At 37.3% G+C, this 57,671-nt stretch carries 52 protein-coding genes and 1 tRNA gene (1 of these 53 only partly in view); 27 read left to right on the top strand and 26 right to left on the bottom strand.

Annotated features, from left to right (window positions below; translation table 11 throughout):
- Window positions 1-216 precede the first annotated feature (216 nt).
- Window positions 217-771, top strand: a complete 555-nt coding sequence (locus tag AAHF87_RS04535) for a c-type cytochrome (RefSeq protein ID WP_342147318.1) — start codon at window positions 217-219, stop codon at window positions 769-771.
- An 87-nt stretch (window positions 772-858) separates the two neighbouring features.
- Here AAHF87_RS04535 and AAHF87_RS04530 read toward each other — a convergent pair whose 3' ends face one another.
- The 12 genes from AAHF87_RS04530 to AAHF87_RS04475 form a co-directional block, all read right to left on the bottom strand.
- On the bottom strand, window positions 859-2,388 hold the full coding sequence (locus AAHF87_RS04530; RefSeq protein ID WP_342147317.1) for a PhoPQ-activated protein PqaA family protein: 1,530 nt from the start codon (window positions 2,386-2,388) through the stop codon (window positions 859-861).
- 106 nt (window positions 2,389-2,494) lie between these two features.
- Window positions 2,495-4,303, bottom strand: coding sequence for a tetratricopeptide repeat protein (locus AAHF87_RS04525; protein ID WP_342147315.1), 1,809 nt, complete (start codon window positions 4,301-4,303; stop codon window positions 2,495-2,497).
- On the bottom strand, window positions 4,296-4,787 hold the full coding sequence (locus AAHF87_RS04520) for a SixA phosphatase family protein (protein WP_342147314.1): 492 nt from the start codon (window positions 4,785-4,787) through the stop codon (window positions 4,296-4,298). Before AAHF87_RS04520 ends, AAHF87_RS04525 begins: the two co-directional genes overlap by 8 nt.
- 47 nt (window positions 4,788-4,834) lie before the next feature.
- On the bottom strand, window positions 4,835-5,155 hold the full coding sequence (gene hspQ / locus AAHF87_RS04515) for a heat shock protein HspQ (RefSeq protein WP_342147312.1): 321 nt from the start codon (window positions 5,153-5,155) through the stop codon (window positions 4,835-4,837).
- 9 nt (window positions 5,156-5,164) lie between these two features.
- Window positions 5,165-5,950 (bottom strand): exodeoxyribonuclease III, encoded by a 786-nt coding sequence (gene xth / locus AAHF87_RS04510; protein ID WP_342147311.1) that lies wholly within the window; start codon window positions 5,948-5,950, stop codon window positions 5,165-5,167.
- Window positions 5,947-7,071 (bottom strand): cation diffusion facilitator family transporter, encoded by a 1,125-nt coding sequence (locus AAHF87_RS04505; protein ID WP_342147310.1) that lies wholly within the window; start codon window positions 7,069-7,071, stop codon window positions 5,947-5,949. Before AAHF87_RS04505 ends, xth begins: the two co-directional genes overlap by 4 nt.
- Window positions 7,072-7,299: a sulfurtransferase TusA family protein gene (locus AAHF87_RS04500; protein ID WP_342147309.1), complete on the bottom strand. Its 228-nt coding sequence runs from the start codon at window positions 7,297-7,299 to the stop codon at window positions 7,072-7,074.
- A 38-nt stretch (window positions 7,300-7,337) separates the two neighbouring features.
- Window positions 7,338-8,378, bottom strand: coding sequence for a tRNA (5-methylaminomethyl-2-thiouridylate)-methyltransferase (locus AAHF87_RS04495; RefSeq protein WP_342147307.1), 1,041 nt, complete (start codon window positions 8,376-8,378; stop codon window positions 7,338-7,340).
- A 12-nt stretch (window positions 8,379-8,390) separates the two neighbouring features.
- Window positions 8,391-8,672 carry a hypothetical protein gene (locus AAHF87_RS04490; RefSeq protein ID WP_342147305.1) on the bottom strand — a complete coding sequence of 94 codons (282 nt, stop codon included), beginning with the start codon at window positions 8,670-8,672 and terminating at the stop codon, window positions 8,391-8,393.
- Between the two features lie 282 nt (window positions 8,673-8,954).
- Entirely contained in the window at window positions 8,955-10,112 is a 1,158-nt protein-coding gene (locus AAHF87_RS04485) for a PLP-dependent aspartate aminotransferase family protein (RefSeq protein WP_342147303.1), read from the bottom strand.
- Between the two features lie 8 nt (window positions 10,113-10,120).
- Complete coding sequence (locus AAHF87_RS04480) at window positions 10,121-11,320, bottom strand: aspartate aminotransferase family protein (protein ID WP_342147301.1); 1,200 nt, start codon at window positions 11,318-11,320, stop codon at window positions 10,121-10,123.
- Window positions 11,321-11,335: 15 nt separating this feature from the next.
- Complete coding sequence (locus AAHF87_RS04475; RefSeq protein ID WP_342147299.1) at window positions 11,336-11,923, bottom strand: superoxide dismutase; 588 nt, start codon at window positions 11,921-11,923, stop codon at window positions 11,336-11,338.
- Window positions 11,924-12,047: 124 nt separating this feature from the next.
- Here AAHF87_RS04475 and grxD point away from each other — a divergent pair, with 124 nt between their 5' ends.
- From grxD to panC, 8 genes are all read left to right on the top strand, one after another.
- On the top strand, window positions 12,048-12,356 hold the full coding sequence (gene grxD / locus AAHF87_RS04470; protein ID WP_342147874.1) for a Grx4 family monothiol glutaredoxin: 309 nt from the start codon (window positions 12,048-12,050) through the stop codon (window positions 12,354-12,356).
- A gap of 607 nt (window positions 12,357-12,963) precedes the next feature.
- On the top strand, window positions 12,964-14,388 hold the full coding sequence (locus tag AAHF87_RS04465) for an LbtU family siderophore porin (RefSeq protein ID WP_342147297.1): 1,425 nt from the start codon (window positions 12,964-12,966) through the stop codon (window positions 14,386-14,388).
- 257 nt (window positions 14,389-14,645) lie between these two features.
- Window positions 14,646-16,079, top strand: coding sequence for an LbtU family siderophore porin (locus AAHF87_RS04460; RefSeq protein ID WP_342147296.1), 1,434 nt, complete (start codon window positions 14,646-14,648; stop codon window positions 16,077-16,079).
- A gap of 232 nt (window positions 16,080-16,311) precedes the next feature.
- Window positions 16,312-17,040, top strand: a complete 729-nt coding sequence (locus tag AAHF87_RS04455) for a TerC family protein (protein ID WP_342147295.1) — start codon at window positions 16,312-16,314, stop codon at window positions 17,038-17,040.
- Between the two features lie 144 nt (window positions 17,041-17,184).
- A complete protein-coding gene (locus tag AAHF87_RS04450; protein ID WP_342147294.1) occupies window positions 17,185-18,696 on the top strand; it encodes an LbtU family siderophore porin in 1,512 nt (503 codons plus the stop codon).
- A gap of 199 nt (window positions 18,697-18,895) precedes the next feature.
- The gene (gene coaBC, locus AAHF87_RS04445; RefSeq protein ID WP_342147293.1) at window positions 18,896-20,116 is read left to right on the top strand and encodes a bifunctional phosphopantothenoylcysteine decarboxylase/phosphopantothenate--cysteine ligase CoaBC; all 1,221 of its coding nucleotides are present in this window, start codon (window positions 18,896-18,898) and stop codon (window positions 20,114-20,116) included.
- Between the two features lie 310 nt (window positions 20,117-20,426).
- Window positions 20,427-21,212 carry a 3-methyl-2-oxobutanoate hydroxymethyltransferase gene (panB, locus tag AAHF87_RS04440; RefSeq protein ID WP_342147292.1) on the top strand — a complete coding sequence of 262 codons (786 nt, stop codon included), beginning with the start codon at window positions 20,427-20,429 and terminating at the stop codon, window positions 21,210-21,212.
- Entirely contained in the window at window positions 21,196-21,969 is a 774-nt protein-coding gene (gene panC, locus AAHF87_RS04435) for a pantoate--beta-alanine ligase (RefSeq protein WP_342147291.1), read from the top strand. Before panB ends, panC begins: the two co-directional genes overlap by 17 nt.
- Here panC and AAHF87_RS04430 read toward each other — a convergent pair.
- From AAHF87_RS04430 to AAHF87_RS04395, 8 genes are all read right to left on the bottom strand, one after another.
- Window positions 21,947-24,064 (bottom strand): bifunctional (p)ppGpp synthetase/guanosine-3',5'-bis(diphosphate) 3'-pyrophosphohydrolase, encoded by a 2,118-nt coding sequence (locus AAHF87_RS04430; protein ID WP_342147290.1) that lies wholly within the window; start codon window positions 24,062-24,064, stop codon window positions 21,947-21,949. The genes panC and AAHF87_RS04430 overlap by 23 nt on opposite strands.
- Window positions 24,065-24,083: 19 nt before the next feature.
- Entirely contained in the window at window positions 24,084-24,329 is a 246-nt protein-coding gene (gene rpoZ, locus AAHF87_RS04425) for a DNA-directed RNA polymerase subunit omega (protein ID WP_342147288.1), read from the bottom strand.
- Window positions 24,330-24,597: 268 nt separating this feature from the next.
- Window positions 24,598-25,611: a type I glyceraldehyde-3-phosphate dehydrogenase gene (gene gap, locus AAHF87_RS04420; RefSeq protein WP_342147286.1), complete on the bottom strand. Its 1,014-nt coding sequence runs from the start codon at window positions 25,609-25,611 to the stop codon at window positions 24,598-24,600.
- The gene (gene tkt, locus AAHF87_RS04415) at window positions 25,608-27,626 is read right to left on the bottom strand and encodes a transketolase (protein ID WP_342147285.1); all 2,019 of its coding nucleotides are present in this window, start codon (window positions 27,624-27,626) and stop codon (window positions 25,608-25,610) included. The genes gap and tkt overlap by 4 nt, the downstream gene beginning before the upstream one ends.
- A 100-nt stretch (window positions 27,627-27,726) precedes the next feature.
- Window positions 27,727-28,914 (bottom strand): amino acid permease, encoded by a 1,188-nt coding sequence (locus AAHF87_RS04410; RefSeq protein ID WP_342147283.1) that lies wholly within the window; start codon window positions 28,912-28,914, stop codon window positions 27,727-27,729.
- 8 nt (window positions 28,915-28,922) lie between these two features.
- A complete protein-coding gene (locus tag AAHF87_RS04405) occupies window positions 28,923-30,122 on the bottom strand; it encodes an amino acid permease (protein ID WP_342147282.1) in 1,200 nt (399 codons plus the stop codon).
- 8 nt (window positions 30,123-30,130) lie between these two features.
- Complete coding sequence (gene lpxL, locus AAHF87_RS04400) at window positions 30,131-31,039, bottom strand: LpxL/LpxP family Kdo(2)-lipid IV(A) lauroyl/palmitoleoyl acyltransferase (protein WP_342147281.1); 909 nt, start codon at window positions 31,037-31,039, stop codon at window positions 30,131-30,133.
- Window positions 31,029-31,349 carry a (2Fe-2S) ferredoxin domain-containing protein gene (locus AAHF87_RS04395; RefSeq protein WP_342147279.1) on the bottom strand — a complete coding sequence of 107 codons (321 nt, stop codon included), beginning with the start codon at window positions 31,347-31,349 and terminating at the stop codon, window positions 31,029-31,031. The genes lpxL and AAHF87_RS04395 overlap by 11 nt, the downstream gene beginning before the upstream one ends.
- 186 nt (window positions 31,350-31,535) lie before the next feature.
- Here AAHF87_RS04395 and AAHF87_RS04390 point away from each other — a divergent pair, with 186 nt between their 5' ends.
- The 5 genes from AAHF87_RS04390 to tilS all read left to right on the top strand — a co-directional run bounded on the left by AAHF87_RS04390 (window position 31,536) and on the right by tilS (window position 35,819).
- Window positions 31,536-32,000 (top strand): Hsp20/alpha crystallin family protein, encoded by a 465-nt coding sequence (locus tag AAHF87_RS04390; protein ID WP_342147277.1) that lies wholly within the window; start codon window positions 31,536-31,538, stop codon window positions 31,998-32,000.
- Between the two features lie 478 nt (window positions 32,001-32,478).
- Window positions 32,479-32,775, top strand: a complete 297-nt coding sequence (locus AAHF87_RS04385; RefSeq protein ID WP_342147276.1) for a PA3496 family putative envelope integrity protein — start codon at window positions 32,479-32,481, stop codon at window positions 32,773-32,775.
- Between the two features lie 2 nt (window positions 32,776-32,777).
- Window positions 32,778-33,725: an acetyl-CoA carboxylase carboxyltransferase subunit alpha gene (locus AAHF87_RS04380; protein WP_342147274.1), complete on the top strand. Its 948-nt coding sequence runs from the start codon at window positions 32,778-32,780 to the stop codon at window positions 33,723-33,725.
- Between the two features lie 35 nt (window positions 33,726-33,760).
- Entirely contained in the window at window positions 33,761-34,363 is a 603-nt protein-coding gene (gene pnuC, locus AAHF87_RS04375) for a nicotinamide riboside transporter PnuC (RefSeq protein ID WP_342147272.1), read from the top strand.
- 88 nt (window positions 34,364-34,451) lie between these two features.
- Entirely contained in the window at window positions 34,452-35,819 is a 1,368-nt protein-coding gene (gene tilS, locus AAHF87_RS04370) for a tRNA lysidine(34) synthetase TilS (protein WP_342147271.1), read from the top strand.
- 11 nt (window positions 35,820-35,830) lie between these two features.
- On the opposite strand, the gene AAHF87_RS04365 is transcribed toward tilS, so the two are convergent.
- A complete protein-coding gene (locus tag AAHF87_RS04365; RefSeq protein WP_342147269.1) occupies window positions 35,831-37,183 on the bottom strand; it encodes a Do family serine endopeptidase in 1,353 nt (450 codons plus the stop codon).
- 94 nt (window positions 37,184-37,277) lie between these two features.
- Between AAHF87_RS04365 and coq7 the strand changes: the two genes are divergently transcribed.
- The 3 genes from coq7 (at window position 37,278) to AAHF87_RS04350 (ending at window position 40,046) form a co-directional block, all read left to right on the top strand.
- The gene (gene coq7 / locus AAHF87_RS04360) at window positions 37,278-37,919 is read left to right on the top strand and encodes a 2-polyprenyl-3-methyl-6-methoxy-1,4-benzoquinone monooxygenase (RefSeq protein WP_342147267.1); all 642 of its coding nucleotides are present in this window, start codon (window positions 37,278-37,280) and stop codon (window positions 37,917-37,919) included.
- Window positions 37,920-37,939: 20 nt separating this feature from the next.
- Window positions 37,940-39,049, top strand: a complete 1,110-nt coding sequence (locus tag AAHF87_RS04355; RefSeq protein ID WP_342147266.1) for a mechanosensitive ion channel family protein — start codon at window positions 37,940-37,942, stop codon at window positions 39,047-39,049.
- A gap of 136 nt (window positions 39,050-39,185) precedes the next feature.
- Window positions 39,186-40,046, top strand: coding sequence for a Rossmann-like and DUF2520 domain-containing protein (locus AAHF87_RS04350; RefSeq protein ID WP_342147265.1), 861 nt, complete (start codon window positions 39,186-39,188; stop codon window positions 40,044-40,046).
- Window positions 40,047-40,053: 7 nt separating this feature from the next.
- Here the strand turns inward: AAHF87_RS04350 and rpsT are convergent, their stop codons facing one another.
- Window positions 40,054-40,332, bottom strand: a complete 279-nt coding sequence (gene rpsT / locus AAHF87_RS04345) for a 30S ribosomal protein S20 (protein ID WP_342147264.1) — start codon at window positions 40,330-40,332, stop codon at window positions 40,054-40,056.
- A gap of 121 nt (window positions 40,333-40,453) precedes the next feature.
- Window positions 40,454-42,619 carry a penicillin-binding protein 2 gene (mrdA, locus tag AAHF87_RS04340; RefSeq protein WP_342147262.1) on the bottom strand — a complete coding sequence of 722 codons (2,166 nt, stop codon included), beginning with the start codon at window positions 42,617-42,619 and terminating at the stop codon, window positions 40,454-40,456.
- Between the two features lie 378 nt (window positions 42,620-42,997).
- On the opposite strand from mrdA, the gene hemL reads away from it, so the two are divergent.
- Both hemL and AAHF87_RS04330 read left to right on the top strand, forming a co-directional pair.
- A complete protein-coding gene (hemL, locus tag AAHF87_RS04335; RefSeq protein ID WP_342147261.1) occupies window positions 42,998-44,314 on the top strand; it encodes a glutamate-1-semialdehyde 2,1-aminomutase in 1,317 nt (438 codons plus the stop codon).
- A gap of 143 nt (window positions 44,315-44,457) precedes the next feature.
- A complete protein-coding gene (locus AAHF87_RS04330; RefSeq protein WP_342147259.1) occupies window positions 44,458-47,628 on the top strand; it encodes a hypothetical protein in 3,171 nt (1,056 codons plus the stop codon).
- Here AAHF87_RS04330 and AAHF87_RS04325 read toward each other — a convergent pair whose 3' ends face one another.
- Window positions 47,629-48,951, bottom strand: coding sequence for a pitrilysin family protein (locus AAHF87_RS04325; protein WP_342147257.1), 1,323 nt, complete (start codon window positions 48,949-48,951; stop codon window positions 47,629-47,631). It abuts the gene before it with no gap.
- Window positions 48,941-50,320 carry a pitrilysin family protein gene (locus AAHF87_RS04320; protein WP_342147255.1) on the bottom strand — a complete coding sequence of 460 codons (1,380 nt, stop codon included), beginning with the start codon at window positions 50,318-50,320 and terminating at the stop codon, window positions 48,941-48,943. Before AAHF87_RS04320 ends, AAHF87_RS04325 begins: the two co-directional genes overlap by 11 nt.
- A gap of 208 nt (window positions 50,321-50,528) precedes the next feature.
- On the opposite strand from AAHF87_RS04320, the gene AAHF87_RS04315 reads away from it, so the two are divergent.
- From AAHF87_RS04315 to AAHF87_RS04290, 6 genes are all read left to right on the top strand, one after another.
- Window positions 50,529-50,786, top strand: a complete 258-nt coding sequence (locus AAHF87_RS04315) for an exodeoxyribonuclease VII small subunit (protein ID WP_342147253.1) — start codon at window positions 50,529-50,531, stop codon at window positions 50,784-50,786.
- Window positions 50,786-51,658, top strand: coding sequence for a polyprenyl synthetase family protein (locus AAHF87_RS04310; RefSeq protein WP_342147252.1), 873 nt, complete (start codon window positions 50,786-50,788; stop codon window positions 51,656-51,658). The genes AAHF87_RS04315 and AAHF87_RS04310 overlap by 1 nt, the downstream gene beginning before the upstream one ends.
- A gap of 173 nt (window positions 51,659-51,831) precedes the next feature.
- Window positions 51,832-52,380 (top strand): peroxiredoxin, encoded by a 549-nt coding sequence (locus AAHF87_RS04305; protein WP_342147873.1) that lies wholly within the window; start codon window positions 51,832-51,834, stop codon window positions 52,378-52,380.
- A gap of 147 nt (window positions 52,381-52,527) precedes the next feature.
- A complete protein-coding gene (locus AAHF87_RS04300) occupies window positions 52,528-53,409 on the top strand; it encodes a bifunctional methionine sulfoxide reductase B/A protein (protein ID WP_342147251.1) in 882 nt (293 codons plus the stop codon).
- A gap of 150 nt (window positions 53,410-53,559) precedes the next feature.
- Complete coding sequence (locus tag AAHF87_RS04295; RefSeq protein WP_342147250.1) at window positions 53,560-53,745, top strand: hypothetical protein; 186 nt, start codon at window positions 53,560-53,562, stop codon at window positions 53,743-53,745.
- Window positions 53,746-53,828: 83 nt separating this feature from the next.
- The gene (locus AAHF87_RS04290) at window positions 53,829-54,602 is read left to right on the top strand and encodes an outer membrane protein (protein ID WP_342147249.1); all 774 of its coding nucleotides are present in this window, start codon (window positions 53,829-53,831) and stop codon (window positions 54,600-54,602) included.
- A gap of 9 nt (window positions 54,603-54,611) precedes the next feature.
- Here the strand turns inward: AAHF87_RS04290 and AAHF87_RS04285 are convergent.
- Window positions 54,612-54,687, bottom strand: a tRNA-Thr gene (locus AAHF87_RS04285).
- 217 nt (window positions 54,688-54,904) lie between these two features.
- On the opposite strand from AAHF87_RS04285, the gene AAHF87_RS04280 reads away from it, so the two are divergent.
- Window positions 54,905-55,354, top strand: coding sequence for a pilin (locus AAHF87_RS04280; RefSeq protein WP_342147248.1), 450 nt, complete (start codon window positions 54,905-54,907; stop codon window positions 55,352-55,354).
- A gap of 221 nt (window positions 55,355-55,575) precedes the next feature.
- Window positions 55,576-57,671: the 5' portion of an isoleucine--tRNA ligase gene (gene ileS / locus AAHF87_RS04275; RefSeq protein WP_342147247.1), read on the top strand. It continues 748 nt past the right edge of the window; the window shows 2,096 of its 2,844 coding nt (coding positions 1-2,096); it begins with the start codon at window positions 55,576-55,578; its stop codon lies beyond the right edge, outside the window.

The following is a 57,671-nucleotide window of genomic DNA, read 5'->3' as shown; positions in this document are numbered from 1 at the left end:
TCTTCCGCTTAAATTAAAAAAAGAAAAATTCCCTGGCCTTTATATTATTTTTATGGTTTATCAAAGCCTGGCAAAACTATAAACTAAATAATAGCACTTAGCAATATCAACTGTTTTCCCCAAAGTACCCAAAAAAGTTTTCATATGTTTGATTACAAAAATGCATTTTTCTTTATATTCTTTTTTTTACTGGTGGTTTCGCCGAGTGATGCCAAAATGGTAAAAAAAACATTCAATGATATCATCGCTGGATGTGAGCTTTGTCATGGTAAGCATGGAAATTCCACAGCCAATGAAAATTGGCCAAAATTAGCGGGTCAGAACGCTAACTATTTGATGAAGCAAATGCAGGATTTTCAACCAAATGTGAAGCATGGACGTGATAATCCAATAATGAATTCATTATTGGGCGCATTGTCGGAAAAGGAAAGAAGCAAAATTGTAGACTACTATGCAAGTTTATCAGGAACTATCGACACCGCGCGGGCTAATTTACTTCCTTTGGGGCAAAGAATTTATCGTGGAGGAGATTCGAATAAAAAAATCCCAGCTTGTTTAGCTTGTCATGGCCCTGCGGGTTTAGGAAATCCACCGGCCGGATTTCCTCGTTTAAGTGGACAACATGCTCGATATATTGCTACACAATTAAGAGCATTTCGTGACGGCAAGCGCAAGAATGATAAACATCAAATGATGCCAATAATTAGCAAAAAAATGAGTGATACAGAAATTATTGCGGTATCTAATTATATTTCAGGTTTATATTCTTAGGTTCTGCTCTAAAGTACCCTTGTAGCCATCTGCAGTTTTTGCCTTGCCGATGATTACAGTCATCACTTTAGAGATAGAACCTAACATTTATTTAGCAGTATTTTCATTTTCAGGATTAATCAACAGACACATTCCGTGCGATGGCATAATTTGATTTTTTTTAGGGAAAGTATTAGGAGATATAAAAATGGGTGTACTTGCTCTTAAGCCATCAGGAAAATCTAACTCAATGTACGTAGCTCTCCAACCTTGTTTAGGAGTTGTAATGTTTATTTTGGAAGCTTTCTGACTTGCCACTATGTCAATAGGCCGATAATGAACTGCGCAGGAATATCGAAAATCTCGTGTAAGTAAATTTTCTGCGGACCACAATATAATTTTTGAAGGTTTTTCTGAATAATGAATATTTAATTCATCTGCAGTTCTATTCCAGGTAATTACCGGCAAAGCTTGATGAGAAATAATTCTTTTATAAAAAGCAGCCAGTGTGGAAGCTAATTGTGAGATTGAAGGTGAATACCCTATATAATGTCCAGAATTTGGTAAATAAAATAACAATTTCTTTTCTGATAATGCAGCGTAGTAATATTGGGAGCTGTCTGGAGGAAAGAAATCATCTCCACTGGCATTAACAATATATTTGGACATTTCTGCTAGCTTTTTTTGATAAGGCGCGATACTAAAATAAGTAAATGGATCTTCTAATTGCAATAATTTTAAATAATTCGAATAAAAAATATTATTAGGATTCGCATATTCAGGGATATGTTGAACATTATAATCGTTTAATGCTATTGGCCAATGTTGTGCATAAACTTTATAAATATGTGGAATTTGTTTTTTTAGATTTAAGACATCAACCACAATTGGAATCATGGCAATGACTCTGTGATCAAGTAATGCAGTTAACCATGTGGCCCAGCCTCGTTTTGAAGCGCCTATAACCACAAAATGATTTATGCGTATATGCTGCTGTTGTAATATATTTTGTGCTAAGGTCATGGCTTGCTGTGCAGCAATTGCCATAGGAATATGTAAAGGAAAATAAGATAATTTGGGATTGTGAATGAAACGATTCCATGTAAAGGCAATAATCTCATCTTCTTTTAATTGTTTGCCATTGATAGTTAAGTATTGATTTGGATTATCTTTAAGTACAATGACGATATTATGCTGAATTAATTGGCTGATAATTTTATCAGGAGAATTGTTGCTTATTATTTTAGGATTGTTATATCCACCCGTAATATAAAGAGCAGCCGTATTGACATTAGGATTTTCTTTGGGAACAAAAATATCTATTTCATGTTTCCAAATATTGGGTTTAACAACATCCAAAACACTGTGCTGAAAAATTTTAGGCCAAGTGATGGATGTAAAATTATATTTATATTGGGTATATTGAGTTGTTTTTTCTTCGCCTAGGTAATTTAACTGCGCAGAGAGTGTGGGTAATACCCTTGCAGCACAAAGTAGTACTTGATGGGGGTGTAGTAATAGGTAATTAGAATTTTCACATTTTTTTAAATCTAAAGGAAAGGAGTAAGTTTTTATTGCGGGATAAATGAATAAAAAAGAACAAATTAGCCAAGTTAATTTTTTTGCGTAGATATTCATAATTTTTAAGGTTGCAGATTTACTAAATTTACAGCAATTATATTTTGACAAGAGCCTATGAAGGACTGCGAGTTTAACGGACATTTATTCAAGTGTGAAGAATATATTATATTTTTTGGAAAATAAATAAGCCTGTTTGAATTGCTTGGCTGTCTTGTTGACGCCCTACCACATTTGCATAGTTTAAAAGTTTTAATTGATTTTTTTCGGCTAATTCGCGTACATAAATTTCAGTATGTTGGTAACGCCCATTAGTTTGCAAAATATAAGAAGAGATAGGTTCACCGGCTAGTTCAACGGAGAAAGCTAATAAGCCATTTGCATGTAAGCAAAGTATTATTTTTTCAAAAAACTCACTAAGATTACCAAAATATACTAATGCATCGATACACAAAATGAGGTCAAAATCCTCTGCTAATTCAGTAATGCCATTCAAAATATCTTTTTCTATTAAAATATCATAACAGGCTTTTTCTTTTGCTTTATTAAGCATATTATTTGAAATATCCATACCAGTGATTTTTTTTGTAATATCACTAAAACATTGACCGCTAAGACCAGTGCCACAGCCCAGATCAAGCAGATTATAGTTTTTATCCTTTATAAAGGGATTTAACAATTTGCGAAGTAATTCAGGTGTTTTATAGAGTAAAATATTCTGCAGATGTGTATCAAATTGAAAAGCATAGTTGTCAAATAAATTTTTAACATATTCTAGAGGTGCACTGTCAGGTATCGATTGTTGACTGAGCGCACTGACCATATAATTGGCAATAGCATGTTTATCGTTTAGATTTAAAATGATTTGATAATGAGTTAAAGCCGTAAGACGGTCTTTTAGTTTTAGATGAATGGCAGCAAGATTACAATGCGCATCTATATGCTTGTCATCAATAGTCAAAATTCTTTTTAGATCCTGTACGGCGTCATTTAATTGACCGGTCAACATTAAGCTGTGGGCACGGTTAAAAAGAGCTTCGGTGTCCAAAGGCTCTAAATTTAGATATAAAGAATAATGCCATATGGCTTCTTTCAATTGATTATTCTGTAGTAGAACGGCCGCAAGATTATTTCTTGCAGTTTTGTGCTTAGGATCGATAACGAGTGCACGTTTAAAATAATCTATGGCCAAGTTTATCTGTTCTTTTTTTAACATTAAGACAGCGAAATTATTTAATAGTTCTACTGAATTAGGATCGAGATCTAAAATTTTTTGATAATGATAGTGAACTTTTTCTAGATTCCGAACGTGCCAATAAATATTGGCGAGCTGCCAGTGCCCTTGAATAGAATTTGGATGTAAGCTTAATACATTTTTAAATTGCTTTACCGCAGCATTTTTTTCTTGTTGAGCTAAAAATACTAAACCTAAATTAAAATGTGCATCCAGATAGTCTGGTTTTAGGTCGATGGCTTGCACATAATGTTGACGAGCTAGATTTAATTGATTTTGTTTATAAAATAAACCCGCTAAATTATTATGAGCTTCAGCATAGTGTGGATTCAAGCGCAAAGCAGCTTGATAATGAGTGAGTGCAAATTCGAGTTGGTTAATATTTTTAAAGATGTTTGCTAAATGAAGATGAAAACGCGCTGATTTGGGTTGGATAGATAAAGCTTTTTGTGTCCAAGCAATCGCAGTGTCCCATTGTTGCAGTTCTGCAGCAAGCAGGCCTAAGGCATGGATAGCTTCTACATGCTCAGGTTGTAAGCTCAATATATATTCATATACATCTTTAGCATATTTTATATCGCCCGCATCGTGGGCATTTAATGCTTGCTGAAAAAAAATTTCAATAGGCGGATTTTCAATTTGAGGCTGGGGTCCAGTTTCATGGGTGCTTACCGCGAGATTGATCGGGTTTAATAGGCTTAATTCAGTGCCCAGTTCGCAAGATTTGTTGTTTTCATTCATACTTTGGCTCAATAAAAAAGAGCAGCTTTCCTTGCTTATTGGGTAAATCATCCCACGTTTTGATATCAAAACCTAGCGAAATTACGCCTGCGGTAGGCAAAATAACAGATTTTGTTGTTGGGCATAGCCTATGGGCTAAACTACTTAATGTGGGGTTGTGGCCAATTATGAAGACGTGGGGGCGGGGGCTTAGCAAAGAAATTGATTTTAAAATTGCTTCGGTATCGCCTGAGTAAAGTATTGGACTAAGGTTAATGAGTTTAGGGTTTATTTCCAGCTTTTCGCAAAGAAATTGGGCTGTTTGTAGGGTTCTTTTTGCTGGGCTGCAAATTAAATAGTCTGGTAAACAATTTTTTTCTTTTAATTGCTTTGAGATATTCTCGATTTGATGAAGACCTCTTTGAGTAAGAATACGATCTTTATCCCTTTCAAAAGCTTGTGGTGGATGCGTTTCGGCATGTCGAATGAGCGTCAAATTTTCCATATATGCAAGAGCTCTAGTTTTTATTAGCTAGCGATAGCATTCTTCAATCAATTATTATATCGACGACGGTGATAGATACCATTTTTAAAATTATCAAAAAAGTAATCTAATTCAGGGTGTTCAACCGGATCCAGTGTATCATCCTTAGTTAGATTCATTTCGGCTGCATAAGCATGATGGACGGAACCATGCACTAAAATATGATACCAAGGTTGATTTTTAGGAGGATTTCCTGGTGCGTTTTTGCTATACCAAGCATCATCTCCTTGAAAACCTGCATCTGCGTCAACAATGACGCCGCGATAACCAAACAAACTATGCTGTACAATTTCTCCGATTCCAAAACGTGCTTTTATAGGCTCCATCATAAATAAATCCTAGCTGATATTTTGATAAGTTGCTATGATGGGAACGTGATCCGATGGTTTATCCCACAGTCGTATTTCTTTATCCATTTCACAAGCAATACATTGGGGAACTAAGGCATCGCTAGTTAATATATGATCAATGCGTAAACCATGATTCCGCCGAAAAGCTCCGGCTCGATAATCCCACCATGTGTAATGACCAGATTCATTATTAAATAATCGAAAACTATCTTTTAAGCCTAAGGCCAATATATCTTTTAAAGCTTTGCGTTCCTCGGGGCTAACCAATACTTTACCCTGCCACATTTGTGGATCATGGACATCTTTATCTTCTGGGGCGATATTAAAATCCCCTAATACGATTAAATGTGGATGGTGGCTTAATTCTTGTTGTAAATAGATTTTTAGTTGCTTTAGCCATCGTAATTTATAAATAAATTTTTCAGAATCTAGATTTGAACCATTAGGCACATAAATATTCACAATACGCAAGGATCCTATATTGACAACCAATATACGTCGTTGAGTGTCATCAAAATCGGGCAAGAAAGTCACTTCATTTTGCATGGGAATGCGACTAATGAAAGCAACGCCATTATAGGTCTTTTGGCCATTATATAAGACATGGTAACCGGCTTTTTTGAATGGCTCTTCAGGAAAATGTTGATTTTCAACTTTTGTTTCTTGCACGGCAAGTAGATGCGGCTGATATGAGCTTAGCCAAGCTAAAACATGTTCTAAACGGACGCGTAGTGAATTAACATTCCAAGTCGCAATTTTAAGTAGTTTACTCATTTATAATAAAAAATTTTTATATCGGCGATAAAGTTTTCTGTGGCTATAATTTTTTTTAACTTAGTTTCTAAATCACCTTGGTCGCTAAATATAATAGGTAATTTCAAGTCAATGGTGATTTTACCATCCAAATAATGAAATGCAGCAGTTTTAATAGCCATTTCAGGGAGTAAACCATGCCAGTGCTTTTCAAGAATCTTTTGTAAGGTAGCTCGATCAGGTAAATTATAAGAGGGGTTAATTAATTCATCATCTTCGGTATCAATATGAACGGTAACATCGGTAATATCTGGAAATGATGCAATTAAGCGCTTATCGACTTCTTGGCCGATATAATGCCCTTCTGACACACTAATGGATGGATCAACTAAAACGTGAACATCGCAAAAGATGGATCCGGCAATTGAGCGCGTGCGCAATTGATGAATAGCCTTTACACCCGGGATTTCTTTTATAAATAATTTTATTTTTTCAGTTTCTTCTATGCTGAGAGCGGTATCAACTAACTCGCGAATACTATGCCAACCAAAATCACAAGCTATTTTTAGAATCATTAAGCCTACAATAATAGCTGCAACGGCATCCAATTTAGGGAAACCTAGCCAAGCTCCAATTACACCTAAAGCAACAGCTATAGAAGAAAACGAGTCACTACGATGATGCCAGGCATTGGTCATTAAGAGCCTAGATTTAATGTGGTTTGCAACGCGCTTGGTCCAAAAGTAAAGTAGCTCATTGAGTAGAACTGAACTGAGAGCAATCCATAAAACAATTTGAGAAGGCGGAATAATGACGTGGGCGGCAGCGATAGTAATAAAAGCATTAATAATAATAACAAATGCTGCAATAGCTAAAATTAATGCTAATAAAACCGTAGCAGCAGTTTCGATACGGCCATGCCCGTAAGGGTGATCTTCATCAGCTGCTTTATTGCCAAATTTTGCGGCAACAATAACAACACTATCAACAATTAAGTCCGATAAAGAATGAATTCCATCCGCTAGTAACCCATGAGAATGGCCAAGAATACCAAAGACTATTTTTAGTACGGCTAATAGAATGTTTTTTAATCCACCCCATAATGCGATAAAGCGTGTTTGTTGATAGCGAGAAGTATTCATTTAGCAGCTACCTATTTGTATCGCCATGAAAATTTCTCGACATTGAGTGTTACTTGATAATAAATAATGACCATGGATGCGACACCAAGCTGAAATATCAGAAAGGCTACCTTTATCAGTGCATACAATCTCTAAAATGTCACCTGATTTTAATGTTTTTACGCACTCTTGTACCTTAATCACAGGTAAAGGACAGAGTAGACGTCGAGCATCTAATTGATGAGTCATAATGTTCGCTTTCTGTAGATAGTCTAAAGTTATAAAAATTAGCCAGAAATATACCATTCTTTAGGGATTTGATCTGCAGTAAAAGGGTTAACCTGTACTGTCTGAATGGAACCACTTAATGAGTTAATTTCCAAAATCACCTTATCATTGGATTTAGCATCGGTAAAGCGTGCAGCGATTTGTGCGGCAAAATAGATGAATTCAGCATCAATTTTACCATCAATTAAGCTTAAAGGGCCTAAATGGCTAATGGGCTTTATCGAAGTATATTGATGCTGAAAGGTTTCCAGAAAATGATTTTCACCTTCATCCCGGCCAATAATGAGTTTAAAATCGGAATTAGGCCGAATATGTCGACCTACTTTGAGCAAGATGATATCGTCGAATTCGTAGTCTTTCTTCCCACGGTGTTTCCAAAGATCTCTAAGTTTTTGTGTGTAGTGACCATTAGTTAAAAAACAACAGCCTCCAGCCGGCTGTGCATATTCTTGAAAATCAAACTTCTTGGCTAAATCAAATTGTGGACCACGAGTACGACCCGAAAACCCATGAAGTTTTTCACGATCTACCCATCCTTCACGTTCTACCAAAGTCGGCGCCAATAATTTGGCACACAATGGCCGTAATAAGATATCGTCAGCTTTAGATTCATGTGCCACTATGGGCATATTTTTTTTAAGTTGGGATTTTGGCCGTTGGCCAATGACTTCGCCGGTAATAATAAAATCAAATTGATGTTGCTCTATCCATTGTTTGGCTTTGCTAACCATGAAAATTTTACAGTCGAGACAAGGATTGAGATGGGCACCGTAACCGTGTTTAGGGTTCAAGACTATTTGTTTATATTCTTGAATAATATCAATAATATGTAATTTAATTCCTAATTGTTCTGCAGCCCACAAAGCATTGTTACGTTTGGGTTTTGCGTGCTCAGAATTACGTATGGCATGTGTATGGCCTTCAATACAGAATCCAGTATAAAAATTAATGCCTTCAACATAAATTCCTTGTTCTTGGATTACACGCACGGCAAGCATAGAATCTAAGCCGCCAGAAATTAGAGCAACTGCTTTTTTCATAATTGGAACCATTCAAAAATTAAATTCAAAATGTATTTGTTGATTCAGCAAATTATTTCGACATTTGCTTAGATCTTTGCTAAAAGAATTTTCTGTATCGGATGGTATGGAAGGCCCTCTGATGGGACCAAATCCTGTTGGCATTATACTTGCAGGAGTTTTAGCTTTACCTGGCGTAACTTTAAAAGTAAATGGCCAATTATCTGAGGAGATTAAACTATCCTGATCTAAGCTTGAATGACAAGCCGAAAAAAATAATGAAAAAAAAAGTAATAAAAATTTACTTTTATTCATTAAAGTTTTTCTGTGAAATAGGTGAATTAAAAGATGAATAGGGCTGTCTATTATAATAATTCGCAGGGTATTGGCCGTTTCGCGGTTTTATTGAAGGCCCCTGCCTAGGGCCAAAACCAGGAGGAAGTACTGGTAGGTGTGTATTCGGATTTATTTTAAAAGGGTTGCTTTGCGGGTTATTCGAGCTATCTAATGTATTTGGAGGTAGGTAACAAGCGGATATAAATAATGCAAAGAAAAGGATTAGAAATGTATTTTTTTTCATTATATTTATAAATGTTTTTAGAATGTTAATGCGTGATCAAGATCATCAATAAGATCTTGCGCGTCTTCTATTCCTACTGATAAGCGCAGCAAACTATCAGTAATTCCAAGGCGCTCACGAGTCTCTATTGGCAAAGCTGCATGTGTCATAATCGCAGGGTGATCAACCAGACTTTCTACGCAGCCTAAGCTTTCTGCCAGTGTGAACAAATGACAAAGCTCAAGAAAGCGACGTGTTTCTTCTAAGCCACCTTTTAATACAAAACTCACAATACCTCCGAAGCTGCGTCGCATTTGTTTTTTAGCTAATTCATATTGAGGATGACTGACTAAGCCAGGATAAAAAACTTTTTCAACCTTATTATGTTGTTCTAAAAACTGAGCAATTTTTAATGCGTTTTCACAATGTCTTTGCATACGTAAAGCTAAAGTATGTAAACCTCGCAAGGCAAGAAAGCTATCAAAAGGACCTTGTATGGCTCCCATAGCATTTTGTAAATAGGTTATTTTCTCGATTAATTCAGCATTCTCACCTACAACTACAATGCCTCCGACCATATCGGAATGTCCATTTAAATATTTAGTGGCAGAATGAACAACGAGATCACAGCCTAGTGTTAAGGGTTGTTGAATCCAAGGAGTAGCAAAGGTATTGTCAAGTACAGTGATCAATTTATGTTGACGAGCAATTTTGACTGCTTGTTCTATATCAACTAATTTTAATAAGGGATTAGTTGGGGATTCCATCCATAATAATTTAGTCTCGGGTTTGATGTGTTTGCTTAAATTATTTAAATCAGTCATATCGACATATGAAAAACTTAAATCCGAGGATCGTTGCTTAATCTGATTAAATAAGCGTACGGTGCCGCCATACAAATCGTCCATGCCTATGACATGATCGCCAGGGTTTAAGAGTTCAAGTAGTGTATTAATGGCGGCCATTCCAGAGGCAAAAGCAAACCCAGCACGACCATTCTCTAAATCGGCAATACAACGTTCGTAAGCAAATCGCGTAGGATTTTGGGTTCTGGAATATTCAAAGCCTTGATGTATGCCTGGGCTTTTTTGAGCGTAAGTAGAAGTTGCGTATATAGGTGTGATTAAAGCACCCGTACTCGGATCAGGTATATGTCCTGCATGGATGCAGCGCGTAGCAAAATCCAATTTTTTCATACTATTTTTCATAAGGATGACGATGAATTATAAAATTCATCTACAGTTTTAACTAAGCGTTGACAAATTTCATCCGCTTCAGCTTCTTGTAAAATTAAAGCAGGTAGTAGGCGTATGGTGTTATTAGAAACAACATTAAAAAGTAAACGATGTTTTAATCCAATTTTTGGGATATTACGACATTCTGCATCGAGTTCAACACCGATCATAAGCCCTTGCCCTTTTATAGCGAGTACATGTGGATGTTTAGCAAAAATACTTTCTAGCTTAGCGCTTAAATAAGCCCCAATTTTTTTTACATGCGCAGACAAATTTTCTTTTTCTAAAGTATTAATAACTGTGATTGCGACAGCACAAGCTAATGTGCTACCTGCAAAAGTAGAACCATGTTTTCCAATTGGAAAAATATTATTTGCTTTGCCGCGAGAACAATAAGCTCCAATAGGAAAGCCATTGCCTAAGGTTTTAGCAATGGTCATTACATCAGGAAAAATATTATAGGATTGATAGGCGAACCAAGGTCCAGTACGACAAAGACCGGTTTGTATTTCGTCGAGTATCATAAGCCAGTCATATTGATCACAATAATTTCGAATAGCTTGTAAAAAATTAGGCGTGGCTACTTTAATCCCACCATCTCCTTGAATAGGCTCTAACATAATGGCAACTATATTTTTTTTGTGTTCTTTTATAGCATTTTCTAATGCAGCAACATCATTAAACGGAATATGAATAAAACGTTCTAGTAAAGGTTCAAAGCCAATTTGTAAACGCTCACTACCTGATAAGCTGAGAGTTGCCATGGTTCTACCATGAAAGGCATTTTTCATGGCGATAATGATGGGCTGCTCGATTCCTTTTTTACGCGCATAAAGCCGCGTAATTTTGATAGCTGCTTCGTTAGATTCCGCACCCGAATTAGAAAAAAAAACTTGATCCATGCCGGATATACGTGCTAACTCAGAAGCTAATATTTCTTGTTCAGGAATATGATAAGTATTAGAGGTGTGAATTAATTTTGCAGCTTGCTTGCAAATCGTTTCAGTAATTGCTGGATGAGCATGGCCTAAACCACATACTGCAATACCCGCTAAAGCATCTAAATATTTTTCTCCTTGGGTGTCGATAAGCCAAATCCCAGAACCTTTTTCAAAGGCAATAGGTAATCGATTTGGGTAAATAGGCATCAAAGCCGATGTTTTATTCATTTTTCTACTTTCTTGTTATTTTTCAAAATTTTCGGCAATAAAACCCCAATTCACTATTTCCCAAAATTTTTCTAAATATTTTGGGCGAGCATTGCGGTAGTCAATATAGTAAGCATGCTCCCATACATCACATGTGAATAAGCAGGATTTTCCATCACGTATCGGGGTTTCTGCATTGCCGGTAGTTACTATCTTCAATCCTTGCTCATCATCTTTTATTAACCAAGCCCATCCTGAACCAAATTGAGCGATAGCAGCTTTAACAAAAGCTTCCTTAAATTTGTCGACAGATTCAAAGTATTGCTTGATAGCCTCCTCTAAAGGTCCTTTTAATTTATTTTTTGATGCTGCTGGTGTCATACAATGCCAATAAAAGGTATGATTCCAGACTTGAGCAGCATTATTAAAAATGGGGCCTTTAGGGGCTTTTTTAATAATATTTTCCAGGGGTAAAGATTCAAACTCCGTGCCAGGGATTAATTCATTAAGTTTATCGACGTAAGCTTTATGATGCTTTCCATAATGGTATTCTAGGGTTTCCTTTGAAATAACTGGATCCAGGGCATCCAAGGCGTAAGGTAATGGGGGTAACTCATGTTTCATGGGAGTATCCTATTTTTATCGATTTGCTAAAATTGCTTGCTACAGTTTAAAATCCAGCTAATGATAAGGCAAGCATTTAAGTGCGAAGAGTATATAAAGAGGAAAATAAATGTCTATTACTGAAATGAGTGCGCTAGAAACAATCGAGCAACAAATTGCGAAATACCCGTTGATTCTCTACATGAAAGGAACTCCCGAAAAGCCCTGTTGCGGGTTTTCCGCGCGAGTAGTGCAGATACTAAAAGCATGCCGTTTAAAATTTGCACATGTCAACGTGCTTGAAGAGAGTGATATACGTCGCGATCTACCACAATATTCGAATTGGCCAACTTTTCCACAACTTTATTATAAAGGTGAATTAATGGGCGGATGCGATATAGTCGAACAGCTTTACAAAACTGGCGAGCTACAAAAAAAATTATCAGAAACTTGATTTAAATTGATTTAGCATCTATTTTCCTTTAATTGGTACGTTTTCTTTATAGGTTAAGGTAGTAAGGCGTATTTTATAATGAAACCATTGACATCAGTCATGGGGTTAGGTATAAAATGCAATAGCTATCGAATCTTTCAAAAGAAGCTATTTTCAGCACTAATAACAAAGTCTTGTACCTTCCAAATCGCTGAAATTTAAAAAAACAAATATAATGTCTGTAAAAACGGTTCTGGTAAACCGCTAAGCAAGTCTCCGTTTAGAGTTTGCGAAACTGTAAATTGTTAATTTACAGCGGTGCCAAGACCAGGGTTGTTTAATTTTCGCCGATATCGCTTGTATAAAGCAGGAATGGAAATTAAACAGCCTTGGTAGGAAATAACAAGGGATAAATATAAATAAATTGTTTTTTGAATTTTTTTTATGAACGTAGCATATTCCAACTTTTATCGGTGTGTTGCGGGCATGAAATTAAAGAAGTACTAGATTTTTGTAAAACTAATTTTTTGTTTGAGACGACAAACTAGTTTGTCGGTGAGAGAGCAAAAAATTTAGTTTTCAAACAATCTAATGTTGAGTTAACAACCTATTAAGGAGATGGATGAGTATGAAACTCAAAGCGATTGTTGCTTCACTCGTAACATTGGGGCTTAGCGGGCCTGTATTGGCGATGCAGCCTTATATGATGGATACATCCTATCAAATGGATGTAATGCGTTATCAAGTCAATAAACTTGATTCGATCCTTGACCGAAATCAGCCCGGTGGATTTGATCAACCTTGTGGTTGGACTTGTCGCATCAATATCAGCGGTTGGATAAACACAGACGCTTATTTAGCTAATAAGCCGCCGGTTTTCTGGGAGTTTAATCCAGCATTTAATCCAACCATTGCGGTGGATCCCACTTCGGTACCTCCAAACGTTTTAACAATTCCAACATCCGGTCGCGCCAGTGATTTATTGCTGAATAATGCAAATTTATTTGTAGATGCGCGGGTTAATAATTGGGTGACGGCGAATATGTCTGTCGTGTATAGCTCTTTGTCAGGCGTTCCTGGCTCGACAGGTCCGTATAACATCGCTAATTCATTCTTTGTGTATCATCCATTGAATCGAACCGCAATCGATACGGCTTATGCGACTATCGGTAATTTCCAAGCTTCACCTATCTATTTCAGGGTGGGTAAAGAATACATCCCATTTGGTGCCTATGATCCGTATGGATTTGTAACTCAAGAGAATCCAACACAATTATTCACTGAGATTACGTCAACTGCTGCACAATTAGGATTTATTATCCCTAGCGGTTTTTATGGTTCCTTATATACCTTTGCAGGTAATCCTAAAATCTCAGATGGTGGTTCTACGCGCCGTATCCAAAACGGTGGTGCAGATTTAGGCTGGGGTTGGAGAATGTTTAATAGTAAGTGGAATTTAAACGCAGGTTATATTGCGAATATAGCAGACTCAAACTTTTTATCTTCTTATTATCTTAATGGGCTGGTTGAAGGTACAACTGTTCCGGGTTTACCGAATGAAAAGGTACCGGCTTGGAATGTGAACGCAGATGTGACCTTCGGACCCTTTGATGCAAATGGTCACTACATTTCAACTACACGTAGTTTAGCCAATCCTTTCTTTTTAAGTGGTAATTCTGCGCCAGGCCTTAATGTTTTATCTAATCCACCGGCTCAATTAGGTAAGCCTAACGTTTGGGGCTTAGAAGCTGGATTGACGTTTCCAGTGATGGCACATCAATCACGTGTGGCGATTGGTTATCAAAAAACCACACATTTAGCGACTTTCTTGCCACAACGCCGCATCTATGCAGACTATATGGTTAATTTAGCCAAATGGTTTGATGTAGGCATAGCAATATTCCAAGACAGAGACTACAACATTGGTGAAGGTGCTATCGTTGATACTACTACAGGAGGAACTTTACCCAATCCTGGTACTATCGTACATCCAGGCGCAACCGGAAATAAATCAACAACCGGACAATTACGTGCCAGCATTAAATTTGCATAAATTATTGTTACCTCATAATTTTAGTTAAAGCATTAAGCCCGCGTTAGCGGGCTTTTTTTATGAAACTAATAAAAATAAATTTATCTTATTGAGATAGTTATAAAGTACTGCTAAGATGAACTCGATTGATCTTATTTTATTTATAATGATCGAAAACAAATCTAGTAATCTTTTTAATGTGTTTAAATGGTTGTTTTACTTAGATTTGGCAAGAGCGATAGATGGAGTTATTTAATTCTACAAGGAGATGGTTTAGGATGAAACTCAAAACGATTGTTGCTTCACTCGTAACACTGGGGTTAAGTGGGCCCGTACTGGCGATGCAGCCGTACATGATAGATCCATCCTTTCAAAGGGATGTGATGCGCTATCAAGTCAATAAACTCGATATGATCCTTGACCGAAATCAGCCCGGTGGATTTGATCAACCTTGTGGTTGGACTTGTCGCATCAATATCAGCGGTTGGATAAACACAGACGCTTATTTAGCTAATAAGCCGCCGGTTTTCTGGGAGTTTAATCCAGCATTTAATCCAACCATTGCGGTGGATCCCACTTCGGTACCTCCAAACGTTTTAACAATTCCAACATCCGGTCGCGCCAGTGATTTATTGCTGAATAATGCAAATTTATTTGTAGATGCGCGGGTTAATAATTGGGTGACGGCGAATATGTCTGTCGTGTATAGCTCTTTGTCAGGCGTTCCTGGCTCGACAGGTCCGTATAACATCGCTAATTCATTCTTTGTGTATCATCCATTGAATCGAACCGCAATCGATACGGCTTATGCGACTATCGGTAATTTCCAAGCTTCACCTATCTATTTCAGGGTGGGTAAAGAATACATCCCATTTGGTGCCTATGATCCGTATGGATTTGTAACTCAAGAGAATCCAACACAATTATTCACTGAGATTACGTCAACTGCTGCACAATTAGGATTTATTATCCCTAGCGGTTTTTATGGTTCCTTATATACCTTTGCAGGTAATCCTAAAATCTCAGATGGTGGTTCTACGCGCCGTATCCAAAACGGTGGTGCAGATTTAGGGTATGGATTTAAGATGTTTAACAGCAAGTTAAACGTTAACGCAGGTTATATTGCAAACATAGCGGATTCCAATTTCTTGTCTTCCTATTACCTTAATCAACTGGTTGAAGGCACAACCGTTCCGGGTTTGCCGAATACCAAAGTCCCGGCTTGGAACGTGAATGCGGATATTGCCTTTGGACCCTTTGATGCAAATGGGCACTACATTTCAACAACCCGCAGTTTAGCGAATCCATTCTTTTTAAGTGGCAGTACTTCACCGGGTTTTCCAGTAACTATTCCGACTGCTCAATCTCAATTGGGTAAACCCGTGGTATGGGGCTTAGAAGCTGGATTGACGTTCCCAGTGGCGGCGCATCAATCACGTGTGGCGATTGGTTATCAAAAAACTACGCACTTAGCTACCTTTTTACCGCAGCGTCGTATCTATGCAGACTATATGGTTAATTTAGCCAAATGGTTTGATGTAGGCATAGCAATATTCCAAGACAGAGATTACAACATTGGTGAAGGGGCTATTGTTACTCCTCCTTCTCCTCCTAACATCACGCCACCCGTACCAGCTAGAACAATACATTTTGGTGCAACCGGCAATAAATCAACAGTGGGTCAATTACGTGCCAGCATTAAGTTTGCTTAAATTTACTATTACGAAATGAATTTAAATAAAGCATTGAGCCCGCGCAAGCGGGCTTTTTTGTTTAGAGAAAATATTTTAATTATCTAGTAGTTTATCCGGAGGCACGAAAAACTGCTAATATTTAAAATATTTATGTATAGATTGCCCTAGTAAGCTTAAATATCAGCAGGGTTGTTTCGTAATTTTATTTTCTTCAAAAAAATTATAAATTTATAAAAGGTCAGGGTTTACTATGTTTGAATTATTTTTTTCACCGGAAGCTTGGATTAGTTTGCTTACCTTAACGGCATTAGAGATTATTCTAGGAATAGATAACCTGGTTTTTATTTCTATCGTGACCAATAGACTTGCTAAGGCTCAACAACGCTCAGCCCGTCAATTTGGCTTATTACTCGCCTGTCTAACGCGTTTACTTTTGCTGGCAACGCTTGCTTGGATGACTAAGTTTACACAACCCCTTTTTAATTTGGTGGGCCATGTATTTTCTGGTAGGGATTTGGTCTTAATCCTAGGAGGGTTATTTTTACTTGCAAAAGGTACGAGCGAACTTCATTTTAATGTAACTATTGAGAAAGAAAATAAAAGTAATTTACACCGATATTCACGATTTTCGATGGTTATCATTCAGATTATGTTTTTAGATATTATTTTTTCATTGGATAGCGTGATCACTGCAGTAGGAATGGCTCAGGAATTTATAATTATGGCCTTAGCTATTATCATCGCGATTGCATTAATGATATGGGCTAGTGGACCCTTGAGTCATTTTATTAATATTTATCCCAACTTAAAGATCCTCGGTTTAAGTTTTTTATTATTAATCGGCTTAGTATTGGTAGCTGATGGCTTTGGATTGCATATACCTAGAGCTTATCTATATTTTGCTATCGCTTTCTCGGTATTTGTTGAATGGTTAAATATTTTGGCCAGGCGCTGGCGACAGAAGAAAAATCTGAATTAGCGGCTAAATCTTGGGGGGAAACCTACTGATTTTTAAATAAAAGTGATGACTTAAATAAACACTAAAGAAAAATATGCTTGCATTCATCAGTTTTTTTTGATAAATAGGGGTGCTATCACTTATTTCAATAATAAGGTGCTCCTCATGCTAAGTAATAAATATAAATTAACGGCGCTCATGACTATTGTGTGCTGGTTGGGTTTACAGGGGAATCTGGCTTTTGCTGATGAGACAAATGATAAAGAAATTAGAAGACTAGCACAAAGGACTCAAGTATTGGAGTCCGAATTGCAACGTGTGCAAAATCAGGTAGCTACTTTACGTAAACAATCAAATTCACCTAATATTTCTTCTAATGAGATTACTGCTCATCAAAGTTTAGTTACCTCTTTACATCCTTTTTTTATCATAGGGACACCCGTTATTAGCTCGCCTTTTATCGGTATCAACTCGGAATATAATGCTTCTGATTTAGTGGTTAATCAGCCTTATGTGAATGAAGACCTTTACTTATTACAACAAAGAAAACAAATTTTTAACTATTTGCAAGAAAATGGCCATCAACTTTCAGATACACCTGTTATTAATTTAAGTGGAAAAATAGAATCTCAAATTTTTCATACCAGTCATTTTGGCAATTTCCAAAATAACTCTGCTACCGATATTGATTTGACGGGTATTGAATTAGATACTGAAATTTTAGTCAATCAGTGGGTCACAGGACTCATCGCGTTTGTTTATGACAATACACCCCCGACGGATATGTCGCCTAGACGAATTGACAATTCTCGTGTTCTTTTAGAGCGAGGGTTCTTAACTATTGGAAATTTAGCAAAGTTTCCTTTGTATATGACTATGGGTCAATTTTATGTGCCCTTTGGTCAATATTCATCTTCAATGATCAGCGATCCATTCACTAAAACCTTAGGCAGAACCAAAGCTAGGGCCTTGGAGTTAGGTTATTCAAAACAATTTAATAATGAAAATGATTTAAATTTATCAGCTTTTGTTTTTAGAGGACCAAGCCGAACTAGCATAGATAATAATGGTCTGCGGAATTATGGTGCTAATGCTGAGTATATTTTTACTAAGCCAAAATGGAATATTGATGTAGCAGGAAGTTATATTCGCAGCATAGCAGATTCGCTAGGCCTGCAACATAATGGTAATAATGGGCCTAATAATTTCGAAGGTTTTGCGACTAACAATAACACTGAAGTTCTTAATCCTGTGCCTGGCTTAGATGCACGCGGAACTTTGAGTATTGAAGCTTTTAGTATTACCGGTGAATATGTGACGGCTAGTCGTTCATTCTCCTCTTCAGTATTATCATTTGATAATCAAGGTGCTAAGCCTTCAGCTTTTCATGCAGAAGCTGCGTATAAATTTAGTGTTTTGGAAAAGCCTAGCGCAGTTATTATTGGATATGATCAATCAAAAGATGCTTTAGGTTTACTTATTCCTAAAAAGCGTTATATAGCAACCGTTAGTACGTCTATTTGGAAAGATACCATTGAAAGTTTAGAGTTTCGTCACGATATTGACTATAGCGCAACAGATGTCGCTCTAGGGCAATCAGGGCTAGGACTTAATCCTATTAATGGGACAGGGAAAAGCGGGAATACGATTACTTTACAAGTAGGCCTATACTTTTAAATAAAAATTAAAATCTTATAAGAGGGGGTATTACTTTAATATCTCTTTTTGTTATCCTAAGCCTCATGCTTAACCCAGTGATGGGTTTGAGTTGGCAAACAATAGCCGAGGAACGGAATTTACATGAGTAAATGACAACCGTAGACTAGCACTTTAAAAATGAAATTAAGTCTATCACGCAGGTTATATAACTGGTCTAATGAACAAGCGTATCTTATTGGGTATTACAGGTAGCATCGCTGCATATAAAACCCCGGAACTTATCAGAAAACTCAAAGAACAAAATTATGACCTTAGGGTTGTTTTAACTTCCTGTGGTAAGGCATTCGTAACTCCTTTGACGCTACAAGCTGTTTCACAGCATAAAGTATATGAGGAACTTATAGATGTCGAAGCTGAAGCTGCAATGAGTCATATTGATCTTGCGCGATGGCCTGATAGTATTTTGATTGCTCCTGCAACAGCACACGTGATTGCTAAATTAGCTCATGGTCTTGCTGATGATTTACTGAGTACCTTATGTTTAGCATCTAACGTTAGATTAATTATTGTGCCTGCAATGAATCAAGCAATGTGGTCTAATCGGGCAACTCAAGATAATGTGTGTAAACTAAAGGAGAGAGATTGCTTATTTATAGGGCCTGGAGAAGGAAGTCAAGCATGTGGCGAGTTTGGTTTAGGCCGCATGCTAGAACCCCAAGAAATAGTCGATGCCTTAGCAAAGGTATTTATTAAACCCTATTTACAAAAGCAAAGAATTTTAATTACTGCTGGTCCTACTCAAGAATGCATCGATCCGGTGCGCTATTTGTCAAATCGTAGTTCAGGAAAGATGGGATTTGCTTTAGCCCAAGCTGCTATAGAAGCGGGAGCTGAAGTTACACTCATTAGCGGACCTGTAGCGTTAATACCCCCAAAAAAATTGAAATTTATAGCGGTGAAGACAGCTGCCGAAATGCTAATGGCAGTTGAGAAGGAAATTAGTTCGCAAACGATTTTTATCAGTACTGCCGCTGTCGCAGATTATCAAATCGTAAATCCAGCATTACAAAAAATTAAAAAAACAGGCGCACCTTTAACCCTACAGCTAAAACCTACTGTTGATATTTTGGCTACGGTTAGTCAAATGAGTTTAGAAGCTAGGCCTTTACTGATGGGGTTTGCTGCCGAAACCGAATATACCTTAAAATTTGCAGAAGAAAAGCGAAGAAGTAAAAATATAGATCTAATGGTAGTTAATGATGTGAGTCAAACGGATATTGGTTTTGATAGTGATAAAAATGAAGTGACGGTATTATCATCTGATGTGCCTATACATCTAGCATGTGCAACTAAACAATCAATAGCCCAGCAATTACTGCAAATTGTTTCGAATCGTATGCTTAGTTCCACGAAAAAAAATGCTAACACGCCTCTTTAGATCGAATACAGTCAGGGATAAACCGCAGATCGCTTGATAATTGGACACTAGCTCTTTACACTAAGCACGCTCCTATCCTTTGTGAAGGAGACAAAAATTTTTGCTTCAAGAATATACTCACAGCAATTGGATTTTTGGCAAGGCGCCGCGAGAATGAAGCAACCGGAATGTATTAATATACATGAGGATTGCGAATTGAGCGGTAACGCAGACAAAAATTCAAGTGCGAAGAGTAAACACATGAGGACTTGATCATGCGACAGGTACCTATTGTTCTTCGTTATTACCATTCTTTACTGGTAAATGGCGTATGAGCGTTTTAGAATTTGCTGAAAAAAAAATAATTAAAGAAAAAATCGTAATCTTAACTTGCTATGATTATAGTACCGCAAGAATCTTTAATGAATCTTCTTTAGATGCTTTATTAATTGGCGATAGTCTTGCCATGACCATGCATGGCTTTAAAGATACGGTTATGGCTACGCTGCCTATGATGGAACTTCATACTGCTGCGGTACGTCGAGGAGCTCCTGCTAAGTTTATTATTACTGATCTTCCTTTTCTAAGTTATCGTCAATCATTAAGACGAAGTGTTATTGCAGTTCAAAAGCTAATGCAAGCAGGTGCGCAAGCTATTAAATTAGAGGGTGCAGCAGGTAATCTCTCATTAATAGCCCATTTAGTTGAATCGGGTATTCCTGTCATGGGTCATATAGGTTTAACTCCACAATTTGTCCATGCCCTAGGTGGATATAAAGTCCAAGGAAAAACGGTTGCTCAGGCAGAACGGCTTCAACAAGACGCTTTAGCCTTAGAACAAGCAGGTTGCTTTGCTATAGTACTTGAGTGTGTTCCATCACAACTGGCAAGAAAAATAACAGGCTCGTTAAAAACTCCAACGATTGGTATAGGGGCTGGTGTTGATACCGACGGACAGGTTTTAGTCACGCAGGATTTATTAGGACTCAATCTGGATTTCAAACCAAAATTTGTTAATCAATTTCTTGATGGTAATCAACTGATTCTAAAAGCGGTTGAACACTATAGTCATTGCGTTAAACATAAAGAATTTCCCAGTGATGAACATAGTTATTAAGCTTAACGACTGGCAAAACATAAGGAAAAAAAATAATAATAAAAGTATAGGATTTGTACATACAATGGGTCATTTGCATGCAGGTCACTTAAGTCTATGCTCTCGTTCCCAAGCGGAAAATGATTTAACTGTGGTGGCCATTTTTGTAAATGCTAAGCAATTTAATCAAATAGAGGATTTCATACACTATCCGCGCAGTTTAGAACAAGATAGTGTTTTATTAAGTAAGCAGAAAGTTGATTATTTATTATTGTTTGATTCTGAAACTATTTACTCCGATAATTATCACATTCAGATTCATGATACCAGTGATTTAAGCAAAGAATTAGAAGCAGAGTTTCGCCCCGGACATTTTATTGGGATGTTAACCGTGGTATTAAAATATCTGAATATTGTAAGACCAACGCGATCATATTATGGCGAAAAAGACTATCAACAATTATTACTCATTAAAAAAATGGCGCAAGCACTTTTTTTAGAAACAGAAATCGTTGCTTGCCCGACTATTCGAGCAACAGATGGTTTAGCTTTAAGCTCAAGAAATAGTCGTTTGAGCTCAGAGCAGCGTGATTTGGCGATTCATTTCCCGATGATTTTAAAACTAGCTTCAAGCGCGGAAGCTGCTATGAAACAATTAGAAAGCTTAGGGTTTAAGGTAGATTACGTTGCGGATCATTGGGAGAGACGTTTAGCAGCAATCCAGATTGGGGACGTACGGCTAATCGATGCTTTGCCTATATTGAAAGATGACGGGTAATTTTTATTGTATATTGAATGGTGCGTAAAAAACGGATGACTTTGGCTAAGTGCTTGCGATTGAGTACTGACAAAGTAAAGTGAATAATACTATGTTTTCTATCACGACTTTCAACTTTGATATTTTCAATATTAGCATCGGCTTTAGCAATATTATGTGTTAATAATGCTAATACACCATGTTGATTGATAGTTTCAATATAAATATCCGTTTTAAAAAATCCATTAGTTTGTTTTTCCCATTGTATGGAAATGGCCCGCTCAGGGTTTTTTTTAATAAGTCGCGCTGCGTATTTACAACGTTGTAAATGCACAGTAAGACCATGTCCAGCATTGAGTAAACCTATAATGTCATCGCCCGGAATAGGTCGGCAACATTCAGCGAATTTAATTAAACCGTTATCTGCATTTTTAAGGAACACGGGTAATGAGTTAATTTGATTTTTAAAACTAGGTTTTAAACTACATACTGAATAAGCAACTAAAGCAGGGTGTATATACCCTAGTCCAATAGCTTCGAATAAATCTTCTAAGGAATCGTATTGAAACTTTTGTAAGGTCTTATTCAGATTTTTAACGTTGATTTGAGTACTGTCTTGTCCTAAAGGAGTTAAATTGTTATCCAGCAGGCGTTGGCCTAATTGTACGGCTTCATTATGCTGCTTATTTTTAAAAAACTGTCTAATATGGCTCCGAGCACGGCCAGTCGCTACAAACTCCAACCAGCGTGAATCAGGAAAAGTTTTCGGATCAGTGATGATTTCTACCGTTTGACCACTTTGTAAATGCGTACTGAGTGGAACTAAATGTTTATCTATTTTTGCTGCAATACAGTGATTTCCAATATCAGAGTGAATCGCATAAGCGAAGTCGATCAAGGTGGCTTTATGAGGAAGCTCAATGATGTCACCTTTAGGCGTAAAGATATATATATCGGTAGGAAAAAGATCGATTTTCACCGTCTCCATAAATTCTAAGGAACTAGGAGTGGTTTGTTGAATATCCAGTAAACGCTTGAGCCATTCTCGTGCGCGCAAATGTGGACGGAGTTCGTTAGCTTTAGTTTTTTCCTCTAACCAGTAACTTACAATACCATGATCAGCGCCATTATCCATGGTGGTGGTACGGATTTGTATGTGAATTGACGTAGCGCCAGGACCAAATAAAGTTGTATGTAATGCTTGATAACCGTTCGCTTTAGGTATGGCAATATAATCGTGAAAATGATCGGGCAGAGGCTTATAAAGATTGTGTACTGCACCGAGTACGCGATAGCAACTATCAATATTATCTACAATAATGCAAAAAATTGGGATATCAATGATTTCATTGAAGGCTAAATGATTTTCCCGCATTTTTTTATAAATTTGATACAGATGCTTTTTTTTATGCCAAATAGTATGAAAAGGTAAATGATGTTTATCCAAACACTCTTTCAAAGCCGATTCTATTTTATGGATACTTGTTTTATGTTTACGTCGATTTTTTTGAACTGTTTCTTGTAAAATACGATATCGCCATGGATAAAGGTTTAAAAAACAAAGATCTTCCAATTCTATACGTACCATATGCATACCTAAGCGCTGTGCAATTGGGGCGTAAATATCCAATGTTTCTTTAGCAATACGATAACGTTTTTCTACAGGTACTGCGGATAAGGTGCGCATGTTATGCAAGCGATCGGCCAGTTTTATGATAATGATACGAATATCTTTTGCCATAGCTAGCAACATTTTGCGAAAATTTTCTGCTTGAGCTTCTGCACGGCTTTGAAATTGAATTTGCGTCAGTTTACTCATCCCATCGACAAGCTCTGCTATTTCGCCGCCAAATGTTGCAGTTAAAACCGTTTTTTCGATGGGAGTGTCTTCAATAACATCATGTAAAATTGCGACGATTAGTGTCTGAGCATCCATGCGCATTTGCGCGAGAATTTTAGCAACTGCGATAGGATGGCTAATGTAAGGATCGCCACTATGGCGTTTTTGACCAGAATGGGCCCTAGCGGCAAATTGATAAGCATTATAGACTTGTTTTATTTGCTCTGGGGACAGATAGACTTGTATTTCTTGTTTGAGGTCACTAAACATGTGCATGCAAGCGCCCCCGGGTTTTTTACAAGCCTGTAGACTGTGACCCACTTAGGCCGCCACCGGTTTCTTGCTCTGATTTTTCCCCGGCTTCATTGAGTTTCCCATCAGCGATTTCTCTCAAGGCTATCACTGTAGGTTTATCGTTTTCGGGGTCAACCATGGCCATGCCGCCTTTAGCAATTTGCCGGGCCCGTTTTGAGGCTATAATTACTAATTCAAAATGATTTTTGACTTTCTTTAAACAATCTTCAACGGTAACGCGTGCCATATAAATTCTCTATTAGTTGAGCGAAATTGAACCTAATACTATAACATTATTTGGCTATATCTATACTATACTCCTCACACTTGAATTTTTGGACTATGTTGCCGTTCAACTCGTAATCCTCATGTATTTTGATGAAATGAAGCCTTCTTCCGCTTTCAAGGTGCTTTGTCAGAAATCCAATTGCTATGAGTATATATTTCCGATAAAAGTATAGCTTTTTTCCTGTTTTTTCGGGATTAAGCGTTTAAAGTGGCTTTTTTCCGCTAAATTAAGCTGCTTTCATCAATGCGGTGGTAACGTCCAGCATTCGATTAGAGAATCCCCATTCATTGTCATACCAGGCAAGAACCTTAACAAAGTCGCCTATTACCCGAGTTTGCGGTGCATCTACCGTAGAAGAAGCTGGGTTATGATTGTAATCGATAGAAACCAGAGGCTCCTCACTATAATTAAGCAGACCTTTCAATGCACTAGTTTCAGAAGCTTTTTTTAAGATTTCGTTCACCTCTTGAGCGGTTGTTTCGCGTTTAGCCTGGAAACTTAAATCTACTAAAGAGACGTTTATCGTAGGAACGCGTATTGCTAAACCGTCGAGTTTTCCAGCTAGTTCAGGTAATACTAGACCGAGTGCCGAAGCGGCGCCTGTTTTAGCAGGAATCATGGAATGGGTTGCGGAACGTGCGCGGTACATATCAGGGTGATACGTGTCGATGAGCACTTGATCGTTGGTATAAGCATGGATGGTGGTCATTAAACCATGAATAATCCCTAAATTTTCATGCAAGGCTTTTGCTAGAGGAGCCAGACAATTGGTGGTGCATGAAGCATTAGAAATAATGGTATCGCGACTTTTTAAAGTATGGTGATTAACACCATAAACAATAGTCGCATCAACCCCTTTACCAGCGGGAGCAGAGATGATGACTTTTTTTGCCCCCGCTGTGATATGTTTTCCAGCCTTTTCTGGGGAAGTAAAGAGGCCGGTACATTCATGAACGACATCAATATCTAATTCTTTCCACGGCAAATTTTCTGGATCGCGTTCCGAAAAGATTTTTATTCGTTGATCATTGATAATTAAATAATCTTTATCAATGCTTATGGTCCCTATAAATTTTCCGTGAGTGGTGTCATAACGTGTCAGATGAGCATTAATATCGATGTTTCCTAAGTCATTTATCGCAACAATTTCTATATCATGCTTCTTAGGGTTTTCGAAAAAAGCTCTCAATATATTTCGGCCTATACGGCCATAACCATTGATAGCAATACGGGTTGTCATAATACTTCTCCTGCTTCACCTGTTAATAGTTGATTTAATGTTTTAATAAGGTTTTCTGTCGTAAATCCAAAATTTTTAAAGACTTCTGTGCCTGGCGCAGATTCGCCAAATTGATTTAGTCCAATGATTTTGCCTTTATTGCCTACATAACGATACCAAAAATCTTTACTTCCGGCTTCTATAGCGACACGTAATGTAATCGAGTTAGGCAAAATTTTAGTTTTATAGGCCGAATCTTGTTGTTCAAAACGATCAGCGGAGGGCATAGATACCACTCGGATTTGTCTGCCCTCTTCATTTAAAGATTGCGCAGCACTGATGGCTAAACTAACTTCAGAACCTGTTGCTATGATGATGGCTTCAGGTGTTGATGGACTATCGAGAAGAATATAGGCGCCCCGATGGATAGATTGTAAGGTTTCTTGGCTATGCGTTTGTTGAAATACGGTTTGGCGCGTGAGTAATAAACAAGTAGGGCCTAAATGTTGTATCGCTTGCTGCCAGGCAATGGCGGTTTCTAAAGTATCACAAGGCCGCCAGACAGAAAGGTTAGGAATAAGTCGTAAGCTATTGATTTGCTCTATAGGTTGATGCGTCGGACCGTCTTCTCCTAAACCAATAGAGTCGTGTGTATAAATAAAAATAACGCGTTGCTTCATTAATGTGGATAAGCGAACCGCATTACGTGCGTAATCACTAAAGACTAAAAAGGTTCCTCCATAAGGAATCAATCCTCCATGCAAGGCTAAGCCATTCATCATGGCGGACATACCGAATTCACGTACACCGTAATGAATATAATTACCGGCTGGATTTTCACTAGTTAAAACTTGAGATCCTTTCCAAAAGGTAGAATTAGATTCTGTTAGATCTGCAGATCCACCTAATAATTCGGGTAAAAGAGGCGCAAAGGCATTTAATGCATTTTGGGAAGCTTTACGTGTTGCTATTTTTTCCGAAGGATTTTTATAAATGCTTTCGATAATTTCTTTAGTTTTTTCTGACCAATTTAAAGGTAATTTTCTATTAATTCTCCGTTGATACTCTTTGGCAAGTTCGGGAAATGCGGTTTGATAGGCGGTCCATTTTTCTTCCCAAGCTTTTTCTAACATGTCTCCTTTAGAACGAGCATCCCAAGCTTGATAAATATCTTCTGGTATTTCGAAAGGTGGATAATTCCAATGTAATGCAAGTCTGGTGGCAGCTACTTCTTTTTCACCTAACGCTGCTCCATGTGCTTGATGACTGTCGACTAAATTGGGAGCGCCAAATGCAATTTTGGTTTTACAGCAAAGTAGACTGGGTTTATCAGTAACCTTACGAGCTTTTTCGATAGCTAGTTTAATTTGTTGTGGATCATGACCATCAATTTCAGGAATAACATGCCAATGATAAGCTTTAAAGCGCTCGGGCGTATTATCTTTAAACCAGCCTGAAACATTGCCATCAATAGAAATATTATTGTCATCCCAGAAAACAATTAATTTACCTAAGCCTAGACATCCTGCCAAAGAAGCAGCTTCATGAGAAATCCCTTCCATTAAACAACCGTCACCCAGAAATACATAAGTAAAATGATCGACGATGGAACGAGAAGGTTGATTAAAATGCGCAGCCAAATTTTTTTCTGCTAGCGCCATACCGACTGCGTTCGCGAATCCCTGACCGAGAGGCCCGGTTGTTGTTTCTATTCCTGGAGTTAAACCTACTTCAGGATGTCCTGGAGTTTTGGAGTGCAATTGGCGAAATTTTTTAATTTCATCTAATGAAAGATCATAACCGCTTAAATGAAGTAATGCATAATGTAGCATCGATCCATGGCCATTCGATAAAATAAAACGATCACGATTACTCCATTGTGGGTTATTGGGGTTATGGACTAAAAATTCTCGCCATAGGACAGTGGCAATGTCCGCCATCCCCATGGGCATGCCAGGATGGCCTGAATTGGCTTTTTCCACGGCATCTATGCTTAGAAATCGAATGGCATCAGCATATTTTTTTTGGTAAGACATTAAAGATTTTCCTATTTACCCCATAATCAGGAATATTTTAAAACTCAAAAATACAATTTGAACGGCAATACAGGCAAAAATTCAACTACAAATATATAGCTTAAAAAATATCAACTATAATCGCATGCGCAATGATAATAGAGGAGGCCAGGATCAGCAAACTTAATAAAATTTTTCCACCCATTAATCGATAAGGCGCATCGATTTGTTGACTATAACGTCCAGACCAAGCCATTAATGCGGGAAGCAAAGCCAATAAGATGGCACACCATATGCCAGCATAATTCAAGGCCAGCATAAATGAGGCAGGGTAAAACAAAACCATGATTAAAGGAGGTAAAAAGCTAAGTAGGAATACAATAAATTTATTTTTTTCCGTTGGGATAAACGCTAAACCATCAAATAAGAAATCTGACAAGCTGATACCTACTCCTAAAAAGGAAGTTGCTAAACAAATGGAGGTAAAAATCCAAGCAAATAAAGTAATGCTATTTTTATTTAATAAATGGCTTAGCGTATTAGTTAAATGACTAGTAGACTGACTGGACTGGGCAATCGATAAAAGTTTATTGATAGGGATAACCCCCATAATGGCTGCATTCCAGAAGATATAACAAATAAGAGGTATTAAGCTACCCAATATAATAACTTGGCGTAATTGTTTAACATTACTATGGAAATAACTGCGTAAACTAGGAATAATGGCGGCAAAGCCAAACGATGTAATGATAATAGTTAGGCTGTTGGGTAAGTAATGTATATCGCCCTGTGCCAGTTGCTTAGTTGATATAAAAGGGAATAGAAATAATATTAACAGGCAAAAAATAAGTAATTTTCCTCCCATCAGTATTCGATTTATCAAATCTACGGAATGCATGCCTTTATAAACGATGGGGCCTAAAATAAATACAAATAAAAAGACTGTAACTACTGCTGAAAAATGCAAATCTATTTTTTGTAAAATGCCTTGTAAAAAATCTGAGCCACCCGCGATATATGCTGCTAGCAAAGCATATAGCAATAATAAATAACATAACCAGGCAATAATCTCGCCAGGAATACCTAAAGTAGCGCGCGCCATGGAAATTAAATGGCTATTAGGTGGGAACCAAAGGTTGACTTCTAAAACCAACAAACCACCGGCTAGCATAATCCCCCAACAAGCGATCAAAAAAAGCGATGAGTTTAAAAAGCCTGCTTGAGCGGTTGCAAGCGGTAAAGCTAACATCCCGCCACCTATAGCATTACCAGTAATTAATAAAATACCGCCAAATTGTTTAATATTCATAAGATTTTTTAGCGAATAAGGCTTAAAATAATAATAAGTAATGCAATAAGCATTAAGCTAAATAGTAAAGATTTTCCACCTACAACTTGATACCCCGAAGCACATTTTTTAATATAGCGTCCACTCCAGGCCATCATGGCAGGAAGAAGTATTAATAGGATGGCACAAAGTACTCCTGCATAAGATAAAGCCGTGATAAAAGCATGGGGATTATGATTGGCAATGAATAATGGAGGAAAAAAAGTAAGTATATATAGAACTAGCTTTTTTAAACCTTTTTTTTCAATTTGCAGCCCATCACTAAAAAAATCAAATAGGCTTAAAGCTACACCTAAAAAAGAAGTAGCGAAACAAATGGAGGTAAATATTTTTGCAAAAAAATTAATTAATTTATTATCAAATAAATGGTTCAGGGCAGACATTAAATCGCTAGTGGAATGTCCTGAATGATACATGAATATTAAACCCGAGTTTCCATGTGTAGGTATAGCGCCCATAATAGTTAATTCCCACAGAATATAGCACAATAAAGGAATTAAGCTGCCGATTAGAATAGCTCTACGCAGCATAATCAAATCATTACTAAAGTAACTGCGTAAGCTTGGCACTATTACCGCGAAACCAAATGAGGTCATAATAACCGTCGTACTACCTAAAATAATACTAAGCTGATAAGCATTTTCCAAACTGAATAAGTAATGAATAGAAATAAAAGGAAAAATACACATCACCAATAAAATGAAGGTTAATAGCTTGCTGAGCATTAAACCTCTGTTAACATAATCAACCGATCCTAATCCTCTATAAACAATTAAACTCAATAATCCTGCAAATAATACCGCAGAAATTTTTGTGGATAGGTGCAAGTGAAATGTTAGCAGGAGATGCTGTAAGAAATCGCCACCTCCCGCAATATAAGCAGCTAGTAAAGCATACAGCAGTGAAAGATAGCTAAGCCATGCGATGATCTGACCAAACCTACCTAATGTATTTTTAGCCATGCTGATTAAGTTACTGTTTACGCTGTGCCAGAGGTTAACTTCTAAAATAAGCAATGCAGCAGCGGTCATCACCGCCCAGCACAGTACTAAAAAAATGAGTGAATTGATAAAGCCTAACTGCGCTGTAGCAATAGGTAGAGCTAACATTCCTCCGCCAATGCTGGTACCAATGATAAGTAATATGCCGCCGATAAGTTTATTATGCATGTTTATTTTTAATAGAGATAAGGATCGCCTTGAGGACGTGTCTTAAAGCGTCGATGTATCCAAAGATACTGGTCGGGGTGAGCACGAACAGCTTGTTCCAACAATTGGTTAAAAAATTGTGTATCTTGGGAATCATCACCCTGAGCAAAATTTTCTAAAATAGGCCCAATAGTAATTTGGTAACCTTTTCCTCTAGCAAGGCGATGATAAAATAAGGTAACAACTTGTGCTCCTGTTCGACTTGCATAACGACTTGGTGTTGAAATAGTAGCAGCGGGAATGTTAAAAAATGGCGAAAAAACACTGTGTGTAGGACCATAATCTTGATCCGCTGCATACCAAATAGCTTTGTTTTGTTTCAAGGTTTTAATAATTTGGCGAATAGCATGACGATGTATAGGTTGCATCCATTTAAAATGACGATGTTGTTTTAATAACCTATCGATGACTTGATTTTTTTGTTCCCGGTAAACAACATGCATTGGAAAAATGCTAGAAAACAGACGACCACAGATATCTAACGATGTAAAATGACCACTTAAAATAAGTACACCTTTGTTTCTGCTTATAGCTTCTTGCAAGTGTTCCAAGCCTTTTACATGAACAAGCGAATCTAATTTATGATCAGGCATCCACCAAGCCATGGCAGATTCGACGAGTCCCATTCCCAGAGATTGAAACTGTTTTTTAAGTAAGTTTTTACGTTGTTTGTCGGACAATTCGGGAAAACAAAGTTTCAGATTAATTTCCGCGATTCGTCGAAATCTTTTCAATAAAAAATAGGAAATGCGCCCAAAACTTTTACCAAATTGTAGTTGTAAGGCGTAAGGTAGTTTTGTAGTGAGATATAAAACTCCTAACCCTAACCAAGTAGGCCAGTAACGAGGATGTATCAGCTCTAAAAATTTATTTTGCATTAGATAATAACAACCGATGTACTATTTGTTTTTTAATTAAGTGTTGTTTAATAATTTCGTCAATATCTTGTTGTGTATTGTAGTGATACCAAGTACTTTCGGGATAAATCACCAATAACGGCCCTAAGCTACACCTCCCTAGACATCCGGAATGACTTACTCGAATTTTTTGCTGCTGATTTTCCATCAGTAGTTTTATTTTTGTTTTTAAATAGTCTAATAAGGGTTTGGCTCCGCGTTTAGCGCAACAATCCTTATTATTTTCCCGTAGATTAGTGCATAAAAAGATATGTTGTTGATAATAGGACATAACTATGTTTTATAGCAAAAATAAGAAAGTTTTTACTTTACCAGAAATAAATAAGTATCTCTATCTAGCTGCCTTATCTACGTTAAAAATCTGAATTCTAGGCAAAAAAGCTGACGTAAACCATTTAACTCATCAAAAGTGTCTTTTTGAGTTAGACTAATGGTTTAAGCAAGGAGGAAAAAGTTTATGTCAAATCTTATGCGCTACCGATCCCCCTCTTTATTACACCAATTGCACCGCCTATCGCAAGAGTGGGATCAATTGTTTGATCCTAGTCACCAAAGCGTTGAAGATAGCTCGATGGTTGAAACTAGCCATTGGGCACCTGCAGTGGATATCAAGGAAGAGCCTAATCGTTTTATGCTCTTTGCAGATATTCCGGGTGTGGATCCGAAAGATATTGAAATTTCTATGGAAAATGGGATATTGACGATTAAAGGTGAAAGAGTAGAGACTCATTCGGAAGAAAGCCAAGGATACACCCGAGTTGAGCGATCAAAAGGTAGTTTCTATCGGCGCTTTGCTTTGCCGGATACCGCTGACGCCGATAAGATAACAGCAGAAGGAAAGCATGGTGTGCTTAGAATCATTATTCCAAAAAGGGATAAAGCGTCAGTCAAGAAAATAAGGGTGGAAGATAAAAAAGATTAATTTTTTAATTCCTAGCTATATTCGCAGCAGTTGGATTTTGGGCAACATGGACAAAAATTTAAGTGCGAAGACTATATGAATTGGGTTAAGAATTCGTGTATAAGCTAATAACCTTTTAGGAAGGTGTACTTGATATTCTAGAGCATGCTATACATAAGGACGTTAGAGTGATTTTCTCAAACTATGGGTTTCACTTCAGCCAAATATTATTGTGTGGCGATGGAGATCACCATTAGGATCGTTCCAGGGATGTCTGAGCTATGTACGCCAATGCCTAGTTACTTTGCCAACGATAAGTAAGCGACTTATATGAAGGTTTGTGACAGGTCTAGGGTTTAAAGGTAAGTGATAGTCACATTGCGAATTGAAGAAGCAACATGGGCAAAAATTCAATTGCGAAGAGTATACTTGCCAAATGGGTATTACACCCACTAAAGTAAGCGCTGAAATAGGCTGCTTTATTTAATAGGTAGGATCTATGGAGTATAAAGAAACAGAGGCTTTACTAGAAGAAGATGATGGTGATGGAAGTAGTGATACTGAATTACCACCTGATATCTTAGACATTGAAGATGAAGAATTAGATACATGGCCTGAAGAATTGGCCCTAGATGCATTGAATAAGAAAACAAAAGTCTCGCCCGTTCGATTTTCACTTGAAAAGCGCCGAGCTATTGAAGATTATTTAGAGCAACGACGATTACGCGAGGAATTCGACTATGAGTTTGAAAATGAGCTCATTTCAGAAACTTCAGATGCAACAAAAAGTGAGTAGCTATGCACTTTAAGTTTTTGGATTTTGAACAACCTATCGCAGAGCTTGGGGCAAAAATAGAAGAGCTGCGTAAGCTAGGTAATGATGCTGACCTTAATGTCAACGAAGAGATTAAACGTCTAGAGCAGAAAAAAATAGAATTAACCGAATCTATTTTTCAATCATTAAATGCTTGGCAAATAGTACAATTGGCACGTCATCCACAAAGACCCTATTTTTCGGATTACATAAGTAGAATTTTTTCTGATTTTGACGAACTGCATGGCGATAGAGAGTTTTCAGATGATCCTTCTATTATCGGCGGTGTTGCTAATTTAGCAGACCAACCCGTGGTTATTATTGGTCAACAGAAGGGTCGTACTACCAATGAAAAAGTCCAACACAATTTTGGAATGCCCAAGCCAGAAGGTTATCGTAAAGCTATCCGCCTGATGGAATTGGCAGAACGGTTTAAATTGCCGATTTTGACTTTTATTGATACACCTGGTGCTTATCCTGGCATTGATGCAGAAGAACGTAACCAAAGTGGCGCGATTGCACAAAATTTACAAGTGATGTCTCAGCTGAAGACACCCATTATTTCTACGATAATTGGAGAAGGTGGCTCAGGTGGTGCTTTAGCTATAGGTGTAGCCGATCGAATCTTGATGTTGCAATATAGTATTTACTCAGTTATTTCACCTGAAGGATGTGCTACTATTCTTTGGAAAAGTGCTGAAAAAGCCCCTGAAGCTGCTGAAGCGATGGCCATGAATGCTGGTAGCTTGTATAAACTCAAATTGATAGATGCAGTGATTCAAGAGCCTTTAGGTGGTGCGCATACTGATTTTGATGAGATGGCTAATCAACTAAAGATTGAACTTATTAAACAATTAGCGCAGATCCAATATTTTTCTATGGAAAAACTACTCGAATTGCGCTACAGCAAGATTTTAGCTATGGGTACTTAATTTAGATTTTTAGCTTTTAGTCTAGCCATTAAAATATGAAGTTTTTCGCTATCGAAGCCATGGCTTTCATGTCGGGCGTGGTAAATGTTTACCTTTTAACTCGTTGCAGCTTATGGAACTGGTTATTTGGGATCATAACGGTTTCTTTATATGCCATTATTTTTTTTAATACCAAGTTGTATGCTGATATGTGCTTGCAGGGAGTTTTTTTAATTTTTCAGTTTTATGGACTCTACCAATGGCGATATGGTAGTAGTGAGAAGAACCCCTTAGTTATCCAAGTAATAAATAATTCTACTGGCTTGTCTTTAGTACTAGCCGCTATTATTTTATTTTTCAGTATTAGTTTTATTCTAAAATATAATACAGATTCTACTACTATTTATGCCGATGCCGCGATTACCACATTGAGCTTGATTGCCCAATGGATGATGGGTAAAAAATATTTACATCACTGGGTTTTATGGATAGTGGTTGATTTGCTCTCTATAGGTTTGTATATCAGCAAAACCTTGTATTTAACAGCGCTGCTCTATTCAGTATTTATGCTGCTATGTATCAAAGGCTACTATCTATGGAGAGAAACTTTAAATAAATCCAGAGGGTCACATTCCATCGTATACGCTAAATCTGGCTGAGATCAGCTTTGTCCCTTTTCATCCCTAGGTTTAATTGGTTTTGAGCGTAGACTTTACAGTTGCCGGGTAAATTTTGTATGGTTAGTTCATGTTTACACACGAAAAACTCCAGTTTTTATTAAAACAATACGCAGCATCCGCTAGGTTTTGGGTGGCCTATAGTGGTGGCTTGGATTCACAAGTTTTACTCTATGCTCTAAGTCGAATAGTACCTGCAAAGCGTTTAAGAGTTATCCATGTCAATCATGGCTGGCATGTTGACTCGATAAAATGGGCTAATATTTGCCAACAGACCAGTGAAAAACTCGGTATTTATTGTGAAGTTATTCCAGTAGATGCGCATCCTAAATCGGGTGAGAGCCCAGAAGCCTACGCCCGAGATGCGCGTTATGGCGTTATGGCTAAAAGAATACCCTCAGGAGATTTTTTACTAACGGCTCATCATCGCAATGATCAAGCGGAAACCTTATTATTACAGTTGTTACGTGGTGCAGGTCTTAGAGGTTTAGCGAGCATGCCATTTTGTCAGGCATTTTCGAAAGCTTATCTAATACGACCCTTGCTAGATTTTACACGTAAAGAGCTTTATGAATATGCCCAAGAGCATCAATTAACTTGGATAGAAGATGATAGCAATAAAGATTTACGTTTAAATCGTAATTTTATTCGTCATCAAGTAATGCCATTTATTCAGCAACGCTGGCCTCAAGCAGATAAAACCATCGCGAGAGCTGCTGCAAATTTAGCGGAAGCGAATTCCTTGCTGGACGAGGTAGCTCACCAGGATTGGTGTTTCGTTAGAGGGCCCGCAACGAACATATTAATTATTTCTAACTTAAAGAAGCTAACTAGTATGCGTCGAAATAATGTATTACGTTATTGGTTAAAGCAATTACATTTTTCTTTGCCTAGTCAAAAACAACTGCAACAAATTGATGTTTTATTAAAAAGTAGAATAGATGCATCGCCTCGAGTTAATTGGGGAGATATCCAGTTACGTCGTTACCGTGATTGTTTATATGCTCTAAATTTAGTAGAAAATGAAAAGCTTTTTAGAGTTGGGTTTACTGCATGGAAGTTGGGTCAGACAGTTACATTGCCAACATTAGATCAACTGACGTCAAAGCAGGTTTTAGGCACAGGCTTGAGTTATTCATTATTAAAAGAGCAGCAAGTCGATGTGGCTTTTCGTCAAGGTGGAGAACGATTTTATGCGAGCAATCATCAAGGTTCCCATCCATTAAAAAAGTTATTCCAAGAATGGGGTGTTCCTCCTTGGCTACGCAATAAGCTGCCTTTAATTTATTATCAAAAAGAATTAATTGCAGTAGTTGGATATGATATAGATCCACGCTTTGCAGCAAAGCAAAATGAGTTAGGTTTTGTTATTGAATGCATTCCGAAATTTCCCAACTCAGAATTACTTAACGACATCAAACAAGCTCTAATCAATTGATTAGAAGGGTTTTATTTGATTACCACAAATCTAATGCCGCCGCGGGACAATACGTTAACTAAAAGTTCTTGTTTACTTTGCTTAGCGATATCTTGTAGTTGAGCAACATTAGTTATAGCTATTTGATTCGCAGATGTTATGACGTCCCCAGGGCGGATACCGGCATGCCAGGCCATACTGTCTTCGTCGGTATCAACGACTTCGACCCCAACCAAATGACCTTGGCCGGTAATAGTTTGGTTAAAGTCACGTAATACTAATCCATAGAGAAACGGATTATCATGTTCAGCAACTTTTTTATAATCTTTAGGATCAGTCAGGTTTATTACTGTATTGATCGTCTTCCCCTTGCGTAATAGCTTAATAGTAATTTTATCCCCGACTCTTAACATACCCACGATATTTTTTACTTGTCCGCCATTATGGATGGAAGTGCCGTTAATCGATTGGATAATATCGCCGGTTTGAATGCCTGCAGTTTCGGCGGGTGAGTAGTTAGGCACTTGAGATACTAATGCTCCGTTGGTGTCAGGGGCAATATGTAAAGCGGTAGCTAATGCAGGGGTTAGGTCTTGTACTAGCACGCCCATTAATCCGCGTTTTACCGAACCATGTTCAGCTAATTGTTTCATCACGCCGTTCGCCATATTTATGGGTATAGCAAAACCAATACCTATATTTCCTGCATTCGAGCCCGGAGCTAATATGGCAGTGTTGATACCCATTAATTGGCCTTGCAAATTAATTAAAGCTCCACCGGAATTACCTGGGTTAATGGGGGCATCCGTCTGAATAAAATTCTCGTAGCCTTCTATCCCCAATCCTGTGCGTTGTAATGCGCTAACTATGCCTGAAGTGACTGTTTGATTTAGCCCGAAAGGATTGCCGATAGCGGCAACAAAATCGCCTACCTTTAAATTATCTGAATTACCTAAAGGAATAGCGGTTAAGTGATCAGGTGTGATAGTGAGTAAGGCTATATCAGAAGCGGGATCTGAACCTTTGAGCGTCGCTTTAAAAACCCGGCCATCGCTTAAGGTCACGGTGATGGTTTTAGCCTCGTGAATAACATGCGCGTTAGTTAAAATATAACCCGCTTTAGCGTCTACAATGACACCTGAGCCCATACTTTCAAAATGACGCGGATATGGGCGTCCTGGCACAGGAGGAGGCAATTGATTAAGCGGAATATCGCCTTGAACAGAAACATTCACTACAGCTGGCAGTATAGGTTTTAGCATCGAAGAGATACTATCTTTGTTCATTTGGTGGGCTAGACTAAAAGGCCAACCTGCATAGCTTAATGGGCAAAAGCCGATTATAAGTAAGGAACTGAGTAATAATTGGTATAATAATTTCTTCATAGATTTTGCGATATCAAATTAATAGCCGCTAAGCTTAGCGTATTTTTTGGTTTTGTTGCAATTATTGAGTATTATACACGCTAAAGGTTATTTAATGCGCTATTATTCTGCTTGGGACCAGTTAATTTTACAGTTCGACGAAGCTTTATCGTCAATACAGCTGCTTTCTGGGTCCATGCGGTCCAATCCGGCTGCAAATTTAACCAATCAAGATAGCGTTTTAAGTAAAAAAGAACGCCAACTTTCAGGCAGTTTGATGCGAATAAATCATGTTGGCGAAGTTTGTGCCCAAGCACTCTATACTGGCCAAGCACTTACAGCTCGATCCAAAGGTATTAAACAAAAATTAAAAAAAGCTGCTGCAGAAGAGGTCGATCACCTCAATTGGTGTCAACAGCGAATTCATGAGCTAGATACCCATGTTAGTTATTTAAATCCTTTTTGGTATACCAGCGCTTTGTTGATAGGTTTGACTGCCGGTATATGGGGCGATAAGGTGAGCTTGGGTTTTTTAGCTGAAACTGAACATCAAGTAGAAAGGCATTTGTACAAGCACTTGCAGAGATTGCCTTTACAAGATAGAAAAAGTCGCGTTATTTTGGAGCAAATGCGCCAAGAGGAATTGGAGCATGCTTTCACAGCCGAAGATGCGGGAGCTATACCATTACCAGTGGTAATTCAATGGGCTATGCAGGGCTTAGCTAAATTTATGTCTTTAGTCGCTTATCGAATTTAAGGTAAACATCGGATAAAAAGATGAATTTTCTACAAACCATATTTAAAGCTTTACTGCAATTTTGTATGTTGAAAGCCTTAATAATCCTTGTATTAACAGCAATACTTTGTTTTTTATTCCGTATTTGCTATCAAAAATACCAGCGACTTTTAAATCGTAAGCCATATATTTTAGATGCTATAGTACTTGAGTCCATTTATAGACCGTTGTTAGTATTAATTGCAGTTATGGGCATACTTTACGCCCTCGAATCACTCTGCATAGCATCGAAGGGAATTAGTGCGGATCAATTTCATTTAATGCGGAATTTAGCGTTTACAGGTTTACTTGCTTGGTTTTTATGGCGGTTTGTTTCGTTTTATAAAGAAGCTACTCTCAAATCCTCTAGAAATAAAACTATTGATAAAACGCTAGTCCATGGTTTGAGTCAGATTGCAAAATTAGCAATTATTATTATAACGGCTTTAACTTTATTTCAAATTTTTGGCTTTAGCATTGCCGGAGTCTTAGCTTTTGGTGGTATGGGCGGTATCATCATAGGTTTTGCCGCCAAAGATCTATTGTCCAACTTGTTTGGTAGCTGCATGCTTTTTTTAGATAGACCTTTTGTAATAGGGGATCGAATTAGTTTACCAGCACTTAAAGTGGAAGGTACTGTAGAAAAAATAGGCTGGCGAGTTTGCAGAATTCGAGCTCCTGATTGTCGGCCTGTATATATTCCAAATGCTTTATTTTCAAATTTAGTTGTTGAGAATCCATCAAGAATGAAATATAGACGATTCCATTGTCGAATCAGTTTGCGTTATCAGGATCTAATGAAAGTTCCAGCTATTTTAGAAGACATGCACTCAATATTAAAAAACCATACGGCTATTGATAAAGATAGGCCCATAACCGTCAATCTTAGTGAGTTGGGTAATACTTCTCTTAATTTAGTAGTGGTAGCCTATACCAATATTATTGATAGTGCGGATTTTTTAAAGCTGCAACAGACATTGTTTTTGGAGTTATTAGCGTGTATTCAGCATCACGGCGCTGAGTGGTCTTTTCCTAGTCATAATGTGTATTTAAACAAAGAAACTACGGAGTTGCTTAATTTATCAAATCAAACTGATAAACAATTAAAATAAGCAAATGATCTACTCACAGCAATTGGATTTTTGGCAAGGCGCCGCAAGAATGAAGCAACCGCGGTGTATTTAAGATAAATGAGGATTGCGAATTGAGCGGCAACACAGAAAAAGATTCAAGTGCGAAGAGTATAAAATGAAAAAGTTAAAACTTAATGTCATAGGTTGCGGTCGTTTAGGCAAAACCTTAGCGGCTTTGTTCCTTGGTACAGAACTTGTTTGTATTCAGGATATTGTTAATTTAAGTATGGCTAGTGGTGAAAAAACGGTTGCTTTTCTAGGAGAAGGTAGCGTTTGTAAGTCACTTAAGCAACTTAGATCCGCCGATATTTATTTAATAGCCACGCCAGATGATAGTATTGAATTGATCGCCCAACAAATAACTCTACTAGGCATATTAAAGCCAGGGAACGTGGTTTTCCATTGCAGCGGTTTGTTATCCTCGGAATCCCTAAGTTCAGTGGTTCGTTTAGGTTGTTATGCGGCAAGCTTACATCCTATCTTTAGTTTTTCTGAACCAATGATGGATGTGAAAACCTTTAGAGGAACATATTGTGCATTTGAAGGTAATAAAGAAGCATTAGATCGGCTGTTACCCTTATTCAATGCAATAGAGGGGCAGATTTTTTTAATCGAAAAAAAAGATAAGCCGCTTTATCATGCCGCGAGTGTGCTTGCCTCTAACTATCTAGTTACCTTATCGGCTATGGCTAGGGATTGTTATTCTAAAGCGGGTCTAAACGATGAATTGGCTGAAAATCTTACGCTAGCGCTTATGTCTCAAGCCTTAGGTAAAGCGCAAAGACTGCATCCTGAAAAAGCATTGACAGGGCCTCTGCAACGAGCGGATATAGGCACTTTAAAAAAACATCTATCTGCGTTGCAGCCTTTTCCCGAGTTAGAATATATTTATAAAAGTTTGGGAAAAGCTACATTATCTTTGACTAGGCACAACGAGAGCCTAAAAAGATCATTAACGCAGCTTTTTACAAGTTAGTAGGATTTTAAGCGGCAGCAGAATTTGTTAATTTGCGAATTCTGACTAATAAGCGACTCTTATGTCTAGCGGCTTTATTTTTGTGGATAAAACCTTTGTCAGCCATACGATCAATAATAGGTAACGCGATTTTGTAGGCCTCATCAGCTTCGGTTGCTTTTCCACCCTCAATAGCGACAACAACACGTTTAATATAGGTTCGCATCATAGAACGATAGCTAGTATTATGCTGGCGGTGTTTTTCTGCTTGCCGCACACGTTTTTTTGCTTGTTTTGTATTGGCCAATGGACAACCTCCTGAATTAACAACAAACGAGCTTACACCAACAGAGTTAATGTAAGTCGAGTAAATAGGCGCTAATCATGCCCTTATAGAGCTTATTTGTCAATCGAGAGAGGTTAATCGATCACTCTTCCAGTGAGTTATTATCATCTGTTTCCAAAGAGCCTTCCGCATCGTGATTTTTGCTAGGTGTTGTTTCTGAAGCGGGGGCGGCCGAAGGATTTTTGTTTGGTTTGTTCGTCTGTGCATCTTGGTGGTTGTCAGGTTCTTCTATTTCATTGCTATATTCATCGTCTTCGTCATCTTCTGTCTCTGTTTTAACCTTAGCTGGCGTTAAAGTATCTACAGGCTGGGAAGCATTCGATAGGTTTTTAGAAGACTCACCTAATTGATTGTCCGGTTTTTTGTCAGGAACAATCACTGGGAGGGTTTGTTGTGTAGTAATAGTTGGTATGGGTGAAGGGGGGATTAAGTAATAATCTAAAAGTTTGCGGGCAATTTGAGGGGCTGGAGTAACGCTATTCTGGATAACGATAGCTAGAGCAATTGAAGGTTTTTCAACAGGTGCAAAAGCAATAAATAATGAATTATCACGAAGCTTAGCAGCGACTGTTTTGGTATCGTAACGTTCATCGTTTTTTAAACTATATACTTGTGCAGTTCCGGTTTTTCCTGCCAATGTGTAAGGGACACCTGGAAAGAAGCGTTCGGCTGTTCCTCCTGGTGCATTAACAACATGTTGCATCGCGGTACGAATAAAACTCAAAATATCTTTAGGTAGATTAACCGGTTCTAAAGATTGTGGTTTAGTAAAGCTTACTGTTCCATCACTTTTGCGCGAGCTTAATACAACATGAGGTTTCCAACGTTCTCCCCATTCTGCGAGCGCGCTGACTGCGAATGCAAGTTGTATAGGCGTCACTAATAGAAAGCCTTGGCCTATTCCACAATTTAATGTATCTCCGCCATACCAGGGAGTGTTATAGGATTTTTCTTTCCATTGAGGGTTGGGTAAAACTCCGCCACTTTCGTCAGGGAGGTCAATATCTGTTGGACTTCCAAACCCAAATCGTTTCAGGCTAGTGTAAATCCTATTTATTCCCATGCGTAAACTTAGATTATAAAAATAAATATCGGAAGAAACAGTCAGCGCCTTAAGTAAATTTACCTCACCATAAGCATGACGACGAAAATTGTGATAAATTCGTCCTCTTCCATTAATTTGAAATTCTCCGGTGTCATGGATGGTAAAAGTAGGGGTGACTACATTTTCTAGAAGAGCCCCTGTACTGATGAAAGGCTTGATAGTAGAGCCCGGGTGGTAAGCTCCACGCAGGGCACGGTTATAGAGAGGGTTTCCCGGTTCATTTTGCAATATTTCATAATCATGCTGTCGGATTCCGCTCACAAAAAGATTGGGGTCGAAAGTTGGATTGCTTATGAAGGCTAAAACTTCGCCATTACGAGGATCCAAGGCTACTATAGCTCCTTTTTGGCTGCCCAAAGCTTGTTGGGCTAATTTTTGCAAACTGCTATCAATAGTTAAAGTAATACTTCTTCCTGCTATAGGCCGAGTTTGCTTTAATATACGTACAATTTGACCGTGCACATTCGTTTCCACCTGTTGATAACCGACTGTTCCATGCAGCTGTGCTTCATAATATTTCTCTACGCCGGTTTTACCGATAAAATTACTCGCGCTATAATTGACGGGATCTACGCTTTGTAGTTCTTTTTCATTAATTCTCCCCATGTAGCCTACAATCGCAGCAAAAGAAGCCCCTTGAGGATAATAACGTATCATTTGCGCTTGTATCGCAACGCCGGGAAAGCGATATCTTTCTAGAGAAAATTTAGCGACTTCTTCTTCATTTAATTTTAAGCGTAAAGGGACAGGCTCAAAGCGATGATGTAAGCGCCGTTGACGGTTAAACTGTTTTAAATCTTCAGCGTCAATTTTAATGAAGGAGCTTAATTGTTGAATAGTAGCGCCAATATTTTTTACCAGGTCAGGCGTAATAACAAGGTTGAAAATAGGCTTATTTTCTGCCAGTAATACGCCATTTCTATCATAAATTAAGCCGCGATTTGGCTCTATGGAGACTAGGCCAAGCTGATTTTGACGAGCTAAGGTGGTATACAGCTTGTGTTGAAAAACTTGTAAATAAACGAGTCGGCCTAGTAATAAGATACTTAGAACAGACATACCAATAAGGATCGCGATAGCTCTACGCTTAAATAATTTATGCTCTTGATGAGTGTTCTTAAATGTATTAATTGGCTTGAGCATAAAGTTGTTCGTGCCTAAGTTAAATGCTGAATAACAGCATGGTCCTTGTTATACACTTCCCACTTGAATTTTTGTCTGTGTTGCCAAAAATCCAAGCTCCGTGAATATATATACCCAAAACTGCCATTTACGGTCGATAATTTGATGTCTCAGATTGCTTTGGTTCTTAGCGTTTTAAATGGGACTTATACAATGCTATGTAGGACTAATTTGTTCATTTAAAAAGCATAAATGTAAGCCTCACGACGACATTTTTGCCCTTGTTTATCGTTTACAATCGATAAATTGCTATTAGGCAAAAACAATATAAATGTATCAAACATTTAATTTCTCTGAGTATATAAAAAACTAAAGGTTTAAGACAGGTCTAAGTTAAATATGATTTCTTCACATGAGTTATTTTGTAAAGCGAAGCAGGTTATCCCCGGGGGGGTTAATTCTCCAGTGCGCTCGTTTAATGCCGTGGGTGGCGATCCGATATTCTTTTCGCATGGGAAAGGGGCTTATTTGTTTGATGTAGAAGGTAAATCCTATATCGATTATGTAGGTTCCTGGGGAGCATTGATTCTTGGGCATGCACCCGAAAAAATTGTGTCTGCTGTAGAAGAAGCCGCTAAACGAGGCTTAAGTTTCGGCGCCCCGACTTCTGGGGAAATTGACTTGGCCGAAAAAATTTCTCATTTAATGCCTAATTTAGCAAAAGTACGGTTAATGAACTCAGGTACAGAAGCTACTATGACAGCTATACGTCTTGCTCGAGGCTTTACCGGTCGTGATAAAATCCTAAAATTTAATGGTTGTTATCATGGCCATGTAGATGCGTTGTTAGTAAAAGCGGGTTCCGGATTAGCTAGTTTCGGTATCCCTGATAGTGCTGGAGTGCCCAAAGTAGTAGCAGAACAAACCTTGAGTGTTGACTTTAATAATCTCGAGCAAGTCACGCAAATGTTTATGCATTATGGTAAGGAAATTGCCGCTGTCATCGTAGAGCCTATCGCGGCGAATATGAATTGTATTTTACCATTGTCGGGTTTTTTAGAAGGATTGCGTGAGTTATGCGATTATTATGGAAGCTTACTAATTTTTGATGAGGTGATATCAGGCTTTAGGGTGGCTTTAGGTGGTGCCCAAGAAATCTATCAAGTGAAACCAGACTTGACCACACTGGGCAAAATTATTGGCGGTGGTTTGCCAGTTGGTGCCTTAGGTGGACGCGCCGAAGTTATGGATTGTCTTGCCCCGCTAGGAGATGTTTATCAGGCGGGCACTTTATCGGGCAATCCAGTCACAGTGGCAGCAGGCCTTGCTACTTTAGAGATAATCAGCCAACCAGAGTTTTATTCGGAATTAAATTTTATAAACGAAAAGCTTATTTCAGGATTATTAGATCTGGCTAAAGCCGCCAATATTGGTTTTCAAGCACATCATGTTGGAGGTTTATTTGGATTTCTTTTTTGCAATGAAGGCGAAGTCTATAATTATCAACAGGTAAAATCAGCTAATCAAATATTTTTCAAAGAATTCTTTCATAGAATGTTAGCAGAAGGTATTTACTTTTCACCATCCGCTTTTGAATCGGGTTTTATATCGAGCGCACATGAAGTTCAGGAGATAAATTTAACTTTAGCTGCAGCTGAGAGGGTTTTTCATAAATTAAAGTGTAAACAAGAATCTGCTTCATTAATTCATGCTTAATTACTTCTTTCTATTATCTAAAAAATCGTCTTATTTCTAATAAAAATTATTTTCTATTTTTTTTCTAAAATAATTAAAAAATAAATTTATATGGTGTATTATTGAGCGTGACAATATAAAAATGCTTTATCATGGAAGGTAATATGCCAAAAACAATAAATGACTTAATTGAAGATAAGCTTGAGGAGGCCGGAAATCTTAGTCAAAATGTTTCTCAAATTCTTGATAACATGCGGGCCCCAACTATTTACTCTTTATCACAAGAATTACTTGGTCATGTAAATGAATTGTCCATTTTAGAAAAAAAAATTGATAAAGCCAATGACTTATTGGCCAAAATAAACAATCAAGATTTAATTTTAAAATTCCTGATAGGAAAGAATCGGTTTGAAGAACAAAAAACTAACCTAACTACTTTAATTAAAAAATTAGAATACATTACCGACTCTGTTAAAGATTTCACCTTATTTTTTATCTTTATCAGACGGTTTCATACTTTGGCAATTCAAAAAGAAAATTTTGAACACCAAGGGAAAAATATCTCTGCAAAATTAATCGGTAATTTAAAATTCGAAGAAGAAAATTTGTATAATGAGTATGTCGAAGGAGATTGTTTTTCTAAGGTATTGGTTGCTTTATCTTTTCAAACGTACCAATGTTGTTTCAAGCAATACGCAAAAAACTTCTTTGAAAATATTCAACATTCAAGTGACTCTTATGTCAATTCACTTCTAATTCTAAAAGCCATATTTTATGAATGTACTTATTTTAGTCCCGATAATTTCAATTTAACTGATCTCAAATTTTTCTTATCGAAAAATATTTCTACTAATATTCCTTTGCCAGAGTTCAATTATGAATTGGCCGCATTGCGCTGTTTTTTTTTCTACGAACTTGTATTTGAGTTTCTTAAATTAAAAACAGTTAAGAATAATTTAGAGCATCTAAAAAAATCAGTTAATTTAGAATTAAATATAGTTAATTATAAGGCCAATACTAAGAACACGCTTGTTTATGGATTAAATGATTTACAAGAAGCTTTAGATAAAATAGTTAAAAAATATAATGATTTTCTTGGAAGAAAATCGGAAGAAAAAGAAGAAGATGTGAACAAAGCACTAATTTTTTATAATATAGTTGAAAATGAAATTCAAATCGTTAATAGAAAGACCAGTAACTTTATTAACAACAAATATATGAATTTGACAAAAATGCGTCGCATGTTGGCAATTATCGTTAATGAAGCGCACCTCCCAAAATTTCTAGAAATATTTAATGCAAAAATTGGCAATGATTTTACATTAAATAACATGAGGAGATCAGAGTATATAGAAACTAACCAAGAAGCTTTAAATCATTTATTTCATGCTATCTGTAGAGATCAATTTTATACACCCTTAAATACCAGGATTAATTCATTTATTAATGAAATGACTGAAAGCTATTCTAAAGATGATATTTCTGTTTTAGACAGCATAGAGCTTGAAGATTTAATAGAATTTAGTTTTTACTATGTTTTTACTTTACTTTATACAGATTTCAATGCCACTCTAAAGGGGTTTAACAGTAAATTACTTTATACTGAGTTAGTTACATTAAGCGTATTTAACAATATTAAATTAAAAGCTTTACAAGTATTAGAAGAAAGAAAAAATCAAGAAATAAATAAATTTCTTGAAAAGACCTTTAAAAATCAAGAAGAATATACTCTTCATAAAAAAAATATTCTTGAGGAAATTAAATTAAATCTAGAGGTCGTCCAGGATACCAGGCGTATCTTATTTGATACAAAATCTTTAGAAAACTCCCTTGCTCCAAGATTAGAGTCTAGTCAAGTTCCCATGCCCGAGAAAAATTTATTGCTAAATTCAATAAAATGTTTAGAGAAAAAGCAAAAAATTTGTGAATTAGAATATCAAAAAATAGAAAAACATAAGTTTATTAATAAACCTACGCCGGCAAAGCTTAGTAAAACCAACCAATCCCACCCAAAGAAAAATACAGAAATAGAATGCAACAAAGCTGTAGAGTATTGTTATGAGTCACTAAGTTGTTTGTCAGAAAATTTATCTGAGAGTTTAAAGCTTATAAAGGAAAAAAACCTAGATATAACTCGAGTTCGTCAAAAAATTTCTTCTGCTATAGGTCAGATCTCTTCATCAATGCAGAAGCTCTTATCGAGCATAAACGGTTGGAAAAATCCAAATGAAACTCCAGACTTATCAAGTCTGAGTTTGCCAAAACTATTAGAACTCGTAGAGGAGATTGTAATAAAAAAAACATTAAATGTTAGGCAGGATCATCAAAAAAAGTTCATTCAATTGCAAGAGCTGATTACTAATTCCTCTTCATCGATAGAACTGCTTATCGGGCAAGTTAATTCAATAATAAATAAATACCATAATTATAATAATGAAGCTAAAAAAATTCTAAATATACTTTCTACTTCTCTTGTAAAAGATCAGATGGGGCCTCATTTTTTTTCTAAGTCGATGACTAAAAAAGTGAAACGCCAAATACATGGAAAATTATCTAATGATTATATACGTTTAAAAGAACAGTCAAGTTGGTTAGAAAAATTAATCAATCTAATTAAATGCGATACAGATGATCGGGTGATTAAATTATTTGCCATCATTAAAGAAAAAGATGCTGATTGCTGCAAAATGTATTCTCTTTTAAATGAAAAAATAAAGGCGCAGTCTTATATAGAAGAAAAAAATGATGATGACGGTAATAAACTTGCTCATCCACAGTCTATCCCGTTGATTGAAGAGGATGCAGAAGAAACCCCTGCAAGAAATTTTGGTGAAGAACAATCTGAAATATTTGTACCAAGCATAGAAGAATCTTTATGCTCGGAGGACGCGCATGCGGGTAACGACACAGAACTTAGTTTAGTAACTGAAGTTTTAAAGTCGACCAATGAGTGTAATAAGATTAGGATACGTTTAGAGGAAGAATATACAAATAAAGAGAGAGCTAAAGCAGATTTAAAGGCTGTCATACCTTACAGTAAGTACAATTTTCTTATGAGCCGTATAGATCCACTGAACACTGGTATTCAAACTACTGGTATAAAAACTATTGCTGATAATAATCAGTTTCAACCAGATACTTCTTGCTTAACTGACCAAGCGACATTGGGAGCAGATCCTATAGAAACTAATATTTACAATCCTCCACCGCTAGGACCTACCGTTTACTTAACTCCTGCTCCAATAATGCTTTATCCTGCTCCTATGTTTCCTCAACCAACTGTAGTAGTGGATACCTATCGTCTGGAAAATAGAACGATTTTCTATCCGATATAGTTATTGTTTTCCGAGCATGACCACAAGCATTTTTTCTGGTTTAATCCTTTGGTAGGCGTGGCGAATTTGTTCTAAGTTGACGGAGTTTATTTTTTGTTGATAGGTATCTAAATAATCTAGAGGTAATTGGTAAAAACCAATTTTTTCCGTAGCAGCTAAAATTCCTTCATTACTTGAAATAGAAGATGGGAAACTGCCAATAAGGGCTTGTTTAGCTCCTTGCAATTCTTGTGTAGTTGGCCCCTTGGCCAGAAAATTTTTCAAAGTTTGTTGAGTTAGGGAAAGTGCTTTGGCAGCTTGATCTCGACGCGTTTGTAACACAATTAAGAAAGGGCCGGCAGCTTGTAACGGCTTGAATCCACTGTTTATTCCGTAACATAAACCGCGTTTATTTCTAACCTCATTAAAAAGTTTTGAGGTAAGTATTCCCCCACCTAAAATTTGGTTACCGACAACTAACGGAAAATAATCAGGATCTTTTACAGCAATCCCGATTTGACCTAAAAAAATAGTCGTTTGTTTGGAAGGGTAGGGAACTTTTATGATGTGATTTTTTAAATGCGGAGATAAAGGTGTATTAATGGGAAGAGATTTTTCCCCTTTCTCCAGCATGGTGGAAAGCTGTTCAGCAATATTTATTGCTTTAGCTTTAGTTACATTGCCTACGATAGCTATCATGGCATTTTGTGCTACGTAGTTGAGGCGATAAAATTTTAGTAATTTTTCTTGAGATATTTGCTCAATACTTGTTTTATTTCCTAATATAGGTGAAGCATAAGCATGAAGACCATATAAAGTTTGATAGAAGGTTTTTGCAGCAATAGCGCTAGGTATTTGCGCTTCCTGTTGTAAGGAGATTAAAATTTGTTTTTTTATTCGATTTATAGCGGTTTGCGGGAAAGAAGCATCCTTAAGTAAGGTAGAAAACGTACTGAATGCTGGATTGAAGTATTGTGGAGCACTCAGTGAGCGAAGATTTAGAACAGTCATGTCTTGGTTAATGCCAGCGTTATAGTGAGCTCCGACGGCTTCAAAACGATTGGCAATTTGATCTACATTTAAATTTTGCGTGCCTTGATCTAGCATTTGTGCGGTAAATTGAGCAATTCCGGGGGAATTATAATCTTGAGCAGAACCCGCATGAAATAATACACCGATATCTATAATGGGTATTTCATTTTTAGCAACGAAATAAACCGGTACGCCATTTTTTGTAGACCAATGTTCAATTTTTAGAATGGCGTGTGAAGTTTCTGCTTGCGTAATGCCAGCAATAAATAGTGATAAGAAAGCCAAAAAATAAAAGGAAGATTTAATGTGCATGCTTAGATCCTATAACTGATAAAGAATTAGAGTCGGAATCAGTTGAATTCATGGGTAAGGGGGTTAAGTAAGCAATTGTCAAATGAGAGGCAAGCAAATATTTATTGGCTACAGTTTGTATTTGACGTGGCGTGATAGCATTAATATGCTTTAGATAATCTCGTCCTATTTGCCAGGGCAAGTTAATTGCAGCTAAACTTCCAAGTTCATATGCTTCTGTAGTTATAGAATCTTCGCGGTATATCTTGTCAGCAGCTATTTGTGCTTTTGCGCGTGCTAATTCTTCAGTATTGACATTAAAGGTTTGCAGCTGCTTGATTTGCTTTAATAAACTCGATTCAAGCTCTGGTAAAGTATGTCCAGGTGTTGGTGTGGCTTGTAATAGAAACAAACTATCTATGCGACTTACGGGATTGTAAAATGCGTTAGCATCGGCAGCTATTTGTTGGTCCCTGATAAGATTTTTTGCAAAACGAGCACTATTACCTCCTGATAATAATGTTGCAATCAGATCTAAAACGTAAGGATCCTGACTATTTAAACCTTGCTTAATAACCGGCACTGGGTAAGCCATCACCAGCCAGGGCAATTGTGCAGGCGTATGTATAATGAGACGCTTTTCTCCCAAAGGTAGCAAGTCTTTTACTGGTTTTATTTTAGGGAGAGGAATAGGTTTTAAATCAGAGAAATAGGTTTGCGCTAATTGATAAACTAGATTGGGTTTTACATCACCGATGATGACGAGTATTGCATTATTAGGTGCATACCAAGTTTCATACCATTTATGTAAATCTTCAACGGTCATATTTTGCAGATCATTTTTCCAGCCAATGACCGGATGATGATAAGGGCTTGCAACAAAAGCCGCAGCGTTAAGTCGTTCTAACAAAATTTCTTGGGGATTATCGTCGACGCGCATGCGTCTCTCTTCCATTACCACTTGAATTTCTTTGAGAAAATCCTGTGGGCGTAGTAATAAATTTCGCATCCTATCGGCTTCTAATTCAAAACTTAGCGCTAATTTATCCGCTGAAAATTTTTGATAATAAGCAGTAAAATCTGAATCGGTAAATGCATTTTGTTCTCCGCCATTTTCTGAGACAATTTTTTCAAGCACACCCGGTCCAAATTTTTTAGTTCCACGAAACATCATATGCTCGAGTGCATGTGAGATGCCGGTAATTCCGTTAGGTTCATAACTACTGCCGACTTTATACCATATTTCTGAAATGACTACGGGTGCTCGATGGTCTTCTTTGACCAGTACAGTTAATCCATTTTTTAAATGATATTCATGGACATTGCCTGCCCAACCTAAAGAAGGTAAGAATATTAAACCAAAATAAACTAAAATTTTTTTAAAAAACATCGATTAGTTTCCTAGAGAACTAGATAGTTCATGTTTCTGATTTTCCTGGCTATTACTGCCTCGTAATGCCACGGATATGGTAACAATTCTTGCCATTATTTGACATCACTTTATGAGGCTTTCATAATCGTCAGAATTATTTCGTCTGTTTGAAAGTCTGTAGCTTAATTTCAGCTATTCAAGCATAGGTAAAAATGAGGTCACTTTCATGCCAAAGACAAAAAAGAATGCGGTTTTTCAGTTTGAAAAAGGTTTGCAAGAACTTGAAAAAATTGTTGTTCAAATGGAGCGAGGCAATTCGACTTTAGAAGATTCTCTCGAGCAATTTAGTCGGGCCGTGAGTTTATTGAAGGATTGTCAATTGACTTTAAAAAATGCAGAGCAAAAGGTGCAAATTTTAATGAGCACCGATACCAACCAGAAAAATGAACTGCTGCCTTTTGAAGTAAGTGAAGAATTAACCTAATGAACGTAGAAATTGATTTTGTAAGCTATCAAGAACGTGTTAATCGATTATTAACGGGTTATTTATCAAATCCTTCTCCGCTTTCGAGACCGCTTTATGATGCAATGTGCTACGCGGTTTTAAATGGTGGAAAACGTTTAAGACCTTTATTTATCTATACTTTAGGAATTGCTTGCGGACTACCTCTACAGGATTTAGATCATGCTGCCTGTGCGATTGAATTAATTCACGCTTATTCGTTGATACACGATGATTTGCCTAGTATGGACAATGATGATTGGCGTCGCGGGAAGCCTAGCTGCCATAAACAATTTGGCGAGGCTATGGCTTTATTGGCAGGTGATTCATTACAAGCTTTGGCCTTTGATGTGCTTTTAAAGGCCCCCTTACCAGCGGTTAAAATCGTAAAAATGCTTAGTGTATTGGCAAAAGCAGCAGGGCCATGGGGGATGGTGGCGGGACAAGCTATGGATTTTACTGACTCTACTTGTTCAGATAAATCCAGTGCTGAAACCATTCATTCCTTAAAAACCGGAGCGTTATTCTTAGCAGCTTTTCAGTTACCCGGTATTATCGCTGATCTGCCTGAGGATAGTCTTTTAACCTTAAAAAATGTGGGTAATAACATAGGTTTAGCTTACCAAATTCAAGATGATGTCTGTGATAATGAAAACATAAATTTTTGGCAGAATTCTATTGAGAGAGAAAATCATCTAAAAGGGCTTAAAAATCAAATTTTAACTGATTTGGCCTCTATCTCGATGCTTTCATCAGCGAAAATTCAACCCTTAATTCAATTAATAACGGATCTTTTTACTAAAGAACCCATTGAAGATATCTATCAATTAGATAGAGAAAAATCGTTTCTTTAATAGGCATGGGGCTGTTATAATCGACCGTGTAGTTTCAACAACTAGACATATAGGTATATATGGATTTATTACCTGTCTGGTCGAATTCTAGAAGCTACCAACTAGATGTTTGCGAAGATTAATTGCAGGCGCTCTATTACTAAATGAAATGCGAGGAAAATAACGATATGTCAATGCTAAAAGTAGGGGATAAATTACCTGAATTTAAGCTCACCGCCACAGTTGATACTGATATTAACAAGGCTTTTACTGAGATTACTCATGCTTCTTATCCCGGAAAATGGTTAGTACTGTTTTTTTGGCCTAAAGATTTTACATTTGTATGCCCCACTGAAATTGTGGCATTTAATGATCTCAACGCTAAATTTAAAGAAAGTAACGCCGTATTATTAGGCGGCAGTACAGATAGTGAATTTGTGCATCGCGCTTGGCGACAATATAATGATGATCTGCGCGATCTTTCATTCCCTATGTTGAGTGATATCAAACATGAATTATGTAATAATTTAGGGATATTAGATAAGGATGCCGGTGTGGCACAGCGAGCTACCTTTATTATCGACCCAGAAGGTATTATTCGTTTTATTATGGTGACGGATTTAAGTGTGGGTCGTAATCCTGAAGAAGTATTACGTATATTGGATGCTTTACAAGACGGAGGACTCTGTCCTTGTAATTGGCAAAAAGGTCAACGAACCATTAACCTTGAAGAAGTTGCTTAAATTACAATAAAAATGGTTCTAAGAGAAACCCGCACTAGGCGGGTTTTTTATTGTTTTCAAAAAGTTAGATGGAGTAGATAGTGTGATGTGGTTAGGTTTAGCCTATAATTCATAAAAGTATTATTTAGGGATTTAATTAGAATTATCATGAAAAAACTCACGCCTGAAGAAGAAAAAGTTATCTTGTTAAAAGGCACTGAGCCTGCCTATTCAGGAAAATATTATCGATTTAATGAAAAAGGTGACTACACCTGTAAACAATGTGGGGCACTGTTATATCATTCTTCAGCTAAATTTGATTCTGGAAGTGGCTGGCCCAGTTTTGATGATGAAATATCAGGTGCGATTAAACGAGTACCTGATCCAGATGGCAGTCGTACCGAAATTACCTGCGCGAAATGTGGCGCACATCTTGGCCATATTTTTCTAGGTGAAGGTTTGACGCCTAAAAATACTCGGCATTGTGTTAATTCCCTATCTTTAGAATTTACTCCTAAAAATGAAATTGCAAAAGATTTGCAGCAAACTTCAAGCAAAAATAATCCTCAGACTGAAACGGCTATTTTTGCAGGAGGTTGCTTTTGGGGCGTGGAGCATTTAATGAAACAATTACTTGGGGTTACTTCAGTAATTTCTGGATATATTGGCGGTAATACATCTAATCCCACCTATGAAGAAGTTTGTACGCAAGCTACCGGTCACGCCGAAGCGGTGGAAATTGTTTTTGATCCTAGCAAAGTTAGTTATGAAACCTTAGCTAAACGGTTTTTCGAAATTCATGATCCGGAACAATTGAATCGACAAGGGCCCGATAATGGGGAGCAATACCGTTCAGAAATTTTTTATACCACGCCACATCAAAGAGAAATAGCTTTAAAGCTAATAGATATTTTAAAAAATAAAGGTTTTAAAGTAGTTACTAAAGTCACGCCGGCAACAAAATTCTGGAAAGCAGAAGACTATCATCAAAATTATTATGAAAAAACTCAGAGGCAACCTTACTGTCATTTTTATGTTAAAAAATTTTAAATATTACTTATTTAATTAAAGAAATATTTACCAGCTGTGAAAGAAAACGAAAGTTTCCATCTGTATATGAGCAGCAAACAAGCTGAAGACGATATTCGCTCTAGTTATATATCTTCTCTAACCATTTAAAACTATGTGCAAATTTTTTTAGTGGAAGAAGCTGAATCGGGTGTTCTAAAAGATAAAATTCGCATCAGATTTAAAGAATTTAAAAACAATTTTGCTGCAAAAACAGATAAAATGGACAACCCAAGTAGTACACAAACTTTCTTTTCAACAGTTAGACAGCAAACTCGCTATCCCTTTTCGTCTCCCGCAAGGCGCTTTGGACAATAGTATTTATTTACCTGATTCAATTCATATTTACGGCGCTTTAAGCTATATTTGACTTATTATGACTAGACTGCCAGGGAGGCGGAATGAATTTTTCTAAGATAATTAGAAGTGTCTTGAGCGGCGTACTTTGTTTGGTCGCAAGTACACTTTACGCAGCGCCTACTCCATATTCTAAATCTCATTGTTACCATCCCCATCGTTTGTATTTTGATCTAGGTGTGGGTAAGACCTACGATTATGCAAGCAGTAATAGTTTTTTAATTACCCCAAGTGGGAGTGCGCTAGGAAACTTAAAAACTGGTAATTCTTACAGTACGCCCTTTTTCTTTGTTGGAATAGGCTATCGATGGGCGCGCGACAATCCATGGTTTCCCAGCGTCAATATGGGATTACAACATCGTTATACTTCCCCTATCAATGTGTTCGGTGTTTCGCAAGCACTTAGCGTAGATCCAGCACCAACTAGTTATAACTATCGGTTGCAGCAGGAAAGTTGGCTGCTGATGACTAAAGCAGATATCTATAAATGGCAAAGATTTATGCCCTATGTTGCATTAGGTTTGGGTGCTTCATTTAATAGGATTAGTCAGCTATTCATAAATTCTTCGACTTTTGCTAATCAGCTCGGAGGCTCGACTAATCTAACCAGTGATTTTAGTTATAATGTGGGCGCAGGTATAGATTATCAGGTCAAAGATGATTTTTGGTTATCGTTGGGTTATTTCTATGATAATTTTGGAAAAAATAAAGTAGATAATGTATTTACCAATAATACTTTCACGCCTATTGGCACATTAAAAAACGCTAATCTGCATGCCAGCAGTGCCTTTCTTAGTGCACGCTATTTATTTTGGTGATTGTAATATTGGTGCCAACGAGACGAATCGAACGTCCGACCTACTGATTACGAATCAGTTGCTCTACCGACTGAGCTACGTTGGCGATGTGATTGAAAGAGCCAAATTGTAGTCAATTTAAGCACTATTAGCAATTTACCATTTAGGAAAAATCCTACACTGCTTAGCTGGTAAGGATCAGCATAAATATTTTTTCTTTTAATGATCTACCGTTTTCAAAAATTACCTCAAATTGAGTTGGTACTAGTCTAAACAACTTCGGCTTGTTAAACTAGATTATCAATTTTATAAGGGCGTGGTTTATGTATTCGACAAAAGGAAAGCAAACAGGTCTTACTTTACTGGAACTTATGATCGTTATTGCGATTATTGGCATCTTGGCTGCTATAGCCATACCGAGTTATCAGAATTATAGTAATCGCGCTAAATTTGCGGAAGTTATTCAAGCCACTGCACCGTTCAAATTAGCAGTCACCACCTGCATGCATGAACACGATAATTTAGTGGCTTGCGGTACTCCAGGTCAAAATGGAATTCCAGATAATTTTAAAGCCCAAAGTCAAACTAAAGGGTATGTAGCAACTGTTGAAGTAGGTAAAAATGCTCAAATTATTGTCACATCGCAAAGGATCCGTATTAATAAAATTGACCATTTCACCTATATATTAACGCCCATTTATCAAACAGATGGTCAATTGCGTTGGGATGTCAGTGGAACTTGCTTACAGACGGGCTTATGTAAAGCAGAGTAAATATATTTTTGGGTTGATCTGCTTCCTCTCTGGAGGAGGTGAGTGATTTTAAATAAAATATGTTTGTATCTCATAAAATTTAGTTCCTTTTCGATTTTGACTATATTTTAGGCCCTTCAAGCATGTTATTCTAAGCCTTTCTAAATTTAAGACTAGGGTGTTCATCATCCTGGGAAATGACGACACGCCCTACAGTGAGCCTCAGCAGAGGTGTAAATAACATGACTGACTATAAAAACACCTTAAATCTTCCTTATACTAAATTTCCCATGAAGGCTAATTTGCCGCAGGCAGAGCCGGCTATTTTAAAGCAATGGAATTCTTCATCGCTCTATAAAAAATTACGTGAAAAAAATCACGGTAAAGCCAAATATATTCTGCATGATGGTCCTCCTTACGCCAATGGCCATATCCATATTGGTCATGCGGTTAATAAAATTTTAAAAGACATCGTTGTGAAAGCAAAGACGATGTGCGGCTTTGATGCCCCCTTTGTTCCGGGTTGGGATTGTCATGGATTACCCATCGAGTTAAACGTTGAGAAAAAAGTCGGCCAGGTGGGTAGTAAATTAACAGCGAAAGCTTTCCGACAGGCTTGTCGTGAATATGCTAGTCAACAAATATCTATCCAGCGTGAGGAATTTAAACGTTTAGGCGTAATCGGTGATTGGGATCATCCTTATCTGACTATGGATTTTCAATTCGAAGCCAATATTATTCGCGCATTAGGACAAATTATCAGCCGAGGGCATCTGCAACAAGGATTTAAACCAGTGCATTGGTGTGTTAATTGTGGGTCTGCCTTGGCAGAGGCAGAAGTCGAGTATGCGGATAAAATTTCACCCGCGATTGATGCCCGGTTTAGAGTTATTGATGATGCTGATTTTTTAAGCCGAATTCCTAACGAAGCCGGCCACGGACCTGTAGTAATACCTATATGGACCACAACCCCTTGGACGCTTCCGGCTAATGAAGCAGTCGCTTTAAATCCAGATTTTGAATATGTATTGGTGCAAACGGAGACTGAACGTTTATTAATTGCTGAGTCTTTATTAGCAAGCTGTATGCAGCGTTATCAAGTAACGGATTATAAACGCTTAGGCTGCGCGACAGGAAAGGTTTTTGAGGGAGTTATACTGCAGCATCCTTTTTATCATCGACAGGTACCCGTTATTTTAGGTGAACATGTCACTATAGAAGCAGGTACCGGAGCGGTGCATACTGCCCCCGCGCACGGTATAGAAGATTATTGTGTTGCACAACACTATGGATTGCCGTTAATTAATCCTGTAGATGGCAAAGGTTGTTTTTTACCTGGTACAGCGTTATTTGAAGGTGAGCATGTATTTAAAGTTAACCCTTTAGTGATCGATCACTTAAGAGAATCAAAAAATTTATTGAAAGAAGAAAATATTAAGCATAGTTATCCGCATTGTTGGCGCCATAAAACTCCTTTAATCTTTCGAGCTACACCGCAATGGTTTATTAGCATGGAGCAGCAGGGTTTAAAGGAAGATAGTTTAGCGGCTATCAAGCAAGTTACTTGGATTCCGCAATGGGGAGAAGCACGTATTGACTCGATGATTAGCAATCGGCCCGATTGGTGTATTTCTAGGCAACGGAGTTGGGGTGTTCCTATTCCTCTATTTGTACATCGTCTATCTCGTGATTTGCATCCGAATAGTCTTAACTTGTTAGAGCAGATTGCAAACCGTGTTGCAAAGATAGGCATAGATGCCTGGTACGATTTAAATCCAGAAGAAATATTAGGTAATGAAGCAGAAGAATATGAAAAATTAACCGATTGTTTGGATGTATGGTTTGATTCAGGTGTCAGTCATTATGCGGTTTTAATGAAAAATCCAGCTTTGGCTTGGCCTGCCGATCTTTATTTAGAAGGTTCTGATCAGCATCGAGGTTGGTTTCAATCGTCTTTATTAACTTCTGTGGCAATGAACGCCCAAGCGCCTTATAAATCTGTTTTGACACATGGATTCACTGTTGATGAGAAAGGCCACAAAATGTCTAAATCCTTGGGGAATGTGGTTGCTCCAGAAAAAGTCATACAAAGTTTAGGAGCAGATATTTTACGTTTATGGGTTTCTTCAACAGATTACCGTAAAGAAATAGCTGTTTCTGATGAAATTTTAAAACGAACGGCAGATGCTTATCGACGAATCCGTAACACGATTCGATTTTTGTTAGCTAATTTACATGATTTTGATCCTTCTGTTGCTGTGCCAACGAGCGATATGTTGTCTTTAGATATTTGGATTTTAGAACGAGCGAAGCTACTACAGAATGAGATTATCGACGC

The sequence above is a fragment of the Rickettsiella endosymbiont of Aleochara curtula genome, from assembly GCF_964030935.1.
Lineage (GTDB): Bacteria > Pseudomonadota > Gammaproteobacteria > Diplorickettsiales > Diplorickettsiaceae > Aquirickettsiella.
This window is presented reverse-complemented; position numbering and strand designations above follow the sequence as displayed.

Coding starts and splice junctions, on each gene's coding strand:
- hspQ (WP_342147312.1), bottom strand. CDS start 5,155: ATGATGGAGCCTATAAAAGCACGTTTTGGAATCGGAGAAATTGTACAG.
- AAHF87_RS04320 (WP_342147255.1), bottom strand. CDS start 50,320: ATGTTTTTTAAAAAAATTTTAGTTTATTTTGGTTTAATATTCTTACCT.
- AAHF87_RS04405 (WP_342147282.1), bottom strand. CDS start 30,122: ATGCATAATAAACTTATCGGCGGCATATTACTTATCATTGGTACCAGC.
- gap (WP_342147286.1), bottom strand. CDS start 25,611: ATGACAACCCGTATTGCTATCAATGGTTATGGCCGTATAGGCCGAAAT.
- rpoZ (WP_342147288.1), bottom strand. CDS start 24,329: ATGGCACGCGTTACCGTTGAAGATTGTTTAAAGAAAGTCAAAAATCAT.
- AAHF87_RS04475 (WP_342147299.1), bottom strand. CDS start 11,923: ATGAAACATGAGTTACCCCCATTACCTTACGCCTTGGATGCCCTGGAT.
- hemL (WP_342147261.1), top strand. CDS start 42,998: ATGATTTCTTCACATGAGTTATTTTGTAAAGCGAAGCAGGTTATCCCC.
- xth (WP_342147311.1), bottom strand. CDS start 5,950: ATGAGTAAACTACTTAAAATTGCGACTTGGAATGTTAATTCACTACGC.
- AAHF87_RS04290 (WP_342147249.1), top strand. CDS start 53,829: ATGAATTTTTCTAAGATAATTAGAAGTGTCTTGAGCGGCGTACTTTGT.
- coq7 (WP_342147267.1), top strand. CDS start 37,278: ATGCGCTATTATTCTGCTTGGGACCAGTTAATTTTACAGTTCGACGAA.
- AAHF87_RS04325 (WP_342147257.1), bottom strand. CDS start 48,951: ATGCACATTAAATCTTCCTTTTATTTTTTGGCTTTCTTATCACTATTT.
- AAHF87_RS04280 (WP_342147248.1), top strand. CDS start 54,905: ATGTATTCGACAAAAGGAAAGCAAACAGGTCTTACTTTACTGGAACTT.
- AAHF87_RS04485 (WP_342147303.1), bottom strand. CDS start 10,112: ATGAAAAAATTGGATTTTGCTACGCGCTGCATCCATGCAGGACATATA.
- AAHF87_RS04385 (WP_342147276.1), top strand. CDS start 32,479: ATGGAGTATAAAGAAACAGAGGCTTTACTAGAAGAAGATGATGGTGAT.
- AAHF87_RS04390 (WP_342147277.1), top strand. CDS start 31,536: ATGTCAAATCTTATGCGCTACCGATCCCCCTCTTTATTACACCAATTG.
- AAHF87_RS04525 (WP_342147315.1), bottom strand. CDS start 4,303: ATGAATGAAAACAACAAATCTTGCGAACTGGGCACTGAATTAAGCCTA.
- pnuC (WP_342147272.1), top strand. CDS start 33,761: ATGAAGTTTTTCGCTATCGAAGCCATGGCTTTCATGTCGGGCGTGGTA.
- lpxL (WP_342147281.1), bottom strand. CDS start 31,039: ATGCAAAATAAATTTTTAGAGCTGATACATCCTCGTTACTGGCCTACT.
- panC (WP_342147291.1), top strand. CDS start 21,196: ATGAACATAGTTATTAAGCTTAACGACTGGCAAAACATAAGGAAAAAA.
- AAHF87_RS04500 (WP_342147309.1), bottom strand. CDS start 7,299: ATGACTCATCAATTAGATGCTCGACGTCTACTCTGTCCTTTACCTGTG.
- AAHF87_RS04395 (WP_342147279.1), bottom strand. CDS start 31,349: ATGTCCTATTATCAACAACATATCTTTTTATGCACTAATCTACGGGAA.
- AAHF87_RS04330 (WP_342147259.1), top strand. CDS start 44,458: ATGCCAAAAACAATAAATGACTTAATTGAAGATAAGCTTGAGGAGGCC.
- tkt (WP_342147285.1), bottom strand. CDS start 27,626: ATGTCTTACCAAAAAAAATATGCTGATGCCATTCGATTTCTAAGCATA.
- AAHF87_RS04380 (WP_342147274.1), top strand. CDS start 32,778: ATGCACTTTAAGTTTTTGGATTTTGAACAACCTATCGCAGAGCTTGGG.
- AAHF87_RS04430 (WP_342147290.1), bottom strand. CDS start 24,064: ATGCACATGTTTAGTGACCTCAAACAAGAAATACAAGTCTATCTGTCC.
- AAHF87_RS04460 (WP_342147296.1), top strand. CDS start 14,646: ATGAAACTCAAAACGATTGTTGCTTCACTCGTAACACTGGGGTTAAGT.
- AAHF87_RS04495 (WP_342147307.1), bottom strand. CDS start 8,378: ATGAAAAAAGCAGTTGCTCTAATTTCTGGCGGCTTAGATTCTATGCTT.
- AAHF87_RS04310 (WP_342147252.1), top strand. CDS start 50,786: ATGAACGTAGAAATTGATTTTGTAAGCTATCAAGAACGTGTTAATCGA.
- AAHF87_RS04455 (WP_342147295.1), top strand. CDS start 16,312: ATGTTTGAATTATTTTTTTCACCGGAAGCTTGGATTAGTTTGCTTACC.
- AAHF87_RS04350 (WP_342147265.1), top strand. CDS start 39,186: ATGAAAAAGTTAAAACTTAATGTCATAGGTTGCGGTCGTTTAGGCAAA.
- mrdA (WP_342147262.1), bottom strand. CDS start 42,619: ATGCTCAAGCCAATTAATACATTTAAGAACACTCATCAAGAGCATAAA.
- coaBC (WP_342147293.1), top strand. CDS start 18,896: ATGAACAAGCGTATCTTATTGGGTATTACAGGTAGCATCGCTGCATAT.
- AAHF87_RS04365 (WP_342147269.1), bottom strand. CDS start 37,183: ATGAAGAAATTATTATACCAATTATTACTCAGTTCCTTACTTATAATC.
- AAHF87_RS04535 (WP_342147318.1), top strand. CDS start 217: ATGGTAAAAAAAACATTCAATGATATCATCGCTGGATGTGAGCTTTGT.
- panB (WP_342147292.1), top strand. CDS start 20,427: ATGAGCGTTTTAGAATTTGCTGAAAAAAAAATAATTAAAGAAAAAATC.
- grxD (WP_342147874.1), top strand. CDS start 12,048: ATGAGTGCGCTAGAAACAATCGAGCAACAAATTGCGAAATACCCGTTG.
- AAHF87_RS04530 (WP_342147317.1), bottom strand. CDS start 2,388: ATGAATATCTACGCAAAAAAATTAACTTGGCTAATTTGTTCTTTTTTA.
- AAHF87_RS04300 (WP_342147251.1), top strand. CDS start 52,528: ATGAAAAAACTCACGCCTGAAGAAGAAAAAGTTATCTTGTTAAAAGGC.
- AAHF87_RS04465 (WP_342147297.1), top strand. CDS start 12,964: ATGAAACTCAAAGCGATTGTTGCTTCACTCGTAACATTGGGGCTTAGC.
- AAHF87_RS04505 (WP_342147310.1), bottom strand. CDS start 7,071: ATGAATACTTCTCGCTATCAACAAACACGCTTTATCGCATTATGGGGT.
- AAHF87_RS04315 (WP_342147253.1), top strand. CDS start 50,529: ATGCCAAAGACAAAAAAGAATGCGGTTTTTCAGTTTGAAAAAGGTTTG.
- AAHF87_RS04490 (WP_342147305.1), bottom strand. CDS start 8,672: ATGAATAAAAGTAAATTTTTATTACTTTTTTTTTCATTATTTTTTTCG.
- AAHF87_RS04520 (WP_342147314.1), bottom strand. CDS start 4,787: ATGGAAAATTTGACGCTCATTCGACATGCCGAAACGCATCCACCACAA.
- tilS (WP_342147271.1), top strand. CDS start 34,452: ATGTTTACACACGAAAAACTCCAGTTTTTATTAAAACAATACGCAGCA.
- AAHF87_RS04450 (WP_342147294.1), top strand. CDS start 17,185: ATGCTAAGTAATAAATATAAATTAACGGCGCTCATGACTATTGTGTGC.
- AAHF87_RS04305 (WP_342147873.1), top strand. CDS start 51,832: ATGCTAAAAGTAGGGGATAAATTACCTGAATTTAAGCTCACCGCCACA.
- AAHF87_RS04355 (WP_342147266.1), top strand. CDS start 37,940: ATGAATTTTCTACAAACCATATTTAAAGCTTTACTGCAATTTTGTATG.
- AAHF87_RS04410 (WP_342147283.1), bottom strand. CDS start 28,914: ATGAATATTAAACAATTTGGCGGTATTTTATTAATTACTGGTAATGCT.
- AAHF87_RS04480 (WP_342147301.1), bottom strand. CDS start 11,320: ATGAATAAAACATCGGCTTTGATGCCTATTTACCCAAATCGATTACCT.